The 57,424-nt window shown below is 36.1% G+C and carries 47 protein-coding genes, 2 tRNA genes and 1 other RNA gene (1 of these 50 running past the window's edge); 19 read left to right on the forward strand and 31 right to left on the reverse strand.

The annotated features are described in order from the left end of the window. The 13 genes from ACFINL_RS05905 to ettA all read right to left on the reverse strand — a co-directional run. On the reverse strand, window positions 1-510 hold the start of the coding sequence (locus ACFINL_RS05905) for an FtsW/RodA/SpoVE family cell cycle protein (RefSeq protein WP_375638336.1). The gene continues 645 nt to the left of window position 1, outside the view; the window shows 510 of its 1,155 coding nt (coding positions 1-510); its start codon is at window positions 508-510; its stop codon lies beyond the left edge, outside the window. Window positions 511-653: 143 nt separating this feature from the next. Beyond that, window positions 654-2,048 (reverse strand): UDP-N-acetylmuramoyl-L-alanine--D-glutamate ligase, encoded by a 1,395-nt coding sequence (gene murD / locus ACFINL_RS05910; RefSeq protein ID WP_375613367.1) that lies wholly within the window; start codon window positions 2,046-2,048, stop codon window positions 654-656. Window positions 2,049-2,052: 4 nt separating this feature from the next. Beyond that, window positions 2,053-3,123: a phospho-N-acetylmuramoyl-pentapeptide-transferase gene (gene mraY / locus ACFINL_RS05915; protein WP_375611992.1), complete on the reverse strand. Its 1,071-nt coding sequence runs from the start codon at window positions 3,121-3,123 to the stop codon at window positions 2,053-2,055. 22 nt (window positions 3,124-3,145) lie between these two features. After that, window positions 3,146-4,567: a UDP-N-acetylmuramoyl-tripeptide--D-alanyl-D-alanine ligase gene (gene murF, locus ACFINL_RS05920; RefSeq protein WP_375651004.1), complete on the reverse strand. Its 1,422-nt coding sequence runs from the start codon at window positions 4,565-4,567 to the stop codon at window positions 3,146-3,148. Next, complete coding sequence (locus ACFINL_RS05925) at window positions 4,564-6,015, reverse strand: UDP-N-acetylmuramoyl-L-alanyl-D-glutamate--2,6-diaminopimelate ligase (protein ID WP_375611990.1); 1,452 nt, start codon at window positions 6,013-6,015, stop codon at window positions 4,564-4,566. Before ACFINL_RS05925 ends, murF begins: the two co-directional genes overlap by 4 nt. A gap of 23 nt (window positions 6,016-6,038) precedes the next feature. Continuing rightward, window positions 6,039-7,781 (reverse strand): peptidoglycan D,D-transpeptidase FtsI family protein, encoded by a 1,743-nt coding sequence (locus tag ACFINL_RS05930; RefSeq protein ID WP_375611989.1) that lies wholly within the window; start codon window positions 7,779-7,781, stop codon window positions 6,039-6,041. Then, window positions 7,781-8,185, reverse strand: coding sequence for a hypothetical protein (locus ACFINL_RS05935; RefSeq protein ID WP_375611988.1), 405 nt, complete (start codon window positions 8,183-8,185; stop codon window positions 7,781-7,783). Before ACFINL_RS05935 ends, ACFINL_RS05930 begins: the two co-directional genes overlap by 1 nt. Then, entirely contained in the window at window positions 8,182-9,180 is a 999-nt protein-coding gene (gene rsmH / locus ACFINL_RS05940; RefSeq protein WP_375651008.1) for a 16S rRNA (cytosine(1402)-N(4))-methyltransferase RsmH, read from the reverse strand. The genes ACFINL_RS05935 and rsmH overlap by 4 nt, the downstream gene beginning before the upstream one ends. Before the next feature lie 264 nt (window positions 9,181-9,444). Next, window positions 9,445-9,835: RNase P RNA component class A (rnpB, locus tag ACFINL_RS05945), an RNA gene on the reverse strand. A gap of 83 nt (window positions 9,836-9,918) precedes the next feature. Then, window positions 9,919-10,428, reverse strand: a complete 510-nt coding sequence (locus ACFINL_RS05950; protein WP_375651012.1) for a lytic transglycosylase domain-containing protein — start codon at window positions 10,426-10,428, stop codon at window positions 9,919-9,921. A 1,362-nt stretch (window positions 10,429-11,790) separates the two neighbouring features. Then, window positions 11,791-12,168: a hypothetical protein gene (locus ACFINL_RS05955; RefSeq protein ID WP_375613361.1), complete on the reverse strand. Its 378-nt coding sequence runs from the start codon at window positions 12,166-12,168 to the stop codon at window positions 11,791-11,793. A 2,163-nt stretch (window positions 12,169-14,331) separates the two neighbouring features. Next, complete coding sequence (locus ACFINL_RS05960; RefSeq protein WP_375651017.1) at window positions 14,332-15,270, reverse strand: ArsR/SmtB family transcription factor; 939 nt, start codon at window positions 15,268-15,270, stop codon at window positions 14,332-14,334. Between the two features lie 666 nt (window positions 15,271-15,936). After that, window positions 15,937-17,586 (reverse strand): energy-dependent translational throttle protein EttA, encoded by a 1,650-nt coding sequence (gene ettA / locus ACFINL_RS05965; protein WP_375613359.1) that lies wholly within the window; start codon window positions 17,584-17,586, stop codon window positions 15,937-15,939. Between the two features lie 162 nt (window positions 17,587-17,748). Between ettA and ACFINL_RS05970 the strand changes: the two genes are divergently transcribed. Continuing rightward, window positions 17,749-18,285 (forward strand): hypothetical protein, encoded by a 537-nt coding sequence (locus ACFINL_RS05970; protein WP_375651021.1) that lies wholly within the window; start codon window positions 17,749-17,751, stop codon window positions 18,283-18,285. A 46-nt stretch (window positions 18,286-18,331) separates the two neighbouring features. Further along, window positions 18,332-18,940: a bifunctional nicotinamidase/pyrazinamidase gene (gene pncA, locus ACFINL_RS05975; protein ID WP_375638342.1), complete on the forward strand. Its 609-nt coding sequence runs from the start codon at window positions 18,332-18,334 to the stop codon at window positions 18,938-18,940. A 474-nt stretch (window positions 18,941-19,414) separates the two neighbouring features. On the opposite strand, the gene ACFINL_RS05980 is transcribed toward pncA, so the two are convergent. Continuing rightward, complete coding sequence (locus tag ACFINL_RS05980) at window positions 19,415-20,467, reverse strand: DUF475 domain-containing protein (RefSeq protein WP_375651025.1); 1,053 nt, start codon at window positions 20,465-20,467, stop codon at window positions 19,415-19,417. 358 nt (window positions 20,468-20,825) lie between these two features. Between ACFINL_RS05980 and ACFINL_RS05985 the strand changes: the two genes are divergently transcribed. Beyond that, window positions 20,826-21,365, forward strand: coding sequence for a helix-turn-helix domain-containing protein (locus ACFINL_RS05985; protein ID WP_375611979.1), 540 nt, complete (start codon window positions 20,826-20,828; stop codon window positions 21,363-21,365). A gap of 387 nt (window positions 21,366-21,752) precedes the next feature. Next, on the forward strand, window positions 21,753-21,932 hold the full coding sequence (locus ACFINL_RS05990) for a DUF1508 domain-containing protein (RefSeq protein WP_142416545.1): 180 nt from the start codon (window positions 21,753-21,755) through the stop codon (window positions 21,930-21,932). A 753-nt stretch (window positions 21,933-22,685) separates the two neighbouring features. On the opposite strand, the gene ACFINL_RS05995 is transcribed toward ACFINL_RS05990, so the two are convergent. From ACFINL_RS05995 to ACFINL_RS06005, 3 genes are all read right to left on the reverse strand, one after another. After that, complete coding sequence (locus ACFINL_RS05995; RefSeq protein WP_375613354.1) at window positions 22,686-22,997, reverse strand: hypothetical protein; 312 nt, start codon at window positions 22,995-22,997, stop codon at window positions 22,686-22,688. Between the two features lie 305 nt (window positions 22,998-23,302). Beyond that, window positions 23,303-23,551 carry a hypothetical protein gene (locus tag ACFINL_RS06000; RefSeq protein WP_375651030.1) on the reverse strand — a complete coding sequence of 83 codons (249 nt, stop codon included), beginning with the start codon at window positions 23,549-23,551 and terminating at the stop codon, window positions 23,303-23,305. A gap of 21 nt (window positions 23,552-23,572) precedes the next feature. Continuing rightward, a complete protein-coding gene (locus ACFINL_RS06005; RefSeq protein ID WP_375611975.1) occupies window positions 23,573-23,698 on the reverse strand; it encodes a hypothetical protein in 126 nt (41 codons plus the stop codon). A gap of 607 nt (window positions 23,699-24,305) precedes the next feature. Between ACFINL_RS06005 and ACFINL_RS06010 the strand changes: the two genes are divergently transcribed. Then, a complete protein-coding gene (locus ACFINL_RS06010; protein WP_007347852.1) occupies window positions 24,306-24,620 on the forward strand; it encodes a helix-turn-helix domain-containing protein in 315 nt (104 codons plus the stop codon). Here the strand turns inward: ACFINL_RS06010 and ACFINL_RS06015 are convergent. Beyond that, window positions 24,544-24,726: a hypothetical protein gene (locus ACFINL_RS06015; RefSeq protein WP_375611974.1), complete on the reverse strand. Its 183-nt coding sequence runs from the start codon at window positions 24,724-24,726 to the stop codon at window positions 24,544-24,546. The two genes, ACFINL_RS06010 and ACFINL_RS06015, sit on opposite strands and share 77 nt — an antisense overlap. 1,697 nt (window positions 24,727-26,423) lie before the next feature. Continuing rightward, window positions 26,424-26,500: transfer RNA gene (locus ACFINL_RS06020), tRNA-Ile, on the reverse strand. A 170-nt stretch (window positions 26,501-26,670) separates the two neighbouring features. Here ACFINL_RS06020 and ACFINL_RS06025 point away from each other — a divergent pair. Further along, the gene (locus ACFINL_RS06025; protein WP_375611973.1) at window positions 26,671-27,414 is read left to right on the forward strand and encodes an SIMPL domain-containing protein; all 744 of its coding nucleotides are present in this window, start codon (window positions 26,671-26,673) and stop codon (window positions 27,412-27,414) included. Between the two features lie 29 nt (window positions 27,415-27,443). On the opposite strand, the gene ACFINL_RS06030 is transcribed toward ACFINL_RS06025, so the two are convergent. The 3 genes from ACFINL_RS06030 to dnaG form a co-directional block, all read right to left on the reverse strand. Beyond that, on the reverse strand, window positions 27,444-27,905 hold the full coding sequence (locus tag ACFINL_RS06030) for a YcgN family cysteine cluster protein (RefSeq protein ID WP_375646443.1): 462 nt from the start codon (window positions 27,903-27,905) through the stop codon (window positions 27,444-27,446). A gap of 610 nt (window positions 27,906-28,515) precedes the next feature. Further along, window positions 28,516-30,531: an RNA polymerase sigma factor RpoD gene (gene rpoD, locus ACFINL_RS06035; protein WP_375611971.1), complete on the reverse strand. Its 2,016-nt coding sequence runs from the start codon at window positions 30,529-30,531 to the stop codon at window positions 28,516-28,518. Window positions 30,532-30,904: 373 nt separating this feature from the next. After that, window positions 30,905-32,842 (reverse strand): DNA primase, encoded by a 1,938-nt coding sequence (gene dnaG / locus ACFINL_RS06040; RefSeq protein ID WP_375651033.1) that lies wholly within the window; start codon window positions 32,840-32,842, stop codon window positions 30,905-30,907. 134 nt (window positions 32,843-32,976) lie between these two features. Between dnaG and ACFINL_RS06045 the strand changes: the two genes are divergently transcribed. From ACFINL_RS06045 to ubiC, 4 genes are all read left to right on the forward strand, one after another. Then, window positions 32,977-34,194, forward strand: coding sequence for a mechanosensitive ion channel family protein (locus ACFINL_RS06045; protein WP_375632320.1), 1,218 nt, complete (start codon window positions 32,977-32,979; stop codon window positions 34,192-34,194). 69 nt (window positions 34,195-34,263) lie between these two features. After that, window positions 34,264-35,955 (forward strand): Na/Pi cotransporter family protein, encoded by a 1,692-nt coding sequence (locus ACFINL_RS06050; protein WP_375611968.1) that lies wholly within the window; start codon window positions 34,264-34,266, stop codon window positions 35,953-35,955. An 857-nt stretch (window positions 35,956-36,812) separates the two neighbouring features. Further along, complete coding sequence (locus tag ACFINL_RS06055) at window positions 36,813-37,064, forward strand: GlsB/YeaQ/YmgE family stress response membrane protein (RefSeq protein WP_375651037.1); 252 nt, start codon at window positions 36,813-36,815, stop codon at window positions 37,062-37,064. A gap of 1,149 nt (window positions 37,065-38,213) precedes the next feature. Next, window positions 38,214-38,720: a chorismate lyase gene (gene ubiC, locus ACFINL_RS06060; protein WP_375611966.1), complete on the forward strand. Its 507-nt coding sequence runs from the start codon at window positions 38,214-38,216 to the stop codon at window positions 38,718-38,720. A 679-nt stretch (window positions 38,721-39,399) separates the two neighbouring features. On the opposite strand, the gene ACFINL_RS06065 is transcribed toward ubiC, so the two are convergent. Further along, a complete protein-coding gene (locus ACFINL_RS06065) occupies window positions 39,400-39,897 on the reverse strand; it encodes a GatB/YqeY domain-containing protein (protein WP_375611965.1) in 498 nt (165 codons plus the stop codon). A 235-nt stretch (window positions 39,898-40,132) separates the two neighbouring features. Here ACFINL_RS06065 and carA point away from each other — a divergent pair, with 235 nt between their 5' ends. Further along, on the forward strand, window positions 40,133-41,329 hold the full coding sequence (carA, locus tag ACFINL_RS06070) for a glutamine-hydrolyzing carbamoyl-phosphate synthase small subunit (RefSeq protein ID WP_375611964.1): 1,197 nt from the start codon (window positions 40,133-40,135) through the stop codon (window positions 41,327-41,329). Window positions 41,330-42,201: 872 nt separating this feature from the next. On the opposite strand, the gene ACFINL_RS06075 is transcribed toward carA, so the two are convergent. Then, window positions 42,202-43,422, reverse strand: coding sequence for an MFS transporter (locus tag ACFINL_RS06075; RefSeq protein ID WP_375611963.1), 1,221 nt, complete (start codon window positions 43,420-43,422; stop codon window positions 42,202-42,204). Between the two features lie 548 nt (window positions 43,423-43,970). Here ACFINL_RS06075 and ACFINL_RS06080 point away from each other — a divergent pair. Further along, a complete protein-coding gene (locus ACFINL_RS06080; protein ID WP_375611962.1) occupies window positions 43,971-44,810 on the forward strand; it encodes a DUF1460 domain-containing protein in 840 nt (279 codons plus the stop codon). Between the two features lie 717 nt (window positions 44,811-45,527). Here the strand turns inward: ACFINL_RS06080 and ACFINL_RS06085 are convergent. Continuing rightward, window positions 45,528-46,436 (reverse strand): cation diffusion facilitator family transporter, encoded by a 909-nt coding sequence (locus tag ACFINL_RS06085; RefSeq protein WP_375611961.1) that lies wholly within the window; start codon window positions 46,434-46,436, stop codon window positions 45,528-45,530. A 765-nt stretch (window positions 46,437-47,201) separates the two neighbouring features. Here ACFINL_RS06085 and ACFINL_RS06090 point away from each other — a divergent pair. Continuing rightward, entirely contained in the window at window positions 47,202-48,011 is an 810-nt protein-coding gene (locus ACFINL_RS06090) for a TrmH family RNA methyltransferase (RefSeq protein ID WP_375628781.1), read from the forward strand. Window positions 48,012-48,291: 280 nt separating this feature from the next. Here ACFINL_RS06090 and mnmA read toward each other — a convergent pair whose 3' ends face one another. After that, window positions 48,292-49,515, reverse strand: a complete 1,224-nt coding sequence (gene mnmA, locus ACFINL_RS06095) for a tRNA 2-thiouridine(34) synthase MnmA (protein WP_375628779.1) — start codon at window positions 49,513-49,515, stop codon at window positions 48,292-48,294. A 390-nt stretch (window positions 49,516-49,905) separates the two neighbouring features. Here mnmA and ACFINL_RS06100 point away from each other — a divergent pair, with 390 nt between their 5' ends. Then, window positions 49,906-50,181, forward strand: coding sequence for a DUF1153 domain-containing protein (locus tag ACFINL_RS06100; RefSeq protein ID WP_273790817.1), 276 nt, complete (start codon window positions 49,906-49,908; stop codon window positions 50,179-50,181). A 139-nt stretch (window positions 50,182-50,320) separates the two neighbouring features. Here ACFINL_RS06100 and ACFINL_RS06105 read toward each other — a convergent pair whose 3' ends face one another. After that, window positions 50,321-50,707: a flagellar export protein FliJ gene (locus ACFINL_RS06105; RefSeq protein WP_375606932.1), complete on the reverse strand. Its 387-nt coding sequence runs from the start codon at window positions 50,705-50,707 to the stop codon at window positions 50,321-50,323. A gap of 563 nt (window positions 50,708-51,270) precedes the next feature. Between ACFINL_RS06105 and ctrA the strand changes: the two genes are divergently transcribed. After that, window positions 51,271-51,972, forward strand: a complete 702-nt coding sequence (ctrA, locus tag ACFINL_RS06110; protein WP_273790819.1) for a response regulator transcription factor CtrA — start codon at window positions 51,271-51,273, stop codon at window positions 51,970-51,972. 223 nt (window positions 51,973-52,195) lie between these two features. Here the strand turns inward: ctrA and chpT are convergent, their stop codons facing one another. Continuing rightward, window positions 52,196-52,834, reverse strand: a complete 639-nt coding sequence (gene chpT / locus ACFINL_RS06115; RefSeq protein WP_375632317.1) for a histidine phosphotransferase ChpT — start codon at window positions 52,832-52,834, stop codon at window positions 52,196-52,198. 214 nt (window positions 52,835-53,048) lie between these two features. Between chpT and ACFINL_RS06120 the strand changes: the two genes are divergently transcribed. Genes ACFINL_RS06120 through ACFINL_RS06130 form a run of 3 tightly spaced genes read left to right on the forward strand, consistent with a single transcriptional unit; the run spans window position 53,049 to window position 54,315 of the window. Then, window positions 53,049-53,645: a DUF1134 domain-containing protein gene (locus ACFINL_RS06120; RefSeq protein WP_375613340.1), complete on the forward strand. Its 597-nt coding sequence runs from the start codon at window positions 53,049-53,051 to the stop codon at window positions 53,643-53,645. A 27-nt stretch (window positions 53,646-53,672) separates the two neighbouring features. After that, the gene (locus tag ACFINL_RS06125; protein ID WP_375628774.1) at window positions 53,673-54,059 is read left to right on the forward strand and encodes a hypothetical protein; all 387 of its coding nucleotides are present in this window, start codon (window positions 53,673-53,675) and stop codon (window positions 54,057-54,059) included. Continuing rightward, a complete protein-coding gene (locus tag ACFINL_RS06130; protein WP_375611955.1) occupies window positions 54,049-54,315 on the forward strand; it encodes a hypothetical protein in 267 nt (88 codons plus the stop codon). The genes ACFINL_RS06125 and ACFINL_RS06130 overlap by 11 nt, the downstream gene beginning before the upstream one ends. A 324-nt stretch (window positions 54,316-54,639) precedes the next feature. On the opposite strand, the gene ACFINL_RS06135 is transcribed toward ACFINL_RS06130, so the two are convergent. Together ACFINL_RS06135 and ACFINL_RS06140 are read right to left on the reverse strand one after the other, a co-directional pair. Beyond that, entirely contained in the window at window positions 54,640-55,758 is a 1,119-nt protein-coding gene (locus tag ACFINL_RS06135) for a DegT/DnrJ/EryC1/StrS family aminotransferase (RefSeq protein WP_375651042.1), read from the reverse strand. Window positions 55,759-55,807: 49 nt separating this feature from the next. After that, window positions 55,808-56,764 (reverse strand): Gfo/Idh/MocA family protein, encoded by a 957-nt coding sequence (locus tag ACFINL_RS06140; RefSeq protein ID WP_375651053.1) that lies wholly within the window; start codon window positions 56,762-56,764, stop codon window positions 55,808-55,810. Window positions 56,765-56,928: 164 nt separating this feature from the next. Between ACFINL_RS06140 and ACFINL_RS06145 the strand changes: the two genes are divergently transcribed. Beyond that, window positions 56,929-57,005 (forward strand) — tRNA-Met (locus ACFINL_RS06145). A gap of 189 nt (window positions 57,006-57,194) precedes the next feature. On the opposite strand, the gene ACFINL_RS06150 is transcribed toward ACFINL_RS06145, so the two are convergent. After that, the coding region (locus tag ACFINL_RS06150) for a DnaB-like helicase C-terminal domain-containing protein (protein WP_375651046.1) at window positions 57,195-57,424 on the reverse strand (230 nt) is incomplete at its 5' end.

The following is a 57,424-nucleotide window of genomic DNA, read 5'->3' on the forward strand; positions in this document are numbered from 1 at the left end:
AATATCAGGCTGCAAAACCAGAAGCACACAACAAATGGCATAAAGTAGAATCGCTAACGTATAACCCAGAATGCCCCTCTTGCGTATCTGTTCCGAAAAAAGCCAAGCGGACATAACCACAAAAGCTGGCTTCATAAACTCTGAAGCCTGTACAGAAAAACCAAATAGTAGAATCCACCTCCGTGCTCCCTTTAATTCTGGACCCCAAAATAAGGTTGCAACCATAAGAGCAAGCGTTACAATGAGCAAAAGAGCACATAAACGACGAATATTAGAAAGCGAAAAAAAGGAAATGGTAACCATCGTAAAAAATGCTGAAATGCTAAAAATGATATGCCACCGAACAAAATAAAAACTATCAGCAATTCCGATTTTTTTTGCAATAATAGGGCTGGCAGCAAAAGACAGCATAATGCCAATTCCCATTAAAATTAAACAAGCTGCAAAGATAGAGCGATCAATCGTCCACCACCAATTAGCAATTGGATCTCTATCTGCACGCGTCACCATGGTATCCACCTTATCCATTTTATAAATTATCTCAAAGTAATATGGTTCCCCAGCCTGTTTAACAAACACTTTAAAAACTAAATTACACAAAAAAAGATTCTGGAGTCTTAACGCAAAAATATTTTTTTATAACTGATGCTTTTTTATTGTAACTGCATCACAAAAGAGACAAATGCTTCGCCTCGCATTTCATAATTTTTAAATTGGTCATAACTTGCACAAGCAGGTGACAAAAGAACCGTCACCTCTTTTTCCTTACAACCCATTGCGTCAACAGCTGCTTCACGCACCGCATTTTTCAAAGTTAAGCTCATAGAAAAGGGAAAAGCAGATCCAATAGTGCGAGCAAATTCTTCCGCCGCGCTCCCAATCAAATAAGCTTTACGAATTTTAGGAAAAAATTCTCTAAGAGACTCTATCCCTCCCTTTTTTGCCTGTCCTCCAACAATCCAAAAAATATCATTAAAGGTGGAAAGCGCAGGAGCTGTTGCATCTGCATTAGTAGCCTTGCTGTCATTGATAAACAAAACCGCCCCCATTTTACGCACCTGCTGCATACGATGATCCAACCCTTTATAACTTGCCAAATGCTTGTTCACAGAAGGATCGGTTATTTTTAAAGCCTGCAATGTTGCTAATGCCATAAGGGCATTTTGCGCATTATGACTCCCACGTAACCCCGCCATAGGAGCAAGATCTGCAAGCATATGACTCTGTCCTTGACGAACAGAAAAGAGCTTGGTCCCATCTGCATAAAAACCATTTTCAACAAAATGATCCTTGGAAATTGCCTCAATTTGCTTCCCATCATGAAGTAACTGTTGATATAAAACCCGACAAGCTGCATCATCAACTGAAATGAAAGCCTGAGAAGCCTGAGCAATCAGATGCCTTTTGGTTTGCACATAACAGGCAAAACTCCCATGTCGATCAATATGATCAGGTGTTAAATTCAATAAAAGTCCAATGGTCGGCTGAAGAGAGGGAGTAAGATCAATTTGAAATGATGAACATTCAATCACATAGATACGTTTTTTAACAAATGGCTTAAGCGTCAATATTGCTTTTCCGATATTTCCCCCCATCTGCACATCATAGCCCATTTTTTCCAACAAATGCGCAAGTAAAGCCGTTGTGGTTGACTTGCCATTCGTCCCCGTAATCGCAATGAAAGGAACATCTTGGTCACACAAACCATAATGTTGTAAAAAATGCTGGCGCGCACGAACAAATAATTCAATATCACCGATAATTTCTATATTTTTTTTTCGTGCTTTTTCAACAATCCAATGGGGCTGAGGATAACTTAAAGGAACTCCAGGAGCTACAATCAATGCAACAAATTCTGACCAATCTTCATAACGGAGATCTCGTGTTGGAATATTGTGCCGAAAAGCCATTTGCACGCTTGAAGAACTATCATCCCACGCCACCACTTCTGCGCCACCGCACATCAATGCTTGTGCCGTTGCTAGTCCAGACTGTCCCAATCCAAACAGAGCAACTTTTTGACCTTTATAACACGTAACAGAAATCACATTCTCACCGCAATTTAAGTGTTGAAAGACCTATGAGAGCGAGAACAATCGAAATAATCCAAAAGCGTATCACGACTTGGCTTTCAGTCCAGCCTTTTTTCTCAAAATGATGATGTATCGGTGCCATAAGAAACACGCGTTTTCTTGTTAATTTGAAATAACCAACCTGAATAACGACTGAAAAAGCTTCCACAACAAAAAGCCCACCAATAAGAACCAAAACAATTTCGTGTTTCGTAGCAACCGCAACAGTCCCTAAGAGTCCTCCAAGAGCCAATGAACCAGTATCTCCCATAAAAATAGCTGCAGGTGGTGCATTAAACCATAAAAAACCAAGCCCTGCCCCAACAACAGCTCCCAATAAAACAGCCAATTCACCTGTTCCCGATACATAATGGATTTGGAGATAATCAGCAAAATTCATATTACCAGAAAGATAAGCAATCAGAGCAAAAGATAAAGCTGCAACCATCACAGGAACAATAGCAAGCCCATCGAGTCCATCCGTTAAATTAACCGCATTACCCGTCGCAACAATGACGAAAGCAGAAAAAGGAATAAAAAACCAGCCCAAATTGATAAGATAATCTTTTAAAAAAGGCAAAGCTAATCCAGATGAGCCAATTTTCAAGATGGCAAAAGCCGCAATTGCCGCAACAAAAAACTCCAAGCTTAATCGTGCTTTCCCAGAAAATCCTTTGTCTGTTTGTTTTGTGACCTTAAGATAATCGTCATAAAATCCAATTCCCCCAAAAGAAAGCATAACCAATAGCGATACCCAAAAATAAATATTCGATAAATTACCCCATAAAAATGCCGATACCACAATGCCGATTAAAATCATCAATCCACCCATTGTAGGTGTTCCAGCCTTTTTAAAATGTGTTTGAGGACCATCAGCACGAATCGGTTGCCCCTTACCCTGCCGCAATTTAAGAGAAGCAATGATGCTAGGTCCAAACAAAAAGACGATAAGCCCCGAAGTAAGCATAGCCGCTATCGTGCGAAAAGTAATATAACGAAATACATTCACACCTGGAAGCCAATCACTAAACGAAGAAAAAAATAGCATCATGGAATAAAAAAACCTCTTAAAACTATGAAGAAACCGCTTTATAGCGATCAAGCAATGCAGTCACAATATTTGATGAACAAAGGCTATTGGATGATTTAACCATAAGCAGATCCCCAGAAGAAATTTCTGCTAAAAGAAGCGATAAAATTTTCTCAATATTTTCAGCATAATGAACCTTAACACCAGCAGACAAATCACTGACTAAAGATTTCATCGCCTCACCAAATAGAAAAACCGGATTAGCACCAGAAAGACGTATTGGTTTTATTAAATCACGATGAAGCTTTTCACTATACTCCCCTAACTCTAGCATATCTCCTAAAATAGCAATTCGCCGCCCCCCTTTCCCTACAGGCCCTGTAGCAAGAAGCTCAAGTGCAGCACGCATAGAAGCAGGATTTGCATTATAGCTTTCATCAATGAGATAAAATTCACCCCCATTTGATAAAGACAGTCGATAACGAACACCTCGCCCCTTTTGAGAAGAAAAATGGCGAAAAGAAAGAAAAACAGGCTCTAGCTCAACCCCCATAGCATCACAAGCAGCAATAACCCCTAAACTATTTTGCACAATATGGCGCCCAGGAGCACCAATTTGGACCTCCCTATCCCGCCCCCCCATACGCACAATCATAGAAGAACTATCGGTTAGAAGACGTATATCATGCGCTTGATAATCAGCATCTTTAGTCTCACCAAAGCTTAAGATCTTTTTTACACCGCATTTCTTTGCTTTTTGAACGAGATAAGAAAAAAAATCACTATCCGCATTTAAAATGGCAATGCCTTCCTCATCCAATCCTTCAAAAATTTCAGCTTTTGCCTTTGCTATTTCTTCAAGATCCTTGAAAAAACCCATATGTCCTGCACAAATATGCGTAATGAGAGCAACATGCGGACAAACCAGTTTGACCAGAGGGCGAATTTCATCTCTGTGATTCATGCCAATTTCAAAGATACCATAATCACTCTCCACAGGCATCCGCGCTAAAGTGAGTGGAACCCCCCAGCAATTGTTTAAAGAAGCGAGATTCGCATGAACATTCCCAGCCGTTGCAAGTGCTTGTTTCAAAGCTTCTTTTGTCGTTGTTTTTCCCACCGATCCTGTTATCGCGATAATCTTAGCTCTTGAACGTTTGCGTGCAGCTTGTGCAAGTTGTTCTAAGGCGTGCAAAACATCAGGAACGACAATGAGTGGAGCCGATATCTTTTTCATATCCCTCAAACGGTGTTCCGCAACGATAAGAACGCCTGCACCTCGTTCATAAGCTTGCGCAGCAAAATCATGACCATCAAGATGATGCCCTTTAATGCAGAAAAAAACATCCCCTTCCGCAAGAGTACGGCTATCAATGGAAACCCCAGAAAAAGTTTCTGGCAGGCTTCCCATTACAACACCATTAACTGCAGCAACAAGTGCTTGCTTATCCCATAAAGCTGTCATTTTTTTCGGTCCTCTAAAGCTTCTATCGCTTTCAGACGATCTGAAAAAGGATAAGTTGTCTGCCCTATAATTTGGCCATCCTCATGACCTTTTCCAGCAATGATTAATGTATCACCAACTTTCAAAAGCTCCACCGCGTAAGAAATAGCCTCTCCACGATCTGCTATCTCTATTGCTGTTGGCACCGCCTGTAAAATATCCTTGCGTATTTTTTCTGGCATTTCTGTGCGAGGATTATCATCCGTTACAATAACAATGTCCGCTTTATCCGCCGCAATTTTTCCCATCAAAGGTCTTTTCCCTTGATCACGATCTCCTCCACAACCAAAAACAACGATCAAGCGCCCTTGCGTAAAGGGACGAACAGAAAGCAAAACCTGCTCCAAAGCTTCTGGTTTATGGGCATAATCAATGTAAACAAGCGCATTATTTTCTGTCTTTCCCACAAACTCTAACCGCCCAGGTGCTCCCTGCAAAGTTTCAAGCGCAGAAAAAACCTTACGAGGTGAAACGCCCGTTGCAATTGCTAACCCCGCTGCCATAAGCGCATTGGCGACCTGAAAATCTCCAGCTAAAGGCAAATCAAATGTATAAATATTGTTTTCCACACGACACTCAATACACTGTTTTGAGCGTTGATGTTCGACACGATTAATCGTGATAAATTGCCCCTTACGACCAATTGTCAAGACACGGCGGCGCGCTTGTGTAACAACATCAATAACCTTTTGTGAATAAACATCATCAGCAAAAATCAAAGCAGGAGCAGATACAGGCAAAAGTGTATCAAACAACCTCATTTTAGCCCGCAAATAATCCTCTACCCCCGTGTGATAATCCATGTGATCTCGCCCTAAATTGGTAAAGGCACCAGCCGTTAAACGGACTCCATCAAGTCGTCCTTGGTCAAGCCCATGCGAAGAAGCTTCAAGAGCTGCATGAGTCACACCTTCATGAGAAATTTCATAAAGAAGACGGTGCAAGACGACCGGATCAGGTGTTGTGAGAGAACCATAAACATTCCGTTTAGGAGAAACAACACCAACCGTTCCTATACTCGCAGCACAAAATCCAGCATAAGTCCAAATTTGCCGAAGAAAAGAGACAACAGATGTTTTACCACTTGTACCAGTCACAGCAACGACCGTTTCAGGCTGAGAACCGTAAAAACGTGCAGCTGCCAACGCTAAACTATGACGAACATTAGAAACACGTAAAATGGGAACAGATAAATCCTCAAGAACAGCATGATAATCTGTAACGATTGCTCGTGCGCCACGCTTTATCGCATCATCTATATAGTGCCTTCCATCACTTTTTTTTCCTTGAACAGCGACAAAAACATAGCCTGGCAAAACTTGCCGAGAATCCACACTTATTCCTGTTATTTCTATTGAAGAAAGACTTTCATCTTCAACACATTCTGTAAAAACTGTTCCCAACAACATGATAACGCACCTTTATATTCATTTTACCGTTGTTTAACGAAACTTGAATTGCTCTTTTTACTTAAAAGAGGCTCATATTCTTTTTTAAAATCGGGTTTTACACCAAGAAAACTAGCTGTGCGACGAACAATATTAGCAAGCATTGGTCCAGCATTCATTCCCGCTGTTGCTGAACGCTGTCCCTCCTCTGGCTTTGGTTCATCGATAATTGTTAAAACAACATAAGCAGGATCTTCAATAGGAAAAGCAGCAAGAAAACTATTGAAATTTTTTGTTTTAGAATATTTTCCATTTTCAACTTTTTCAGCTGTTCCTGTCTTACCACCTACACGATAGCCTTCTACTTTTGCATTACGTCCAGAACCAATATCACTATTTAATTGATAAAGGTAACGCATATTTTGACTTGTTTTAGCCTGCAAAACCCGTTTTGCATGGTGCAGAGTTTGTTCTTTTGTGCGTTTTAAAAATGTCGGAGCAATTAACCAACCACCATTCATTAAAGCAGCAGCCCCGACAGCTGTTTGCAAGGGTGTTGTTGCCATACCATGCCCAAAAGAAATCGTCATAGAATGTATATCCTTCCAATGATGTGGCACAATAGGGTGGGCAACTTCAGGCAACTCTGTTGTGAGACGATCCAGTAATCCAAGTTTTTGTAAAAAACCACGATGTTTATCAATCCCTATCGCCAATGCCTCTTTAGCAGAACCAATATTAGAAGAATAAATAAAAACCTCCCATAACGTTAAGGGTCGATTTTTTCCATGAAAATCATGAATAGTATACCCACTACTTGCTTTTATTGGCTTTGAAGCATCAATAATACTGTTTAAATAAAAAATATTGGAATCAAGTGCCATGGCGGTCGTAAAACTTTTAATAATCGATCCCATTTCAAAAGCTCCTGCCGTCATCCGATTGAGACGATCACTTTTTAAAGCTTCGATAGGATTTCCAGGATCAAAATCTGGTAGTGATGCCAAAGCCAAAACTTCCCCCGTATGTATATTTAAAATAACAGCTCCTGCAGCAATTGCCTTATAACGCTTCATAGCCTGAATAAGTTCATCATGAACAATTGCCTGAACACGCACATCAATCGAAAGCTGAACTTGTTTTAATGATTCTTCCATGGCAAGACCAGCAGCACGCAGAGCACTCAAACCCGCATCATCAATATATTTTTCCATACCTGCAATGCCCTGATTATCAACATTCACCATGCCGAGAATATGGGAAGTTACAGGTCCATCAGGATAAAAGCGACGAATTTCAGTCCGAAAACCAATTCCTGGTATACCAAGAGCCATAATTTGTGTCTTCTGCATTGGTGTTAACCCACGCTGTATCCAAGAAAAACCAGTTTTTCTTTTTAAGCGCTTATAGGTTTCCTGCCAATTAAGATCAGGCAAAACTGTTGAGAGCAATTCAATTGTTTCATCCACATCAATAATACGTCGTGGCTCAGCAAAAAGTGAATAAGTTTTAATATCTGTTGCCAATAAACGACCATTACGATCAACGATATCAGGACGTGCCATCAATTGAAGAACTCCAGGCCCTTTTGCTTCTTCAATCTGTCCACCTTCCAACCCATAAGAAATAAGGCAAGCCCCCATGATGCCATATAAAATTAAAAAGCAGAACAACGAAAAAAGCAAACGTGGACGACTAGAATAGGGACGACGAACAGAAACATTATGATTATTCAACGAATTCTTTAAGCGCTTTTTCTTCTGTGAGAATAAAAAAGTCGATTTCATTACTGCGCGCCTTTTTGGACAACACTATTGATCTGAGAAGCCCGATTATTTGTCAAAATATCTTGATTATCTTCCAAGATATTTTGTTTAATCACTTCTTCAATTTGATCATGTACCCGTACCGGAATGTCTTTAAACTCCACGATTTGACGCGGCTGTATAACCTCTAACCCAAGTTCTTTCTGATAACGTTTCGCAAGTTTTTGCATGCGTGAAGGCCTTATCATCACAGCCCACTCAGCATGAAGCAAACTTACCGTATTTTTTGCTGCAGCAATTTCATGCTCAAGATGAAGAACTTCGTTCATTCGCTTTTGAACATCATATTTTACCTTATAAGTAAGTCCTGCCATACAAATCATAATCAACACTAAAATCATATCAAATGTACGAAAAACTGTCATTTTTTGCTGCCTTCAAAACTGGCAATCTCTGCTAAACCAAATAATTTCATATCTGCTGCAAGAGCCTCTGCTTCAGTCCGTACACCAATACGCAACCTCGCAGAACGTGAACGAGGATTTTTCTGTAACTCCTCTTTAGTTGCCGTGATCCCACCTCGAAACAAAGGAAAAAATGTTGCTGGAGCAGCCTTTATTTCTGGCAGATAGCGTGATCTCATACATTCTCCAGAACGAGCCGAAAAAAATCTTTTGACCATACGATCTTCAAGAGAATGAAAACTGACAACCCCCAAACGGCCTCCAGCTTTTAAAACGCGTTCAGCAGCAAATAAACCACATGCCAATTCACCAATTTCATCATTAACATAGATACGAAGAGCCTGAAATACACGTGTTGCCGGATGAATACGATCTCCCGGCTTACGTCCTATCAACGTTTCGATAGCATACGCCAAATCACCTGTACGCAAAAAAGGCTGCACAACACGACGCTTTTCAATCATCCGTGCAATTCGCCCCGCATAACGCTCTTCCCCTAATATCTTAAAAATACGTGCCAAATCCCTTGCTTTTAAATGATTGACAACATCGCTGGCTGTAAAACCAGTCTGAGCCATTCGCATATCCAATGGACCATCTTTTTGAAAAGAAAAACCTCTTTCTGCTTCATCAAGCTGCATTGAAGAGACACCAATATCCAAAATAACTGCATCCACCTTCTCTTCAACGACACGATCGAGCTGTGAAAACGCCATATGGACCAAACGAAGGCGTGGAAAAAATTCTTCAACAAGCGATTGTCCTGCACTGATAGCATAAGGATCACGATCAAGAGCAATCACCTGTGCCCCTGCCTTTAACAAAGCGCGCGTATAACCACCAGCACCAAAGGTGCCATCAATCACTTTTGCTCCAACCAATGGCATAAGCCCAGCCAAAACTGGCTGTAACAACACTGGAATATGGCGTTCAGCTCTTTGATCCTGCTTTATCAAAATAATCCGTCTTGAAGTTATGCTGTCTTAAATCAACAGCTCTCTCATGGCAACTGATCTTAGAATAACCTAGCCTTCAACTTTCACATTAATCACAATGAACGAAAAAACTAAAGTTATCCCAAAACAGATCCTAACGCATTATACTTAAAGAAATGTTATAATTTTTTTAAACACCCTTTGCTCAAGTGTCCATTTCAAACACATAGACTCCATAAAAGACCATATATAATTGATCTTATAAAATATCGCCTATCATCATGAAATATCAGTCGGCCTATAAGCCGGGTTCTGTAGAGTAAAGCTTACACTTTACATGGCAACCATTCATCTGGGACGGATGTTACCATCCGCCTCGTGCAACCTACCCGAATGACTCGCCCGGAAATCGGCTGCAAATTAAATTTTGCACGTCATTTCTATTTGGTCTTGCTCCCGGTGGGGTTTACCTTGCCACATTCATTACTGAATGCGCGGTGGGCTCTTACTCCACCCTTTCACCCTTACCTATAAAAATAGGCGGTTTACTTTCTGTGGCACTTTCCCTAGGGTCACCCCTGCCGGGTGTTACCCGGCACCGTCTTTCCATGGAGCCCGGACTTTCCTCACCTGCCGTATTTCAGTATCAGACAAGCGCGGCTGCCCAGCCGACTGACATACTGATTTATAAAACATTTTCTGCTCCGTGAAAATAGCATCTTAAAATATTTTATGACAAACCTCTCTCAACAGATGTTTTTATTTTAATGAAGCCAGATAAGTCTTTACTTTTGCGCAATATTTCGCTGAAATGGAATTCATTTTTTTTGCAGCATGACCTGCGTTATATTTAAGGATTGTACCACACGTACTTCCACCACTGAGTTTATAGGCCCTTGCCAAATAACGCATACCATATTCAAGATTGGTCGCAGGATCGTACAAATCCTGTACAGAACCACTAAAGCCCAACCCTCGTGCCGTAGAGGGTTTAATTTGCATCAAACCTATTTCGCCAGCAGCCCCCTTTATACCTGCCTTATAATTACTTTCAACTTTTACAACAGCATGTGCTAAATTAACGGGAACATTATATTTATTCGCAAGTTTCTGAATAAGAAACTCATAAGGACGAGCAGAAATCTTAGAAGCAACAATCACTGAGGTTTCTCGTGATTCCGCAACATTTAAGACACTATGAGTCCAACTTATATCAAATACAAAAAATACAGCACATGCTGTATTTAACAAGATTTTCAAAAATTGCATTTTCTTTCTCTTCACTCAAACATTCTCAAATTCTAGCCGCAAGTAATTTGCAAATGTATTATACAAAAAAGAAAGCAAAAGAACGTCTTTAAAAAGGAAATAGTAAGACAATTTCAAGATAAAATTATGAAATAAAAGAATATATCTTTATGCACAAGTCTCAGATTTCTCTATATCATAAAATAAAAAAAATAAAAAGACTATAATTAATCTTATAGCGTATCAAATAAAATGATATAATCTATAACTTGCGGCTATCACTGTTGTATCAATCAATTTTTATATTAAAAAAATAGCATCTGAACTAGATGTAATATTTTTTACATAAGATTATTAATTTTTTTATTGAGATCAATCCCTCAAAGAAAGAGAGACAAGAGCATCTTTTTACCGAAGATGCTCGATATCAAAAAAGGTTCACAAAAAATATAAACCGTTATCAACGCTTCTCTCTGATTAATAAACACCCACTGCACTCTTTATGTCCGATAAAATCTCAAAAAATCACAAAACAAATCTCCCCATCATTGCGCATAAAAAATTCATAAATATATTAAAACCATCATACTCTTTACCAATTCAAAATATTGGAACAGACTTTTAGCTCTCAAGATGTCTCAAAGAAGCTTTTTAATTCCTTTTTAAAAGAGTTTTTATCCACACAAGCCTCTACTTGTGGTATACAAGAAACTGATTTTAATTTTTTCACCATGGATAAATTTAAAATGAGAGGATTTTACAATTCTTAAGATTCTCATTCAATATAAAATGATAAATTATCATTATAAAACAATATACTAAAAAAGTTATATCCGTTTTTATCCCTACAACAAAGCTTAACAATTACTTGTGTCTATTTTTTTGAAAAATGTTAGAAAACTCAATACCCCCAAAGCCTTTTTAAATAAAAATAGACCTCTCATCTTCATTCAAATATTTTTTCTTTGTCACAGACTATCATCTTATCAGTCTTGCACCTCATTTTCAGAAATCATACAAGTGGATAAATATCCTAAAATCCGTAGAACAAAAAAAGCTTAAATCCTTTAAAAAATTTTATTTTCTCATATCAAATAAAAAAATAACCGGCATATAAAATGCAGTTAACGTGTTTTATTATAATCAATACTGCTTTTGTCATTGTAGCGATTGATAATGCAATTAACTTGGACCAATACCCTTGATAGACTTTCTATCACTCCTGTAATGATTGCAACATTACCCTTATACTCCAATTGCTTACCTTTTGAGAGATAAATTTTGTTAATACCTTACAAATTGATTATCTCCTCGCACTTTTCAAAATTTCACGAAAAGCTCTTTCTCCTTAAAATAAAACCCAAAAGCGCAATTAAAAAATAGCTAAAAATAAGCATTAGCAACGGAAGGACGAGAAATCGCTTTTGAGAGAGCCATAGCAACAGTTTCACCAGATTTTTGAGCCTGCTCACGACTCTGACCACTTTTAGAAGCAAGCGCAATTACATCACGACGCAGCTGCGCAATAAACAACTCCTGCTGTTGAGGGGTCATCTTAGAAAGATGCTTGATAATATCTGGAAAAGATACGGATAATCTCTCTAACAACTCCTCCTCTGTTACATCAAGCTGCTGAGAAGAAAAAGAAGAGCGACCGGAAAAAAACTGATAAACAGCACTACTTTGAGAAGCAAAAAAGACAGCGCCAGAAATAAAAAATACAAATAAAATAAAAATAATACGATGTGAAAAAGATCCCATTATCTCTTACCTAAAGATCACAGAATACAAACATAGCTTCCTTTTACGATTCTTCTTATAACATGCAACAATGCCTCAATAAAGAAAAATCAAATTATTAAAAATGAATACGCTAACACTATCCGCCCAATAAGACTCGCCCCTCTATGTATTTAGGTACTATAGGCGAAACAATAACAGATCTTACACTCCCCCCCCTAATAACACCTTACATTTCCTAAAATAATTACAAAAAGCCTGACTGAGGAAATCCTCAGTCAGGCCAGACAATCTAGGGGATCCACGCGGGGGGGGGGGGGAGGAGGTTCCCCGATTGTCCTCTTACATCAACCACTAAGATAGCCGATGCAATATTCTTGCTATGGAATAAAATTCTTTAAACAACAAGAAATTCTTATCATCTTCTACGCAAAAAAACATAAAAGAATTATAAATTATTTAAAAATGTTTAAATTTAGGCAAAAAAAGTTTAAAATGACCCAATTTGAAGCAATTTTATTTCAATAAGCATCAATTAGAATCTACGATCATTATAACTTTTAAATAGTTTCTTTCATAACTCTGATGATCATATTAAAAAACAGTAATTTCTACGTATCCACCCTATAAAAATAAAACTACGTAAAAGTAGAATCACTTTTCCAACAGCAATCACCACAAAAAGAAAAACGTAGATTTTTAAAATCTTACACAAATAACCGTAAAAAATGGAAAACATCTTCTTGCAAGAAAGCTATGAATTATTTAAATAAAACAATAAATTAGAGAAAATAAAATCTTATCTATCTTTATAAAAAATTTCTGTAAATGATCATTAAAATATTGTTACATCCCTCATGTAACAATCAATGAGGAACTTAAACAGCTTAATCTTATGAGAAAATGAGAACTCTGAAGGTATTTTTTTCGAATCACGCCCCATCGTCATTCCAAATAACGATAAACCATTTTACAATAACCAACAGTCTCTAACGCATTTTAACATAACAAACCGAAATCAATGCAGACATTTTCTCTTAATCTCTATCATTTAAATGATCCCGTAAAATAATACACACAGTAGTTTCTATGCTCAAAAATTTTTATATTCTGTTCTTCTAACGTAAACAATTCATTAATTTACAATCATAACTCATCATTTTACAATTTACATGAGAAACCTCAAGAACGTAAGATTCCCTTATTTTCAATCTTCGTCTATTGAATTAATGAATAGCCATACTATCGCACATCACAAACAAGAAGAAGCATATGGATAAAAAACATAAAACAATGATGCCGGCTTACAACTTTTACTTAAACTAAAGACGATGGTGCCCTATCAATTTTACGCTATAACCACGGACTGCGTCATAAGATGAGAGGCAAACATAAAAAGAAAGAAAATACTTTTGGCAAAAACAATGGACTTATTTAATAATCTTCATAACTTCTCATGATAAAGAGATACGAAACTTTAGTGTAATATCACGCTTTTCTTTCCTACTTTCAGCCACAGACTATCCATAGATCATCGCCGATCTTATTTTTATGAATATAATGCATTGTCTTACCCTTTTACTTTTTCGTCTTTTTAGAGCATCTTTTTGCACCCCTCACTAAAAGTTCTAAGGTACTCCTTATCTAAAAACCTGTTTTAAAGAGATATTTTAAGATCTATTGGGCACCACCATCTCTGATATTTATAAAGGTATGAGCCTTCACTATGATTATATTGTGCGGCATTATATCATATTGCAGCCGCTCTCACATTTAGAAAATGTATTTTCTTTTACAAACGGTATCATTAAGATAAATACCTTCTTTTGTAGCAGACAAACAGACTCTTTCGGATTCTGAAACAGGAAATTTGAAATGAAACAACATTCCTGTATTTAAACCTCTTATTGAGTCTAAAAAAATCAATGATCTTTTAAAATCAATATATTGGCTAATAACATAAATATGATAGCAAGAACACCTTAAATAATGATCCTCATAGGCTTAACTCTATAGAAGGTGCTTCATTATACAGCCTACACGCCGCTATAAAACACCAATACTCCCATATAAAAACATAATACAAATGTAAAAAACAATAGCTTATCAATGATTGAATAAAGTTTTATCTCTACGCTATTCCTTGAGAAAAATCAGAGTATAAAGCACGTTAACAAACGCGATTTATGCAAAATCTACTTGTTTATCTTTGATATCGTCAACCAATAAACGCAGATCACGAGCAAGCCAAAGCGTAGCAATCCCCTCCTCACTGTTTTCATTTTGTATAGGAGTAAGACAAACCGTTTGTTCTAGAACAAGTCCCGCATTTTTAAGCCATTGTTCTATTTGTAAAGCCGAAAATCCAAAACGCATATGCACTTGATCAGAATATGAAGACTCAATTTCATGATAACCAAAATCCACAATCAATAAACGGCCATGAGGACGCAAAACACTTGATATCTCATGAAGGAATATTTCAGGATTTTCAAGAAAATGTAAAACCCAATGAAGAATAACTAAATCAAAAGTTGTATCTCCAACAGACAAGTGAAAAACATTGCTATCAAGCACAACTTGAACCGCATGCGTATAAAGATTAGAAAACAATTTTAAGATAGAGTCTCCACCTCTTCCAATATTCAACATCGTCTGAAATGGTTTATCGCCAATGATTTCAAGTAACGAGTTTTCTACACCATGATCTGCCATATAGGATGACCGTAATACATCCCGTTGCAACGCATTTTGTAAGAAATGCTTCTTCCTCGTTTTTTGACGCTGCTTTTTAACATCCTTCAAACGTTCTAAATCATGCGCTAACAACACATCATCCTTTGGCAAAGCCGAAAGAATACCTATCACAATGTCTTTACCCCAAAAATCATGACAAAGCTTAAAATAAAGGCTATCCCCCTTCTGATAACGCTCAATCAATCGTGCTTCGTACAATAAACGTAAATATCGTGATATACACGCTTGCGACTGATCAAGAATAAAAATAAAATCAGGAATTGTTAAATCTTCATGATGTAAGAGCCTAAGAACACGTAAATGGCTTACTTCTGCGACCGCTTTCAGCAGCACAATCATTGCATCTAAACTTGCACTTTTTTTCATAATTATCCCCTAAACATTCCTATAAACATTTGTTTATAGGAAAAAAAGTCAAGCATACAACGCATATTCTCATCTATTTTGTTCTCTCTATTTTATCATACTATGAAAAAAATAGGCTAATGTAAAAAACGAACAGATCTTATCTCCCTGCTTCTCGTTATAATGAGAATACATTGATTTATAATAATAATTCATTTTTAACTTGAATAAAAAACCGGAATACCGTAGATTTTTCTCATTTCAAATCTATTCATGATAAATCAATCCAAATCATTCTCTTACAGCTCATAAACGGAGGGGACAGATGGATAAAAATACCTTTTATGCCCACCTCAAAACAAAAACTGCATACTATTGAGAAAAAATAACATGATAATGCCAGCTTGCATTTTTATTAAGTAAAGATGATAATGCTCAATGACCAAGGCATTTGTAGAAGTAATACTATACGCTCCATCCCCTCCTTTTCATTGCAGTTTTACAAAAAATAACCGGTTATATATCATGAGTAAAATAACCCTATTTAGGTCATAATTTCATAAAGTGTCTCTTACTCTTTTCAATGAATAAAAACTCCCACAGAGTACACACACACTTTATTTATGAAATAACAAACGCAATAAAATACACTATTATTCTAACAAAGTTGCGATAAGATAAAAAATTCTAGCGTGTAAGAGGTTTATAATTTGCATGCTTAGGATTAAGAGATTCCGCCCCAAGACGACGAACTTTATCAGCCTCATATTCAGCAAAATTACCTTCAAACCATTCTACATGACCATCACCTTCAAAGGCTAAAATATGTGTTGCCAATCGATCAAGAAACATACGATCATGCGATATGATAACTGCACAACCAGCGAAATTTTCCAATGCATCTTCCAATGCACCCAATGTTTCAGTATCAAGATCATTTGTCGGTTCATCAAGAAGAAGCACATTTCCCCCCTCTTTTAGAAGTTTCGCCAAATGTACGCGATTGCGCTGCCCTCCTGATAAATTTGCCACCTTCTGCTGCTGATCTGCCCCCTTGAAATTAAAAGCCCCGCAATAAGCGCGGCTATTCATCTCATATTTGCCTAATTTAATAATGTCATTTCCACCAGAAATTTCCTCCCAAACAGTTTTATCCCCCACCAAGGAATCGCGACTCTGATCCACATAACTCATGTGAACTGTTTCACCGATACGTATCTGACCTGAATCGGGCTTTTCCTGTCCCGTCAACATTTTAAACAAGGTCGACTTTCCCATACCATTGGCCCCAATAACGCCGACAATGCCACCAGCAGGAAGTTTAAAAGAAAGAGAATCAATCAATACACGTTCACCATAAGCTTTAGAGAGATTATCAACCTCAATAACAACTTGTCCTAACCTTTCTCCAATAGGAATAATGATTTGCGCCTCTCCAGGACGGCGCTCACGTGCTGCTTGAACCAACTCATCATAAGCCTTAATCCGAGCTTTTGACTTTGCTTGTCGCCCTTTTGGACTAGAAGCGATCCATTCTTGCTCACGTGATAAAGCACGTTGACGCGCTGCCTCTTCACGGCCTTCCTGAGCCAAACGCTTGGCTTTAGCCCCCAAATAAGCAGAATAGTTCCCCTCATAAGGAATACCTCTACCGCGATCTAATTCTAAAATCCAACCCGTTACATTGTCGAGAAAATAACGATCATGGGTTATCAAAAGCACAGCCCCAGGATATTCACGTAGGTGCCTCTCAAGCCAAGCCGTCGTTTCAGCATCTAAATGGTTTGTCGGTTCATCCAAAAGTAATAAATCAGGTTTTGACAAAAGCAATTTACAAAGTGCAACACGCCGCTTCTCACCACCCGAAAGTTTTGTTACATCCCCATCGGCTGGCGGACAGCCAAGAGCAGCCATTGCCATTTCCACTTGACTTTCTAAATCCCAAAGATTCTGACTGTCAATAATGTCCTGAAGCTGTGCACTTTCATCAGCCGTTTCCTCGCTATAATTCATCATCAATTCGTTATAACGCTCAAGAATTTCCTGTTTATCTGCAACACCTTCCATCACATTACCACGCACATCTTTGCTCGCATCAAGCAAAGGTTCTTGTGGTAGATAACCACAGCGTGCTCCTTCAGAAATCCATGCTTCTCCCGTATATTCTTTATCTAGCCCAGCCATAATACGTAAAATAGTTGACTTCCCTGCACCATTCGGCCCTAAAATACCGATCTTCGCATCTGGATAAAAAGACAAATGAATATTTTCTAGAACTTTTTTATTGCCGTAAGACTTGTTAAGCCCAGCCATATGATAGATAAATTGACGTGCCATAAATTTCTCTTTATATTATGCGATATTAAAGATTAGGATTTTGAAAAAAACTGCTTTTGCTTTTTGAAACAGTACAGTAAATAGCACTTACATCGTATCAAAAGCTTTTCGCTTTATATTGGTACATTTTTTCTAATCTCACAAGCCCCAGTATGGTCCTGAATGCAAAAAAACATCCCCCTAAAGAGCAAAAAGCAAATCTTTTTAGCTGTCCCTGAAACCTGTTATCAAACCTTGCCTCTCTTTTCCATACCAGATATAACATTGTATTTTTATCGTATTAAACCGACTTATCAATGTAATATGATACCACAAAGAAAAGCAATTCTCTATGCGCCTTCTTTTCTCGCTTTATGGGCTTTATATTACGCAGTAAAAAATCCTTCTCTTTTTTCATCGATTTTTTGCTACGGAAAGCAATGGACTTCACCCCTTGCCTTGATATGGCTTAAATTACGTTTACAAAACGACCGCCGCCTTATGGGATCTGACGTCCCAAGCCCAATGATCATGAAAGCTTTGCATCAACACGTAGCAACAAATGAATACAGTGCCCTTCCCATTGGTACGTGGTTACAATTCGTAAAAAACTATAAAGCCAATTGTAAAAACTTATCCATCCCCCTCTTTTGGCTTGATAATTATAAAAATAATATCAATATCCAGCACATCATTTCAAAACTTCAAGACGACATATAGCTTTTTAAAAATACGATAAAAGCTCATCTCGTATAGGAATATATTTATGGAAAAAAAAGCCTTAATCGTCATTGATGTTCAAAATGACTTCTTACTAGGTGGAGCACTTGCCGTACCTCAAGGTGATGCTATTTTACCCGCCGTCAATAATCTCATAAATCATTTTCACCACGTTATCTTAACCCAAGACTGGCATCCCAAAAACCATTGCAGCTTTGCTTCCTGCTATCCTGAAAAAAAGCCCTATGATACAGTCATTCTTGACTATGGTCCTCAAATACTTTGGCCTGATCATTGCATACGAGGAACACAAGGAGCAGAATTCCATCCATCTCTTAGAGTAGAAAAGGCACAACTTATCCTTAGAAAAGGCTATAATCAAAAAATGGATAGCTATTCTGCTTTTCTTGAAAATGATCAAAAAACACCAACAGGTTTACATGTTTATCTCAAAGAACATGGTTTTACCAAGCTCATTATGTGTGGCTTAGCAACTGATTTTTGTGTCGGATTCTCTGCTCTTCACGCCATACAATACGGTTTTAAAGTCAGTGTTTCATTAAATGCTTGTGCTGGTATTGATGTAAACGGATCACTAAACACTATGCTTAAAACTATGAACGAAGCAGGGATAGAACTGTTAATGCTCTCCTAAAATATTCTTTTCTCATCTACCATTATAACATTCTGATTTATAATGAATAAATTTTTTTACCTATTTAAGTAAGGAACGAAAATATCGTAAAATTCTCTCATTTCAACCCTATTTCAACACCATTCTCTTAAAACATCACAAATAGGATTGATGTATGAATAAAAATCTTGCAAAAAAAACAGCCAAAAGGCTTCTTATGAATCATTAAATGCAAGAGCAGTTATGATACTGAAAGCTGGTAAAAAGTATAGCGTAAACTTGCACCTTATATTGAAGTCAAAAAGCCTCTATACGTCAAAAGTTATCCAAAAGATTATACATTATTTCCCTCATGGAGGGGAAATCGTGCAATGATCTCCTCTTTAAAACAAAAACATCAATAAGCAATAAAATAGTATTTTATTTTGCATAAAAGACCTCTTTCTATTCAAAGATATGCGATAAACAAAAGTGTGAAAAAGGAAGAAATCTCCATTACTTAGATACAACATGTTCATCTAATTGACGATGCTTAAAACGAATCGAAGAATATAATGCCATTCCAATAATACAGACTCCCACAAGTCCTGTTAAAACTTCAGGAACCGATATAATCGTTTGCAGATACATAATCACTGCAAGAACTAGAATTGCATAAAAAGCACCATGCTCTAAATAACGATAATGCAATAATGTTCCTGATTCAACCAACATAATTGTCATAGAACGAACGTAAAATGCTCCGATACCAAGACCTATCGCAATAATAAAAAGGTTGTGTGAAAAGGCAAAAGCACCAACCACGCCATCGAAAGAAAAACTAGCATCAAGAACTTCTAAGTAAAGAAACGCCCCTACTCCCCCGTGAGCTACTGTTGTTAAAGTCTTTTGAGGAGTATCCAAGAGATGACCGACAACTTCAACACCGATAAAGGTCAAAAGTCCATAAAGTGCTGCTAATAAAAAAGTTATTTTATTTTCTGCGTCAATCTGAGTTGAAACAAATAAGATCAAAATCAAAACAATTGCAATATCAATTCCAACAAGCGCCCCAAACTTTTGAGCAAATCTCTCTATAACATTAAGCCAATGCACTTCTTTTTCAGAATCAAAAAAATATTTTAAGCCAACCATCATAAGGAAAGTTCCTCCAAAAGCAGCAATCCCCATATGCGCATCGGTTAAAACTTCAGCATATCGATGTGGTTCCCATATCGCTAATTTGACTGCCGCAATTGGATTAATCCCAACAGCAACGACAACCACCAATAATGGAAAAACAATTCTCATCCCAAATACAGCTATCAAAATACCCCATATAAGAAAACGACGACGCCACAATGGACTCATTCTACTAAGAACACGCGCATTGATAATAGAATTATCAAAAGATAAAGAAATTTCCAAAATTCCTAAAACAAAGCAAATAAAAAAATATTTAAGAAAACCAGTAATACTTTCCGTTTCAAACCAACCAATAACCCCTCCTAAAAAGACACCAATAATCGTGAAAAAAAAAGCAAACCCAAAATAGCGTAATAGGGACATGATCATTCCTCAAAGTTTATTTTCTACTTCATCTAAGCACACCCAGTACCAATCCAAAGTTTGCATCTCTTTAAAGTTGCATCTATTAATGCAGAGGTGTATAGAATATATATGGTAAAGTTACATGAAAATTCTCTCAAAAAAAGCAAGAGACAAATGTAGCAACAAGGAATTTTGTTTTGAAGTGAATATCAATTGTCAATACAATAAGTGCAAGATTGCTTTCTATCTACACAAATAAAAAAATAACAAGAAATTAAAGCTATAATATTGACATTATATCATAGAATATTAATACATAGTGTGCTTTTATTATTTAATGATTTATACCATGATGATTTACCGAGGGAGATAATTCGTGGCACGTCCTGAAACTGAATCAAAAACCATATTTGGAAAACGTTTACGTTATGTACGTCTTGCTTTAGGCGATCCATCACGTGAAACCTTAGCTAAAAGTTTTAGCATGACAAAAAATTCCATTGCTTTTTATGAGCGTGGAGAGAGAGAACCCAATCTTAGTGTCTTACAAACATACCGCACGTTATATGGTGTCAATATTAATTGGCTTTTAACTGGACAAGGAAAAATGTTTGACACCGAATATACAAAAGGTGATTTTGACTGGAATTATTTTATTAAAAAAATCGAGGGACTGGAAGAAACACTTGCCGATAGTGATCGTAACGAAAAACTAAATCAAGAAAAAATCGACAGTTCTTATGAAAAATTGCAGCAATATTTGTCAAGACAAGGTTTATCAAATGGTTTTAACCCTAAAACTACAACCTCTCTTATCGATATGAAAGCTAAAATGGCCAATTCTTATACTCTTAGCTTATTCATTGATTTGCTCATTCGAAGCGTATCCCAAAAAGAGGTTATAGCTAATCAATAAACGTCTATTTCAAAAGAAAAAGCAAGAAATGATTAAACACCAGTATGGAAAAAAGTATTTTTTACTTTATCCATGCTGGTGAAGTTTTATATAATTTATAAACTTTATTTCTGTAACGACAGAAAAATATTTGCATTGTAAATGAAAGTATAGTGTCTTTAAATTAAAAAAAATAATTTTATAGTATAAAATTCTCATTCATATCTTATTGACAATAAATTTTTTCTTGTTAAAAGAATAATAGCTCTCATAGAAATTATTTTTAAGGTCAGAAAATTTAAGGGGAATATATTGACGACTTCCTAGAGAGACATACATTAATGTTTACAAGCGGATTAGTTAAATATTTATCCTGAAAATTATCAGCTATTTTATGAGGTGGGAAGCATGTATTTTGAGGTGTTTCAAGGAGTTCACAATCAATGGTACTGGCGTTTAATCTCAGGAGATGCACAAAAAATTGCTTTTTCTAGTAAAGGTTATCCAACAAAACAAGATATCCTAATCAATATTGAGCAAATAAAAGAAATTACACATAAGGCTCTTATTAGAGAACTACAGTCCTAACATTCTTTACCATTAAAACAAGCGTTTATTTTGTATAATGGTATGGTAGTTACTTTTGTGATAAATGAAAAGTGATTGATTTGCCCTCAATGAGAGGAAGTTTTTGTATTATTTCTGACACTCACAAAGAACATTCATATTCTTACAGATTATATGTTTATTTTCAATCATACTCAAATCTCTATAGCCTTTATAAAAAAGAAAATCTCTTAAGTTTTGTATTTTTCATAAAAAATAAACGCACATGAAGAGAAGATAAATCATCAATGAGAAATATATTTACTCTAAAAGATATTAATATCTTTTACGTTCATATTCCTCTTCTGTATCTGATAATCATAACTGACTTACCCATTTCATCTTCATAAAAAGCAAATATCTCTTTCTTTCTATTATCATGCAATTTTTTATACCTATTAGCTGAAACTATCGTAGCATTTATACCTTACATCTAAAAAGAACGTGCAAAACTGTTTCCAGCAATAATATAAAATTGCTGGATTGTATAGACGCGCTTTTTAATAACTAGCCTACCTATAAACTGGTTTATCATCATAAACTCTTATTTTATGATCAACGACGCTCTGTCTTATAAACTTAAATATTTTCATAAAATCAGAGTAAACTTGAATATTCTCTTCCAATACAATCTCTCCATCAGCACCATAATTGGCTTCATTAAAGTTTATCTCTCTCGTCATTCCAATCTTCCTAACACATTTCCAAACCCTTTAATGCAAAATATGAATACAATCACTCTTTATCATCTTCAGATTTAAGCATTTTTTTATATTTCTTTTCATTTTTTTCATATTGCTTAATTTGTTTTTTCAGTTTTTCAATTGCTTGGTCGCGTCTTTTAATCACCATACTTTGCTCTCTAATAGCCCTATCTCGTTCTTCAGTCATCTTCATAGAATCTCTTAAAAACTCATGCTTTATTCTTCTAGATTCCTCTTTTAAAATTTTCACTTGACTGCGATAATATAAAGAAAATCGAAATATAACCCCGCTGCACAACAAAACAACAATCATTGCTCCCAATAAAATTTCGTTTACACTCATTTGGATCTCCCTTAATTGTCGCTCAAGTGATCATCTTGACCAATTTGTTTCATCCTCAATCAAAAAAAGAATGCAATAAATCGCATGTTCCAAGTGTGAACAATCACTCTCGGCGTTCTTATTTTCTCCATTAAAGCATTGATAAATGACGCAAACAAATCTCTGAAAGCGGCTAAATCTACACTCACACCAATTATTTGCGACATATTTATTGACACAAAATACAAAAAATAAGGAACGTCAAATAAAACTAACGACGCAATCCAATCATACAAGCCTTGCCCAAATCGTTCCTATCTTCCTTTTTACGCCATGTGGAATGCGGCTATATATGAAAGTTTTTCATTATTACAAAAATCTTCAGTGTCACAAAGCACAGCATTTCTGTAAAATTTTGCCTTCCCACAAACCTTTACATCACCACAAATTAAAGCATCATTATAAACTCGAGCCTTTCTAAAATCACGAGTATCACCACAAAATTCAATACATTGAGCATTCAAAACTTGATCAAAAAAGACCGCATTAGCATAAACATATGCATCTCCACTCATATTCAAATAACGATAAAGTTCTTATTTTTCATAAACATGCGAACTCTTACGAACCACTAAACAACCATATGTTAATGCATTGTTATCAATAACAACATCATTATAAACACAGACTTCATTATAAACCGCAGCATCATAAAAACACATTCATCCCCATAAGGGCATTGATCGAATGTACAATTCTACCAAACAACCACCTTTGTGGATCAGATTACCTTCCTGTTTAATAAAATATCCAAGATCACTTTTTTGATATTTCCCATTTTTTTACGCATATATACGATATACCATCTGATAGTGATCTAATTTATTACAATAAAGAAGAAATCAGTATTCTTTGCTATGCAATTTACATTTTTTCTACAGCCATTATCCTATCTCTTAAGGCTCTAAAGCTTCGTTATATTCACACACTACCTCAACGCAGAATTTTTTTACAAATTCTGATGTTGGGGTATATCTTGATTTATAATGCTGCTACGTATACTATCATAGTGAAATCTCATAAACATACGAGTGTGTATCGCCCTTTCTGGTATACACATTTACTTTTTCACAACCGTGGAACTAAGCAACCATTTTTATTGATTCGAATCTGAAAGTGTATGGGGACATTTTGTTATTAGTTAAAAACAACTCTATATGCTTCCTTAGCGAAGAGCTACACATGGATATTTTCACGCTCCTTGTATCATATATTCTGGATTCGCAACGCAATATTAACGCTATAGCGTAAATATGTAAAGGTCTAAAAATGACAAAGACTGAAAAAGATTGGTTCCAACGCTTAGTTGAATTGATAAAAAGTGACGGACGAACAATGATTGAAATAAGCAGAGCTGCAGGCTGTGGACAAAATTACGTCCAACAAATGATAAATGGAGGCAAGAGACCTTCTGTAGATAAACTCATGGCTATTTTGAATACACTGGGAAATGCTAGTGCCATATATGTAATAACTGGTTTCAATATCTCCGATGAAGACTTAAAACTCATAACTTTGATTTCGTCTGGAGATAAAAAGAAGATTGAAGCCTTAAATGTTCTGTTGAATGAGCAGAATCTGTAGCATTTTCTACTTTATCCAATATCGCTTGCTTTTGAGACGTCGATAAAGACTCCCATTTCACAATAATATCAGATAAAGTTGTTTCAAATTTTTTATCATTCTTCATAGTCATACTCCATGTAGTCACACTATATAACGCTAAAGCGTTCAAAATATATCTCATACCTTAGAAAAAAATATTTGCAATAGGCAGTATGGAAGCAATTGTGTACAAACTTATTTTACAAAATCAGATGAAGTTCTATTAGTCATGTACCATAGTGAAACAGAAAGCATCACACGATCCAGACCTTCTTATGAAAATTGGTATAATCTATCAAAAACGCGAATAATGTTACGCAGATCTTGCGATTCGGACCAATAAAAACTAATGTGAAAATATCCCTGAAGACACTCCTGAACTCTATATAAGAGAACACGAAAAAGCTTTTTTGAAAAAAATACATCACAATTTATTCTACATAGCACCATCTATGTTTTTTTAACAATATTGCAAAGCAAGAATATAACAATGTTATAGGAATAAATTCTTATAAACAGAGCCACACTACCTAAAACTCTGTAACACATTTACAGGTAACCTCTCCTCTAAACGCACCTTGTAAATACTAATATAAGTCTCTATCATAAGCAAAAATGATACTATTAAAAAATAAAACGAATCATCACGCACAATCTTTGTACGTAAATTTTATACAGATTTACAACAAGAGAGAAATTCCCTTATGCAAATGAAGAATTATATTTTCAAAGTATGACTTTGAAGAAGAAGTATACTTTTCCAAAAAAACACCCTCCCTGCCAATAATTTTTCATAAGAGAAAAAACTCATAATAAAGATAAAACTCTCTATACGATCAATACGAGAAAAATGTTAGCAATACAAAAAAGTGCTAGGTTTACCGCAATATTGCCAATTCCTTATCAGAGTAAAATCAAAAAAGACATCTGCTCTTCAATAATAATTCGGATCACATGAAAACTCTATAATTTAAACATTAAGCAAAAAATACACAAAAACAGAAAATGGTATTTTAACAAATTTTCCAATATCATAGAAAACATTTCTTACAGAATAATAAAATGCTTATTACAATAGAATCTGGATGATGCAAAGCGATAGAAACAATCACTCAATTGACTTTTCAAAGAACAATTAATAAAATTCTTTTCAGAAAACACGCCACCGTCACTATGAACAATATTTCTCAAGACATTAAATAGAATTCCTTTCTTGGGAAAAAGAAAATATCAACAAATGTTATCATCGTTGCCCCCATGATACATATGAATGCCCATAGATCACATTCTCTTATACACTAACCTTTCATCACAATGATGCTATTCGAACATCTAAAAAACATTAACATCACTTAGAAAAAAGCAAATTTACACTAAATGTTTTTTGAGCCATTTGTTCTGAACAGGTACAATCTTTAAAATTGGTTTTATTGAGGTCTGTTTATTTGCAGAACAAGTATAAATAAACTTATCCAATGAAGCTTTTAGCCTTCTATTTTATGAAGAACACCATATAGAAAAAGTACAAAACAGTATATGAATTAAGAAAGTAAATAGCGACCCATATCAGTTAATCCAAATGCTAAAAGGTTGCAAATGAGAGAACTTCTTTGATGAGACTAAGAAAACATACCATCATATTAAAGCGACTGAGAGGAAAAACTGCAACAAACAACGACCAAAAGCTTCTAAAACAAACAGGAAAATAAATAAAAAACGAAAAAGGTAGAATCTCAAAACTTTTATATAAACGATCCATTTTTCTATTGTACATTTCCCTATTGGTGGGCCCGGAGGGACTCGAACCCCCAACCAAGCGGTTATGAGCCGCTGGCTCTAACCAATTGAGCTACAGGCCCCACATAGGTTGTTTCTCTCTAAACTAAAATGCCCTATGATACAAGAGCTGACAAAGATTATAACCCATCTTTTTCTCTTTTCTATTGGTTTTTTTTTCAGTGCTCTAATTTCTTTACAAAAACTCTTAAAAATGAGAGAATAATTAACTGACAAATATAAAGGTATAGATATGATAGAAAAGAAAATTCAACCACTGAAGAGTTCTCTGGTTAAAACAGTTATATTAGCATTTACACTCTTAGCCACATCGTTGACTGTACGTGCTTATGCTGAAGAGAATAAAATGAAAAATGCAACGATTACAGTGACAGCAATCGGAGAAAGTCAAGCAGCACCGGATATGGCCATTATTAATCTAGCCGTTGTTACCTATGACAAAACTGCCCAAAAGGCATTAGATTCCAATAATCAATCCATCAATGATATTATAAACGCTTTTAAAAACAATGGCATCCAAGCAAATGATTTGCAAACATCAGGCTTATCCATTTATCAGTCGACCTCTGATAAACACCACGAAAAAAAGAATAATGAAAAACTCTATCATGTTTCAAATTCTTTAACGGTGCGCATTCGTGATCTTACCAATGCTGGTAAAATCTTTGATCAAGCGATGACACTAGGTGTTAATTCAGTTAACGGCATTACTTTTACCAACGCAGATACAAAGCCATTTTATCAAGAAGCACGTAAAAAAGCCATTACTGAAGCCATTGAAAAAGCGCAAACGATAGCGCAAGCAGCCGATTTAAAATTAGGAAAAATTATTGAAATCAATGAAAAGGATGATTACTATCACCCAACACCACGTCTCATGAGTAGAGCAGCAGATGTAAGCTACGCAAATACAAATTTTGCAGGTGGTGAATTAAATTATAACGTGAGCGTCACTGTAGTCTTTGCGATCGATTAAGTCACAAACAAGTTGTATAAAAAATCATATTACTGGCCTTCACGTAGAAGACCAGTAATGTGATAAAGATAATCTTCCTCAGATAATAATTCGTCTTCGTAAATCTCTATTTGTCCGCGTGCAGAAATACGCGCTGTATGTACCGTCTGACAATCCCCTGATACCAATGGATGCCACCAATGAAGATCTTTTCCCTCATAAATTAATCTATAAGCACAACTTTCTGGAAGCCAACGCGCTGTTTTAACTGTCGTAATATCTAGCGATATACAATCTGGTACAATTGATTTACGATGAGCATAATCTCGACACCTGCAGGTTTCCCCATCTAAAAGACGACAAGCAATACTGGTTGCATAAAGGTCACCCGTATCATCGTCCTCAACTTTATGGAGACAACAACAGCCACAGCCATCACAAAGGCTCTCCCACTCAGAAATGGAAATCTCTTCTAATTTTTTTACTTTCCAAAAGGGAAGTTCTCCACTCATAAACTCAGACACACCTTTTTTAATTAAGACGATCTATAAAAAATGAAACGTTTAATTTCTATAATTTTATCTATTTCTGTCTCTTAAAAAGATTCAACTCAATGTATACTTTAAACCATGTTCTTAAAAGCTATCTGAATAAAAAGAGAATATTCAAAAATAGCGCATATAAATGAACATAACCTATTGAAACATCTCTTTGTAAACTTAACGAAGAATAAAATGCGTCACCTAAAATGATAGAAAAATTCCGCAAAGAATATACATTTTTCATCAAAAAGTCCGTATGTTGCAATATAAGTTTATTCCTAACAGATCTCATTTCTTAAAAACGAGCCGCGCTATACGCAAGGTAATGTTTTTATCGTTCATTTCTTGAAAGCCCCCTACTCTCTACTCCATAACCACCCTTTGCCCTATATCTATTCTTTTGAGACAGAGAAGTATAAAGCCCCAAAGCTAAGAGAAACATTAAACATCGAAAACTTTCTAGATTGTTCAAATTCTTCCTATGTTTTTCTCAAGAAAGTATCCAAGTACAACATGAAGCACCTCCCCCCTTCATTAAGAAGAAAGAGGGAGTTATTAAAATGCACACGAATTCTTTTATTTAAGAATCGAGAAAACTGCGCAATTTTCGTGAACGGCTAGGATGTTTCAATTTACGAAGTGCCTTTGCTTCAATTTGACGAATACGCTCTCTTGTAACTGAGAACTGCTGTCCCACTTCTTCCAATGTGTGATCGGTATTCATCCCTATTCCAAAACGCATCCGCAAAACACGTTCTTCTCGTGGTGTTAATGAAGCAAGAACGCGTGTTGTCGTATCTCGCAGATTAGCTTGGATAGCTGCATCAATTGGTAATAAAGCATTCCTATCCTCAATAAAATCACCCAAATGGGAATCATCTTCATCACCAACAGGCGTTTCGAGAGAAATGGGTTCTTTTGCAATTTTAAGAACTTTTCGTACTTTTTCTAACGGCATAGAAAGCTTGCTAGATAATTCTTCTGGTGTTGGTTCTCGTCCAATTTCATGGAGAATCTGACGCGAGGTACGAACAATTTTATTAATTGTTTCAATCATATGAACAGGAATACGAATTGTACGTGCCTGATCAGCAATTGAACGTGTAATAGCTTGACGAATCCACCATGTTGCATAAGTTGAAAATTTGTAGCCGCGCCGATATTCAAACTTATCCACAGCCTTCATCAAACCGATATTGCCCTCTTGAATAAGATCAAGAAACTGCAAACCACGATTGGTGTATTTTTTTGCAATTGAAATGACAAGACGCAAATTAGATTCTACCATCTCTTTTTTTGCAATTGTTGATTCGCGTTCACCTTTCTGCACCTGCATAACAATCCGACGAAATTCACCAATCGAAATAGCCGTTTCTTGCGCAAGATTTTGTATCTCACTTCGCAGTTTTTGGATTTCTTTTGCTTCACGCACCGAAAACTCTTTCCAACCAGGTGTAGGCAAAGCAGCAATATAATTCATCCAATCTGCGTCCAATTCACGCCCTTGGTATTCTTTTAAAAAATCCTCATGGCCAATGCCATAGCTATTGGCAATCCGTTTCAGCTTACCTTCATTATGAATCAATCTCTTATTAATGTCATAAAGCTGTTCAACCAAAGCTTCGATACGATTTTGGTTTAAAGAAAGAGATTTTACTGCTTGAATCAACTCACCCTTTAATTGAATATATTTCTTCTTCTGAGAAGATGTAAGGGCCCCCTCTTTACGCTCTGCCAAACTGCTTTCAACATGCTGATCTTGTAATTTTCGTAATTTTACATAGGTTTGAGCAATAAAATCTAATGTTTCCATAACTTGAGGACAAAGTTCATTTTCCATTGCAGCAAGCGATAAGTTAACATCGTCCTCGTCCTCTTCATCATCGTCTTCAATGTTTCTCTCTCCTGCGCTCTCCCCCATATTACGTATACCAGAAGACATTTTTTCTTCTACGGTCTTATCAACTTCACTTCGCTCAATAACAGGAGCCTGCTTTGCTTCTGGACCAGCATAAGTCGTTTCAAGATCAATAATTTCACGAAGAAGAATACGCTGCTCTTTTAACTCGTCACGCCAGATAATAAGAGCCTGAAAAGTCAAAGGACTCTCACAAAGTCCTGCAATCATTGTCTCACGCCCTGCTTCAATACGCTTAGCAATGGCAATTTCGCCTTCCCGCGAAAGAAGCTCAACAGCTCCCATCTCACGCAAATACATACGCACCGGATCATCCGTACGATCTGTTACTTCGCGTTTATTCGTTGTCGTTGCAATTGCGTGGCTAGAGGCTTCTACTAAATCACCCCCCTCTACCGTAACTTCTTCTTCATAATTTTCAGACTCGACTTCATCCTCATCATCCACAACATTAACCCCCATCTCAGAGAACATCGCCAAGATATCTTCAATTTGTTCGGATGTAACCTCGTCAGAAGGAAGAACTGCATTGAGTTCATCCATTGTTACGTAACCATTTTTTTTGGCAAGTTTAATCATTTTCTTGATGGCATCATCAGAAAAATCAAGAAGAGGACTATCCAAACTCGCTTGGTTTGTTACTTCTGCATTATCTTTCTGTTTAACCTTTGTTGCCATACCATAACTCCACTCGATCACTTCACAGTTTCCATGTGACCAGTTTTTTTGTTCTCACTAAAATCTACCAATAGTTACTCATATATACTTCCTGTTAAGAGATTACCATTGGAAAGAATACATTTTGTATACGCCCTGACATCCAGACAAACTTGACATCCAGACAAAAACGCGGGAAAACTCCAGAAGTTTCCCCGACACCTCTCAGCCCTTCTGAGATAATCTCTGCACCCTATCGTAAGAACCAATTTCCCGCTTTTCCTAAAATTTACCCGCTTTTCCTAAAATTTAATTGTCATCTTTATAAAAATGTCACTCCACATAAACTTCCTCATCTAAAATTTAAGTGACTGATTCGCATTAAAAAAGCGAATCATTTTATCGTATCTTGTGTATTCCCGTCTATTTTTTCATCCAACCAACTTCCAAATCCTTCAATTAACGCTTCTGTTGCCTGCATCTGCTCCAGCTCATTTTTTACCTCACGAAGCAGATCAAAAACCTCACTCTTAGGATTTTCTACAAGTTGCTCTTCAATATCCTGTAACCTCTTATGTAGGTGGTGTTCTTGAAGATGCAAGTAGACAGCTTGTTTTAATATAGCACGCGCATCTTCTATAGGGGCTCCACCAGGAATAATACGCATACCAATATTTTGCACAAGATGTTTCATACGCTCTAACAGAGCCTTTTGCCCTCTTTTTTCTAAGAACGCAACCATCGTCTCTTTATCATGAAGCTGTTGGTCCCCAAGAATTTCCAACATAGCTTGGTGAAAAATTATCAATTGAGTATTTTTTAATTCTAACTCAGAAAGAATTTCAAAATTTTCATACCACAACTCAGGATAGTAAGCTAAAGTGAGTAAAATCACTGCTTCACGCAAAGGGATAGATTGCGAAGAATTTCGTACTATTTCAGAATTTGCTAACAGAGAAAAGGTTTGATCTTTAAAGGTCCTATTTGGTGAAGATTGACCATATCGCCCTTCCCCCTTTTGTTTTGAAAAAGAGGGACGAAAAAAATCAAAAAGGCGTTTTTTTACATCTTGCAAATAATAACGACGGACATCTTCATCCTTAATCGTAAAAATTTGTTGTTTTAGTTGTTTTTCTAGCGCTGCTCGTGCCTCTGGAATTTCAAAATGCTTTCCATAGGTAGCACGCCACCATAAAAGCTCACTCAAAGGAATAGCTTTTTGCAAAAAAGAAGAAAAAAGCTGTGCTCCACCAGCACAAACAATTTCATCAGGATCTTTCCCTTGTGGCAACAAAACAAAGCGTACACAAACCCCAGCCTTTAAAAGAGGCAACACACGATCAGCAACACGAAAAGCAGCTTTTAAACCAGCATCATCACCATCAAAACACAAAATAGGCTCCTTCCCCATCTGCCATAAAAGCTCAATTTGCGCTTCCGTTAATGCTGTCCCTAAGGGCGCTACAACTCCTTCAAAACCAGCTTTAGTCAATGCAATGACATCCATATACCCCTCAACAACAAGGAGTGAATGAATTTTTTCATCGCCAACAAAGCGACTATTTTTGCGAGCTGCTGCTGCGTTATAAAGTATATTTCCTTTATGAAACAGCACTGTTTCAGGGCTATTGAGATATTTTGCTCGTGTCTCTTTCTCTAATGCACGCCCTCCGAAAGCCACCACACGTCCGCGCAAATCTTCGATAGGAAACATAATGCGATTTCTAAATCGGTCATAAGAATCTGCGCTCTCCTCATGCACTGAGAGAAGCCCACATTCTTCCATTTGCTTTATTGAAATGCCCCGTGCACTCAAAGCTTCTTTCAAAGCTGTACGCCTTACCGGTGCAAAACCAATGCGGAAACGCTCTACAAGCTCTGGTGTAACACCACGTGCATCCAGATAACGACGTGCTTGCGTACCTTCTTTATCGCGTAAATTATATTGAAAAAAATCTGTAGCAATTTTCATCACATCATAAAGGTCAGCTTTTTCCAGTTGACGTTTATGACTTTGTGAATCCAAAATAGGGAGTTTTATTCCCGCAAAATCAGCCAAACGCTCTACACTTTCTGAAAAGTGCAATCCATCAAGCTCACACAAAAAGGTAAAAATATCTCCACTTACACCACAACCAAAACAATAATAGCGCCCTTTATGATCATCACAATGAAAACTTGGCGTTTTTTCACCATGAAATGGACAACAACACCAAAAGTCTCCCCGTGAAGGCTTACTTTTTCGAGGATCAAAATCCACCCGTTGACCAATCACTGTTGAAATTGGGAGTCTCGTACGCAGTTCATTAAGGAAATCGGGCGGAAAACGCATTATCTCTCACAGAGTTTGAAAATTCTTTTTTGCATATTTAACGACTTTAGAGCATAATTCCAATACTTCCTCTTAAGCAGTTGTAAAATTTTAAATCCTCAACTGCATATATTTTTAGAAATGGAGAATAAAAAGTGATCGAATTTATTGCTCAATATCCGTGGTTAGAGGCTATTTCTTGGCTTGTTATTCTTACTATAGCTGCCCTTTTAGTGAACTTTCTAGGACGAAAATTACTTATTCACGGAGCAAAAAAACTCTCTTCTTTTCTCCCCAAAAATACAACGATCGATATTAATAATGCTATTCAATACATAGCGGATATCATTTCAGCTTTTATTCTTTCAATTGGTGTTAATTTTATCTCAACATTGCCCGATGCATTTAGCACTGTCATCAGTAATGTTGCCAACGCCTTCATTATCTTCTTTGTCGTCCTGACAATTTCTTCCTGTCTCAATGTCATTAACATCCTTTACGAACAACGACCAACAGCACGACTAAAACCAATAAAAGGTTATATTCAAATTGCTAAAATTGCACTTTTTGCTGTTGCAACAATTTTAATGGTCGCTACATTGATTGACCGTTCCCCTCTTATTCTCTTCTCCGGTCTTGGTGCAATGGCCGCGGTTCTCATGTTAATTTTTCAAGATACGCTTCTTTCTCTCGTTGCCGGTATTCAAATTTCATCTACTGATATGGTTCGTGTTGGGGATTGGATTGAAATCCCCAATCTCGGTGCCGATGGTGATGTTATTGAAATTGCCTTGCATACTGTTAAAGTTCAAAATTTCGACAACACCATCACCTCAGTTCCTATCCGTAAACTTGTGACCGACCCTTTTAAAAATTGGCGTGGAATGCAAGAATCGGGTGGCAGACGCATCAAACGCTCTCTTTTTATTGATCAATCAAGTATCCATTTTCTCACAAAAGAAGAACAAAAATATCTTTCCCGATTTAATTTATTAGAAAATTATTTCACACAAAAAGTAGCAGAAATTGATCAATGGAATGCTCAATTAGATAAAAATCATGATGTCTTAGCCAATACGCGCCGTTTAACCAACATTGGAACTTTTCGTGCTTATGTTTTTGCTTATCTACAACAGCATCTAAACATCAACCCTAATATGACCTATATGGCACGACAATTACCTCCTACAGAAAATGGTTTACCCTTAGAAATCTATTGCTTTACGAACACCACCGTTTGGATCGACTATGAACAAATTCAAGGCGATATCTTTGATCACCTTTATTCCATTCTGCCCTGTTTCGGTCTAAAGGTTTTTCAAAATCCAAGCGGTTATGATTTTAATCAAGTATTAAAAGCAAAAGTGAAATAAAAACAATAAACTTCAATTTATTAATTTGAGGCAACCACATTCACAACAACAAAGAAAGAATAAAGTATCATGAATGGTTCATTGGTACTCCTTCATCTTGCCGGCGCTATTTCTTTACTTCTTTGGGCCACACGCATGGTGCGCACAGGAGTTGAACGCGCTTATGGTGACAGACTTAAATATAAAATGTGCCACGTCGTTTCAAAACCATTGTTTGCCGTAAGTTTTGGACTTTTTACAGCAATGATTTTACAAAGCTCTACAGCAATAACACTCCTCGTTGGCTCTTTCGTTGAATCTGGTTTTGTCTCTGGAGTAGCAGGACTTATGGCTGTACGTGGAGGAGAATTAGGATCAGCAATCGTTGTAAAAATTCTCACCTATGACCTCACTCTTGTTGTACCCTTATGTCTTTTAATTGGCACTTGTATCTTCATGACAACAGAAAAACGTGAATGGCGTCAAATAGGACGTATTGTCATCGGTATTGGTCTTTTGATTTTATCTTTAGAGATGATAAGTACCGCGACAGAACCTTTACGTGAAAGCGAAATTTTACCTAGCATCATTCGTTATCTTTCAACCGATCCTATTTCCACTTTTTTGTTGGCTGCTGGCTTAACCTACCTCTTACATTCATCCATTGCAGGAATCATTTTGCTGGTCAATTTTGCCAACTACGATCTTATCCATACGCAACTCTGTGTTGTCATGGTTCTTGGTGTCAACTTTGGCTCTTCTCTTATAGCACCACTTTTAACGCGCAACGCCTCTCCTAATACCCGCCTCGTTCCCTTAGGAAATTTACTCATGCGTGGGGCAGGGTCAATCCTTATACTTATCTTATTTCTCTCCTTTCACCCTCCCATCACATGGCTTGGCAATAACGCCCCTACTCAAGTGATCAACGCCCATATCATTTTTAATGTTTTCATTCTCCTTGCTGGAATACCACTTTCAAAATGGGTTTTAAAATTAACCACTCAGATCGTGAATATAAGTGCAAAAAAAATGCAAGCCGACAAAACGCTCAATTTATCCGATCAAACAGCTCTTGATGACAGTGTTCTTGATCGCCCAACTCTCGCCCTCTCGAATGTCATGCGTGAAGTCATTCATATTTGTGATCTTGTAGACATCATGCTAGAAAAAATTATGGGACTTTATGAAAAGCCTGATCCCAATATTATTCGTGAACTCAACCAACTCAACACCATATTGGACAAAAAACATATCGCCATCAAACTTTATCTTGCCCGATTAGCGGGACAAAAATTATCTGACGAAGAAGCTCTTCAAACGCAAGAACTTCTAGGCGCCTGTATAAAATTAGACCAAGCAGGCGATATCATTATTCATAATATGTTGATGCTGGTTAAAAAGAAACAACAAAAAGGTTTACAGTTCAGCAGCGAGGGCTGGAGTGACCTCCTTCGTTTCCACGCCATTGTACTAGCCAACGCGCATATAGCATTTAACGTTCTCGTCTCACGTGATACACACACTGCACACCTATTGGTACAAAAAAAAGATCAGCTACGAAACTTAGAAAAAGAGATGAGTTTAAAACATTTTAAACGTCTGCGTGAAGGGGATCTCAAAAATGTAGAATCATCCAGTCTTCATCTCGACACTGTACGCGACCTTAAACAAATCAACTCTCTTTTGACCTCAATGATCTACCCCATTTTAGAAGAACAGGGACTTCTTCAAAGTTCTCGTCTACGCAACCCTGCTGAAGAACAAGCAGAAAAAACTTAAACTTTTCAAATAACTTGAATAAAACACACATCACATCGATTATTCAATTTTGAATATGGTCAAGATATTGATCTAATCAATAATATCTTATTATTCGATAATTTAAATGAGCTTTCTTCATCGTAAGTTTCTTTCATTTAAAATCTATTCATGATGATTTGCTCAAAGTCATTTGCTTGCACATTACAAACAAAGCAGCATGTAGAATAGAACTCTTGAAGAAAGATGTAAAAATGCCTAACCATCTCAAAGCCAAGACTGTTAAACACATAAAGAGTAGGTCAAGAGTATGATAGTTCCAACCTAAACCCGCCTTGTAAAAAGGGAACCGCTTCACAGTAGCAGCGAAACAGAAATACTCTATAAGAAATACAAAACCCCACAAAAATGCAACATTTATATCAAGATTGGTAGAGGTTCAACCTATACAGCCATGCTATAACGTATCAACGAAACAGTTTTCATTTCAAACATCATTGATATCAATTGGCAAGCTCCAAACTTTTAAATATCCATTTTACTTATTGCTTTAATCACAATTGTTTTTTTAATTTAAGAGAGAGATTTAAAAAGCTTATAAATACACTTTATGAGTTCTTAGAACATTTCTACTAATATTTTCTTCTTTTATTCATATTTATCAATTAATTAATTTATTTATAAATTAAAATATGTTGTATATTTATACTTATTAAGTATTATTATTATATAAATGTGAATATTATTTTTATATAAAGGAAAGTAATAAGTAAAATATCTAAAAGAAATATCCTTTCCACTGGTTAAAAAAGGAATAAACCTTGATTTTTACAAAGTTTACTCTAGTTACAATTTAAATTCAGGCAAAGGAGGGTATCATGGAAAATGCAAACATCGGTTGGATTGCTGCTATTATTATCGGCGGGATTGCAGGTTGGGCAGCACAGTATATTATGAAAAGCCAAACAGGAATATTGTTAAATATTATCGTAGGAATTATTGGCGCTGCGCTAGCAAGCTTTCTTTTTAGTCTTTTAGGTGTAAGTTTTGCTGGTTGGCTTGGCTATCTTATTTCAGGTTTTATAGGAGCCTGTATTCTTATATGGATAGGACAAAAAATTCGATCATAGAGTATTTATTTTTTACACCTTTTGGAATTCAATACAAAACTAGGAAACAACGAGCAGAGTTTGAAATATTTTCTTGTAACTTGGTGTTACCAATTTTGATATGATGGTGAGATGCTTAAGCTGCGATTTTAGGCATACACCATCACCGTATTATAAAACGAAATGCAGTAAAGAACTTTATAACGCACCATTTCATACCTATATAAACTTACGCATATCAGGAGAGATATGTTGCGTTATTTTAACGAAATACGAACTGATTTATGTACCACGTGCGCAAATCCAGCATATCTCACTGTAATAACAATTCATAAGGTTACAAAAATCACTAACGATGATTAAAAATTCTACCGTATAATGCTTAACACCTATACACTCTATCAACAATACCCTTTTTACCGAAAAACTCGAAGCGCTTTTTTACATTCTTAAGAAATAAAGAGAGACGGCAAGAATAAAATGATAAATATTTTTTCTAATCTATGAAATAAAATAGTATCTAAAATAAATATGAAAATTAAATTATAATGTGTTTTTTTAAATTTATTTTTAATAATAAAAATATATAAGTAAAAATTAATAATATTAATGCAAATTTATTATAAAATTAATACACATTATGTGATGTAATATTTCAAAATTTTAATAATATAATATATTTTGCAAAAATATATGCATTACTATAAACTTCTTGATTATAAAGAATACGATCTCCTTTACATCTCAATTCAAAAGATTTGAATATCTCTTCTCTTTCTAAAGTATAAAATAAAGTTTTGTTCCTCTTAAAATTTCCTCTTTATATCATCTTGCATAGATGAATTTTTAGCTCTTCTTTATATGCGTTACAAACGAATTTTAAAGCACGAAACATTTTTCCCATTGCTCTCATGCGATAAAGAAATTTCCGTAATGCATTGTGAAAGCGCCTTGAACAAAACATAATACTTTATTTTGCTTTTTTAAATGAAAATAATCCTATAATATATACTTCCTGCATATCTTCTTTTAAAGACCTTTGCTTTCGATTTTCCCTTTGATATCTTCCTGTTAAAATCTTGCTGCTTTTATACTCCTTGTATTACAATAGAGCTATCTATTTAACCCAACATAACATATGGAATAAGACTTTAGCTGTGGAGTAAAACGATGTCTGATCTTGAAGATTCCATCTTACCACCTCTAAAGTGGTTCTCTGATCAAAATCCTCCAATACCAGAAAATGTTCGCGATTGGCTCATGGAATCGGGCTCAATGACGCTTCGATTAAAGAAATATTGTACCTGCCTCCAAGTTCAACCACAACGCGAATGTTTTATTACGCGAGATAAATTAACAGAAGAAGCAGAGCATCTCCCCGAAAATGCGCGTTATTGGCTACGCGAAGTCATATTAATGGGAGATAATAAACCTTGGCTCCTTGGACGCACTGTAATTCCACAAGAAACCCTCCTACACAATCAAGCCTTGATGCATTTGGGAACTGTACCTCTAGGACATTATTTATTTAACAATGACAAATTAACCCGCGATTACATTCATATTGGTCAACAAGGTGCGCTATGGGCACGCCGTTCCCGTTTGCGGTTAACGGGTAAGCCATTGTTGCTAACTGAACTATTTTTAACAGATTCACCACTGTATCCCCACAAATAGAGGTTACTCATTTTATTCTGCATAACTTATAGATTTCATATAGCTTATAAGGGATTTAATCAGAGAAAAGAATTTCAAAATCATCTCAAGAACACATTAAAAACAAAGATTTCTTTTCAAAATATCCTTTTATTTCATCAACTCAGCTTAAAAAAATCTCTTCCCTAGAAAAAACGTTCTAAAATTCTGATTTTCTTATCATTAAAACCAGCACTTGAATTAAAAAGATACACACCATATTGATAAAACCATCTATATTTAAATTTCTTGCTGAATAATCACTACTCTAAAATACGGTAACTCTTTATCAAACAAATGCTTTGAAACAGCAAAAAAGACAATAATACACTCCCCAAAATTGGAAATCTGTATCAATTAACTTAATCATCCTGTTTAAAAATTTTTAACAGTGCGAATAATAGATTTTTTTTAAAAAGTAAAAACTCTATAACCTTTTTGTTTTTTAATGGTCTAACAGCTTTGAAGAACAGAAAAATATAATACTTAAAAGAATGTTTATTGCTCTATAAGAGCCAAAAAAATTTCGCTGATATCAAAGAAATATTTTTTTGATAATAGTATGTATATAAAAAATAAATGATATTTATCAACATCCTACTGACTTACAAAGGCGACGCACAATAAAAAATATTTTCCAATCCCCTTGAATTAACAAGATCTATTGCAATTTTTGACGAAGACTATTGCACACTTTAGAAAAATTCATTTGCCCCGCATACCGTTCCTTAAGCCATGCCATCACCTTACCGATATCGCGTAATTTTTCTGCCTTTGTTTGTGCCAAAGCTTCACAAAGAACCTGTTCTACTTCCATCTCCTTAAGTTGATAGGGAAGAAATTCACGAATAACTTCTATTTCTGCTTGTCCTCTCTCTGCCAATTCCAAGCAACCAGACTCTTTATAGGCTCGCATCAATTCTTCACGCTGTTGAAGCATTTTAGTGAAAACAGACTGTATCTGCTGATCATCCACTTCTAGCTTCCCTTCATCATAATAAAGAATATCACGATCCCTAACTGCAGCATTCATTAAACGAAGTGTAGCAAGACGCGCACTATCTTGCGCTTTCAAAGCAGCCCTAAGAGCCCCATCAATCTGGTTACGCAACATAAATTTATCCAATTTTTGTTCAAGAAGAAGATGCCTTTTAACCAATCTTTATCCATCTTGCAATGGAGAATAAAAAAATAATTAAGGACTCGATCTTCGAAAAGCTAAAACAAGACTTTACCTCTTCATGGAATGTACTTATACTGCCTATTTCAAGCGAAACGTTACCAGAATAATATGCACAGCATCTGCTAAAGGTATGATTTTTGTGTAAAGTTGATCATTATACCTTTCAGAGAATAAGCCATCATACCTTTAGAATAAATTGTGGATACATACTATGATACAAGCGACTTCACCCAGCCACCCTTGGAGTATCAAAAAACCGACAGCCCTCTTAGTCTTAGCAGATGGAACCGTTATTGAAGGCAAAGGAGCAGGTGCTACAGGTATAGCTGAAGCTGAAGTGTGTTTTAACACCGCCATCACAGGCTATGAAGAAATCCTCACAGACCCGTCATACACACAACAAATCGTTAATTTTACTTTTCCTCATATAGGAAATGTAGGGGCAAATAGCGAAGATATTGAAGATCTCTCTCCTCTCAATTGTCATGGTGCTGTTGGCGCTATTTTCAAAGCAGACATTACACATCCCTCAAATTATCGATCCAATGAAAATCTTCATCAATGGCTTAAAACGCGTAAAATTATTGCACTTTGTGGTATTGATACACGTGCACTCACAATTCTTATTCGTGAAAAAGGTGCACAAAATGCTGTCATTGCACACGATGCTAATGGAAACTTTGATATTCCTTCTTTAAAGAAACGTGCGCAAAAATGGCAAGGTCTCGTCAATCTTGACCTTACGAAAGACGTGACATCTCAATCATCAATGCAATGGAATGAAAAACCATGGAGTTGGAATAAAGGATACGGTACAAACAATGTGCACAATCTTCATATCATTGCAATTGACTACGGTATTAAACGTAATATTCTTCGCCTTATGGCAACACAAAAAGCACGCATTACTGTTGTGCCTGCCCACACAACTGCAAAAGAAATTCTGGCAATGAACCCTGATGGCGTTTTTCTTTCTAATGGACCAGGAGACCCCGCAGCTACGGCTCAATATGCCATTCCAACAATCAAAACATTAATTGATCATAATTTACCAATTTTTGGAATATGTCTTGGTCATCAACTTCTCGCTCTTACGGTTGGTGCAAAGACCGTGAAAATGCACCAAGGACATCATGGTGCCAACCACCCAGTTAAAGACCTTAACACTGGAAAAGTTGAGATTGTATCGATGAATCACGGTTTTGCCGTAGATTCTTCCTCTTTACCACAACATGTTCAAGAAACACATATTTCTCTCTTTGATGGTTCAAACTGTGGTATTCGAATCATTGGAAAACCTGTTTTTTCTGTTCAATATCACCCCGAAGCTTCTCCTGGACCACAAGATAGCCACTACCTCTTTCAGCATTTTAGTGATCTCATTATGAATTATAAAAAAATATCTTAAAATAAAAAGCCTCACCTTTTAACTTCTCTCCTTTAAATTATATCATCTTCCTACGCACAATTATATTATTTTTATACCTACAACTTATTGAATAAATATTCTTATTGATCATTCTAAAACTAAAAAGAGCGCACTGAATAACTTAAATTTTTCTCCCTCCTCTTCTCTTAAGGTCGTATCCATCAAAATCATTGGCTTCTCCCCCCAAGCAAGGTAAGTGTATCGATAAAAACTATTTTTAAAAAGAGTAAAGTGTCTAAACTTCAAATAAGCATTTGATTCACAATACAATTTTAAGCATTCTATTGTGCATGAGAAGCATAACTCCTCCTAAAGAATAAAAAAAAAATTAAAGTGTGAGACAATGCAACAAATCTCTACTTTTTAAAAGATATTGCCGTAGATGGTTTTGAAAACTGTAAAGCCGAATAAAAAAGTAATAGCAAAACAGAAAACATCTTTTCAATTTTACAACTTTATATTCTTCCAAAATGAGGTTTTCTTTCGATTCCAGAAGTGATGCCAACAAATATAAGCAATATTTTACTTCCAATTTGCCATATAAAATTTGGAATTGTTCATACAATACTGATACATCTAACTCAGATACGTTTTAATCTTTGTTTTCAATATGCTGCTGCATTAGCACTGGATATTAATTTGCAAGCAATAGAAAAAATACGGACTCCCCCTCTACAAACAATATCACAAAATAAAAAAATTATTTTTACTAAATGAGAAGGATATATCGATATTTTATACAACACTTTGTGAAACAAATATCACAAAAACTTTCTGCCTATAAAATGATACATTTTGTTTATCTTGTGCATTCTTTAGCAAAATAGTACGTACCAGCCCCTCTCAACAAATTAACGTACCCGCAAGACAAAAATAACTGTCGCAACAACAAGAAGAAAAAAGCCTCCAACAAAAGGAGCACCAGAAAAATAAAACAGTGCATTTTTATCTGTAAAACATTCAAAAAGAAACACATAAAAAACAGAACCAAATGTTAAACTCAACGAAATAACAGATGTCATCGCTCCTTGCAGTTCTCCTTGTACATTTGTCGGTACCTGCGCTGAAGCAATAGCACGTATAGGTGCATGAACAAGATACTCGAGCATAGTACACACACAAACCATATAAACCATCCACCCCTGCGTCGCAAATGTATAACCCAGCATAGCAACAGAGGCAAACAAAAGCCCTACTATAACAATATGCCAATCACTCCATCGTTTAGAAAAATAAGGCAAAATGAGAGCGACTACAATAAATTGGCCTATCCCAAAAACACTATAGGAGAGTCCAATAGAAAAAGAACTCCAATCATAGCGTTCTTTTGCAATGAAAGCCCAAATGCTTAACCATACAGATTCCGCAAACCAATAAAGAAAAAAGACCAATAACACCCAAAGAACCATCGGGTATTGTTTCAGATGCCAAAAAGCACCTAAGGGATTTGCCCGCTTAATATCAAAAAAGCGCCTATTCCATAAAGAAAGGGTTTCTGGAAGCATAACCCAAGAAAAAATAAAATTAATGAGTGAAAAACCAACAGCAAAATAAAACGGAATACGCGGACCAAACTGACCTAAAAAACCACCAATAAACGATCCTAAAATAAACCCCAATGCGGATGCAATGCCTAACAGACCAAAATTGCGTGTACGGGTTTTATCATCAGATATATCCGCAAGATAAGCTGTACAAGTTGCAAAACTAGCGCCACTTATCCCTGACAAAAGACGCCCGATAAATAACATAGAATAGCTCCATGCTATAGCACATATGAGATTATCAAGAGCAAAGCAAATAATAGAGAGAAGCAAAATAGGACGACGACCATAACGATCAGAGAGATTGCCAATAACAGGAGCAAACAAAAACTGCATCACTGAATAAGCTGCAAGTAATTTTCCTCTTTCTACAAAAGATGTACTGACCTCTTTTCCAGTTAATTGAGAAAAATATTCAGGCAAAACAGGACAAATGATCGCAATACAAAGAATATCTAACAATAAAGTGATGAACACTAAAATGAGCCCACGCTGAACAAATTTCGGATTGAGCATTTGGTCTTGCATAACATACACACTATTTTACGCATACAATGACTCCCCCGCTCTCTTTTAACTCCCTTTTCCTTTTAAAAGTATTCTATGCTGTATAATTTTCATATATGAAATAATAACAAATTAAAAATTACAAAAAGAGTCAAGATAAAAATATAAAATTATTTTTTACTTGATATATCATTATCAAAGTATAAAAAATATCTTTTATATTAAATGAAAAAAATACTTATGAGAATAAATCATTAACAATTAATCGTAAGACATAGAATATCAAAATAATTTGATAGATATTATGATTAATTTTATAATACATTATTACAACTTATCATACTGCTAATTTTTAAAACATCAACTCTATTAGATAAATCAATGCCATATAATAATTTAAATATTTAATAATCATCGTAAAATATATTAATACTGTAAAAACTGATTATATTTATTGAATCAATTAATATTATATGTTATTATTACATTAAAATGCTAATAAGCATGAGAAAACAGTTCTTTTAGTACGTGTTGTCCGTGAACTGTTAAATTTAAAAATGGTGTGTAAAATGCAAAAAATATCCCTATTAATTCTCACTTTAATGTTAGTGATAGGACGTGATGTCCAAAATTCTTATTCACAAGAGGGGGGGATAGAAAATAAAATAGAAACACAACAAACAACCAGCGTAGAGCTAGATCCCTATACTTTAAATAAATTAAATGCTCTTCTCAAAAAACGTTCAGAAATAAATGATCACGAAAAAGGAGCCGTGATTGACTTTCTTTCTGAAGCTTTTTTAGGAACACCTTACAAAGCTAATATGTTACATGGCTCAGAAAATACACCAGAAAAACTGATTATTGATTTTAGAAGCTTAGATAACTTCACTTGTATGGATTATGTTGAAGCATTGCGCAAATCAACATCCCAAACAGAATTCATAAATAACGTCATAAAAACGCGTTATATTAACGGTAATGTTGATTTTTTAAATCGGAAACATTTTTTTACGGATTGGGCTTATAGAGAATATAAACTCGCCACTGATATTACCGCTGAAATAAGTCCCCATGCGGTAAAAATAGAAAAATATCTCAACAAAAAAGCTGATGGTGAAAGCTATCTTCCTGGACTTCCAGTTGTGAAACGCACAATAACGTATATTCCAAGTAACTTTATTAATGAAGAGGTTATAAGCCGTTTAAAATCAGGGGATTTCATTGGTATTTATGCAAAACTTGCTGGATTGGATGTAACACATGTGAGTTTCTTTATCATGACAGATAAAGGGCCGATGTTACGACATGCTCCTTCACACAAAGAAAATGAAAAAGTCGTCGATACCCCTTTTATGGATTATGTTGCAAAAACACCAGGAATCGTCGTTTTAAGAGCCCTTGAATAACATCATAGCGATATGAAATAGCTTTTCTATTCTTAATAGATATACTGAAGCTATTCAGATAAACGTCTAACTTTGTATAATCTACACGGATAAAATCATATTTGAAGAATGGCGGTTATAATTACCTTTACTGACTGAAGGCTGAAGGCAAGCAAAACTCTGTTATTTCTTGTATCATACTTTCTTTTCATATGCTCGAGCTAAGAATTATCTATAGACCACCGCCATTCTAATCTTTATGAATATAAAAAATATTTTTTTGCAAGCATAAGTAAAATAAGGTATGTTATGATTATTGTCTCACAAAGTATTTTATATAAAATTTATAATTAAGCTCTATTTCCTCTCGCCCTCAAAAACAAGAGATCTATTCTTGACAGCCCCGTAAACAATACATCTTCTTAAGCCAATTTCAGCGGATAACCATTTCATGTAATTCAATTAAACGCCACCAGCAAGCCTTACTGCTCGGCATTGACCGCGCACTCAAAAAATGCTTAAGAGATCAAATTTTATAGGTCTTATCTCACCACACCTTAAATGACAGTGTACGATAACAGAATAAATCTTGCCTTAAGAGACTCTGTTTAATCTTCCCCTTTATTGATGCAAAAATACAATCAACAAAAGAGCATCATCGTATTTTCAAGAGATATGAGTTGCCACACCGTAAAAAATTAATGTTCGTAACATGACAACCCATTTGAAAAAATCTTTTTATATAAAAGGGATTACCGTTGTACCGGGAGGCAATTTTGCCTCATCTTCAGGCTCGACATGAATAGAAATACGCACATTATCAAATTCTTTTTGAAGAACAGCTTCGATTTTATCACAAATTTTATGTGCTTCACCTACCGGCATTATAGCAGGCACAACCAAATGAAACTCTATAAAAGTAACCCTCCCAGCAACACGCGTCCGCAAATCATGGACCTCAAGCGCACCCGATGCATTTGCAGAAATCAGCTCACGAATCCGCATGCTTTCATTCAATTCAACGCCAACATCCATTAATCCCTGAACAGCATTTCTAATCACCTTCCAGCCCTGTAAGAGAATATTAACGGCAACGATTATCGCTAAAATTGGATCTAAAGCTCCCCATCCTCCGACAAAACCGGCAATTAAACCAATTAAAATTGCAAGCGACGTAAAAACATCAGTTATAAAATGTACTCCATCAGCTTTAAGAGCCGGTGAGCGATGGAGTTTTCCCTGCCCAATAAGAACCATTCCCCACATACAGTTTATGACAGTTGCAATAAGATGAATAACAAGCCATATTCCAGGTTTCTGCAACAATTTAACGGTAGAAAGAGCTATCCATGCTTCTCTTAAAATAACAATTGCCGCAATAATAATGAGTACCCCTTCAAGAATTGCGGAAAAATATTCCGCTTTATGATGCCCAAAGGGATGATCATGATCTGCTGGCTTCATACTCACTTTAACAGCCCACCATGCTGCTAATGACGCAAGAATATTAACGATTGATTCCAATGCATCAGAATAAAGTGCAACCGAACCTGTGATGTGATATGCCCAATATTTCAAAGCAAAAACAATACACGCAATAAAAATAGAGTATAAAGTTAAGCTTTGTATATTGATTTTTACATCCATGAACCTCATCCTTTTCTTCACGAAATAGGGAATTAATATTTTCAACCATATCATTATACTTTTGGCATAACGACGATCTTTCCTCAATATTACAGAAGCTTCATCATACAATAAACGCCTCAGCTCACCATTATTATCGTAAAAACTGCTCAGTTACACGAACAGCACCAATAAATAAAGAAGAGAGAAAATAATAGAAAGAAGAGTTTTCCCAAGAGCAATCAAACACATAACCTTCATTATTAATCGTTTTCTGAATAACTTAAAGCCATCTCACTTCTCATAAACGAAAAACTTGTTTTTGCTCAAATCTATCATGATCATGCATTATTTTTCAGTCTTATGATGTGCATTATAACCCATCTATAAGCCATCTTTGCACCTTAGAAAAAATATCTTAGCACTCTACGGTAACTTTACAGGTCAACTGGATTTTAAAATATGATTTACTAAAAAATTTAGATATAAAAAGAATAACAATGATTACCCTCAAAAAAAAGAATCTGGGCATTGGGGACCCAGATTCTTTTCCCTTAGAAATTAAGGGCATACAGAACTTGGGAAATAGCGGGGACCCAAGACACTGCACCCGATACAAGAAAAATATATGATTCCGTATCAGTATTTTTACATTATACCTATGGTTGTATATTGTCAACATAAATTCTACCATAAGTTTTAAAAAATATTTTTTTATCTCTTCTTTTTAAATAAAACAAATTCTAACATCTGGAAATCATAAGAAAAAAGCACTAAAAATCTCGCATGCATTTGAATATCATAACAATCAATGAAACAGATGATCCACGCCTAAAAGCCTATCATAATATCCGTGAAAAAGATCTTGTTGGACGGCAACATCAATTTATTGCTGAAGGCAAAGTAACATTGTCCGCATTACTACATTCGAAAGAGTTTTCTGCCATCTCACTGCTCATCGTAGCAAACCGTCTCTCTGGACTTCTACCGCTTTTAGAAAAAACACAGCCTCTATGTCCCATTTATTGCGTTCCACAAAAAGTTATGGATAATATCACCGGCTTCCATGTTCATCGTGGTGTTCTGGGTATTGGTAAACGCAAAATACTGCCACCCTTACAAAGTTTTTTACAACATCTTCCAGAAAAAGCTTTGATTCTTGTTTTATGTGGTATCTCGAATCACGATAATATGGGATCAATTTTTCGTAATGCAGCAGCCTTTGCCAGTAATGGCATTATTGTCGACAAAACCTCATGCGATCCACTTTATCGCAAATCAATAAGAGTGTCTGCCGGCGCTGCTTTAAAAGTACCCTATACGCAAAACGCTGATATAGATGACATTATAGCTGCTCTAAACGATGAAAACTTTCATCTTTATGCACTCTCCCCTTCTGCCTCACACACTCTCAAGCAAGCCAACAAAACCAAAAGAATGGCACTTATTTTTGGAACAGAAGGCGATGGCTTACCACCCCATATACTACAACAATCAAACACCTTACGTATTCCCATGACTGACGGTTTTGACAGCCTTAATGTTGCCACAGCCTCAGGTATTGCACTTGCTCATTTTACCAACTTTGACCACTAAAGATGATAACACTTCAAGTTATAAAACATACCCAATGTTGTATGTTATCTATCAGTCTCCAATAATATTGCCGTTCCCTAGCCTTTGAAAGCATTGATAAAAAACATTTTTACATTTTCTTTATCATCACTTTCCACACCCTAACCCCGCTTATGACGTGTAAAAGATATAATTTTGATGGATTCAATCATAAAACAAACTTTCAATGAGAAAATCTTCCGGAAGTCTCTCATTCAAGTTTAAGATTAAAAAATATCATTATAAATCAATTTACTATGCTTTATAAAGCTGTTGTTTTTAGTTCTGAGGAAACAGAATCTTTTGTTTCGAGATTACATAAAACGCGCTTCAACATCATTTCAGTATCGGCTGCACGTTCTGAATGTGTTACAAATCCTCCCCCAAGAATACGCGCCTCATGACCATTTCCATCATAAAGAACGCAAGCTTGCCCTGGTGCCACACCATTTTCACATTCCAATAAATCAACGGAAAAAATACCTTCTTTATAATGTAAGCGCGCAAGGTGAGGAGGACGCGTTGAACGCACCTTTACAGCCACCTCAATACCTTGAGAAGGGAAATTATCTAACGACTCATCACCAAGCCAATTCACATCACGTAAAAAAAGCTTATGCGTTTCTAACATTTCACGCGGTCCAACAATAACACGTGCATTTTCCACATCGAGATAAACCACATAAAGCGCTTCACCCGTTGATACCCCAATACCACGACGTTGACCAACCGTATAATTAACAATTCCCGAATGTTTACCTAAAATCTTTCCATCAATATGGACAATAACGCCAGGATTAGCTGCTTCTGGACGCAGTTTTGCGATAACATCTGAATATTTTCCTTGTGGAACAAAACAAATATCCTGACTATCATGCTTATTGGCAACCACAAAGCCCATTTCTGCTGCCATTTCACGAACGCGGGCTTTTGGAAGGTCACCAAGTGGAAAACGCAAATAATCAATCTGTTCTTGTGTCGTTGCAAAGAGAAAATAACTCTGATCACGATCATTATCGAGAGGACGAAAGAGTGCTCGATGCGCTCCGTGGGAACGCGAACGAATATAATGTCCCGTAGCCAAAGCATCTGCTCCCAATTCGCGTGCCGTTGTTAATAAATCAGCAAACTTAACCGTTTGATTACATGCAATACATGGTACTGGGGTCTCTCCATGAGCATAACTTTCTGCAAAAGGATCAATAACAGCTTCGCGAAAGCGCTTTTCATAATCAAGAACATAATGCGGTATTCCTAGTGTTTCTGCAACGCGGCGTGCATCCTCAATATCTTGTCCTGCGCAACACGCCCCCACCCGATGCGTTGCTTCCCCATGATCATAAAGCTGCAACGTAATGCCAATAACATTATACCCTTCCTTTTTCAAAAGACCTGCAACAACCGATGAATCAACCCCCCCCGACATTGCAACAACAATGCGAGAATCCTCAGGTTGTCCTGGTAAATCAAGACTGTTTAAAAACATGTATTCATTCTCTATTTAATGCTCTGTTTAATGGCTAGCCATATGTTGACATTCTGATGCACGCTCTTTAGCACTTTTACACGATTGATTGTCTTTATATTATTTTTTTATCCTTTCCACAACCATAGGCATTACTTTCTTAAAAGCTGCTGCAAACAAAAAAAGAATGATGGAAATAAGGCATAATGGTAATCGTTTAGGAGAAAACCTTTTTTCTCTTTTGAAAAATCCGGTAAAATATTGCAAGAATCTCTTCTACACACTTCAACTTGAGCTTCTTTTTACATACCCAATCACTTTATTAATTTTTTCTTTCAGCGCTTTTAGCTCTTTTTTAAATTTCATGCTCTATAAACGAATCAAGTCCTTGACTAAAGGTAGAGGATACGAATGAGCAACTTGATAAAAACACAAATGAAATATGTTATTGGGCCAGATGGAAGTCCGCTTACAATTGCCGACCTACCGCCGCAAACAACACGGCGCTGGGTGATTCGTCGCAAAGCTGAAGTTGTTGCGGCTGTCAGAGGTGGATTGTTAAGTCTTGACGAAGCGTGCCACCGTTATACTTTGACTGTAGAAGAATTTCTTTCATGGCAAAGTTTAATCGATGAACACGGTTTAGCGGGATTACGAACGACCAAGATTCAACACTACAGGCATTAAGTTGCCATTGATTAATAACATAAAGCAATCTATAAAACAGCCAAACTTGATAAAAGTTTGGCTGTTTTATACTATATCCAAAAGATAAACCTGAAAGAATGGATTTTTCAATAATTGCTTTTATCATCCAGCCATTAAATTAGCCAACCATTGAATTAGATTGAATCAAAATATCCTTATCATCCGCAGCAATCTTCTTTTCTCGTGCTTCCAAAAGCTGTGCACGTTGCAGCTCTGTATTAGCTTCATGGAGAGCAATTTCAGCATTTGTTTTTTGAAGTTCTAAATCACGAATTGAATTGATCAGATTATCACGTCTTTGCCGCGCTGCACGCGCAAAAGCAGAATAAGCAAAATGGTGAACATCATTGTTTCCAGATTTACGTTCTTCATGAGTAATCTGTGCTTCCAACTCTAACACCATTCGTTCAAATTCTGCGATCATCATCTCAAGCTGTGCAATTTCACGGCGCTTTCCACGCACTTGAAACATCCTCAATCGCACCATATTTTCTCGTGGCTTCATACTCACTACTCCTTGATTGCGCCAACTCAAAACTCGCATTCACACCCAATAAATATCTTTTAGTTATATATCTATCCGACAAAAACAGTCTATTAACTTGAAATTATAATAATTTTTGCCTTGCATTAAAGCATCTGAAAATACAATCTGCTTTAAAGAGCAATAACTATTTCTTTAACTTTTCCCCCATTATAAACTGAAGAGGTTTAAAGCTCAGTAAATAAACACTGAAATTGTAAAAAAGTAATTTATAAAGCTCTTTTACAAATTTTTTTAAGTTAAAGTTTATAGAAAAAGCCCTCCTTTTTTATTATGTTAAAAAATATAGGATTTTTCTAAAATAATTTTGTAGCCTCTTTCAAAAATAAAAATATTTTGTTAACCACTATCATGGATAGTGGGGAATTTAGTAGTGATTGTTACGCGTACTACTGAAATGTTCATAAACGCTTTGTTATAAGTGTTTGATTTAATGAATTGTTTTTATAACAGTGGTTTTGCTAACTGATATAAAATAGAAATGCTCCTTATGATTCGTGAAGGAGCAAAGTGAGGGATCTAAAATGCGCGTATTATTAATTGAAGATGATAGAGCAGTTACTCAAAGCATTGAGTTGATGTTAAAGTCGGCTAACTTTAATGTTTATATCACTGATCTGGGTGAAGAAGGTATCGATTTAGGAAAACTCTATGATTATGATATCATTTTGCTTGATCTGAATTTGCCTGACATGTCAGGGTATGATGTCTTGCGGACTCTAAGGTTGGCAAAAATAAAAACTCCTGTCCTAATCCTTTCTGGTATGAATGCCATTGAAGACAAGGTTCGTGGTTTTGGCTTTGGAGCAGACGACTATATGACGAAGCCTTTTCATAAGGATGAGCTCATTGCACGTATCCATGCAGTTGTTCGTCGTTCAAAAGGACATGCACAATCGGTTATTGTTACCGGAGATCTCACCGTTAACCTTGACACAAAAACTGTCGAAGTTGCAGGGCGCCCTGTTCACTTAACCGGTAAAGAATACCAAATGTTAGAGCTTCTCTCTTTACGCAAAGGTACCACCCTTACCAAGGAAATGTTTCTCAATCATCTCTATGGTGGAATGGATGAACCAGAACTAAAGATTATCGATGTTTTTATTTGTAAATTGCGGAAAAAATTGGAAGCAGTCTCTTCCAGTGTAAATTACATTGATACAGTTTGGGGACGTGGTTATGTATTACGTGATCCAGTTGAAGAGAACGTACGAAAAACCGCTTAAGCAGTGAACATGCACATTGTAAAATCTCGGAGTGTAGCGGGCCGAGATTTTTTCCCGAGATCTTTTCTCTGTTAAAAGTAGAGAACTCGCACACTAAAAATCTCATATAGAAAGCGCTTAAAGCTTAAGAAGTAACCACACCCAATTTACACATATAACCTTATCGCTCATAAGTTCAATCGAAGCCACTTTTCCCAACACAGCTTAAGCGCTTCTCTCTTATTCAAAGCTTTTTTACACTTTCTAAAACAATACAACCATCACTTTCATCAATATTTATTTTCATCTCTGTCATCTGAGCAAGTAACATTGTGTAATAAAATTGGATGACATGTGCATCAATAAGCTCTTCTTGAACTTCTCCACGAAATAACGCAAGAAAATGAGGGGGTATACGGAGAGTTCTACCGAAAACCTCAAATCGAAAAGAACGTTTATTTTCTTCTTGCAAAATCATAACAACAATTTCACCACCACGAGAAACTGTTGCGTTTGCAATCAATAATAAATTAAGCAAAAGTTTAACTTCATCTTTTTCTAACAATAAAGAAGAAGCTTGCCATTTTAAAGTTGCTTTTTCTTCTTTCATATATTGTTGAGCAACCTGCTCTGCAGTCCGTGTATCTATTTGTCCTCCACTTGCACCAGCAAAACCAAAAGCCAATCGCGCAAATTGTAGACGTGCAGCAGCACTCGCAACGGATAAACGCACCAATTGTAAAGCATCTTCTTCAGCTCCTCCTTCATCATAAAGCTCCATTGCATTTTGAATAGCCCCCACAGGTGAAATCAAATCATGGCAAATACGACTACAAAGCAAAGCAGCAAGATCCATAGGCTTCAAAGAAATATCTAACGTCATAATGATTGAAAACTCCTAGATTCAAAAAAACAAACTTTATTTTAAAGAAAAACTCTTAACATCTGATGCATAATAGGAAACATTAACAATCATGCTAAAAAATTCAGAAATAAATTCAAGAATTTAAATAACCTTATATCTTATTTTTTATTTGAATAGAATGAAAATTCTAATATTATCTTTTTGTTTATCACTAATAAAAGGAGAAAACTCCATGGCTCTCTCTCTGCTCAAATACTGGTACAAAAATATTATATCTTTAATCTTCCTTTTATTCATCACCATAAACACTACACAAGCTCGACTAAAACCAATAGAGCAAAACGAACCTCATTATTCACTCCAAGAAATTATTGATTCTGGTCATATTTTTTTTGGAAAAACAGCCAGTGGTCTGGCTGTTGCAATTCAAAATATTTTTTCAAAATACGGTTATCCCAATGCCTATATTTTAGGAGAAGAAGCTTCTGGTGCCTTTTTTGCTGGATTAACCTATGGCGAAGGAATGGTTTTTACCAAAAGCTATGGTCAACATAAAGTTTTTTGGCAAGGTCCCTCAGTAGGATGGGATTTTGGCGGCCAAGGCTCCCGTTTAATGATCTTAGTTTACAATCTTAATGGCATAAATAATTTATGGAGACGCTATGGTGGTATTTCAGGTTCGGCCTATTTAATTGCAGGTGTTGGTTTTCATGTCCTAAAATACCACAATACCTTGTTAATCCCAATACGTACAGGAGTCGGCGCACGCCTTGGTATCAATATAGGATATTTAAAATTAACACATAGACCGACATGGAATCCGTTTTAAACGGTTTCTTATTTGAAAAGGGATATTATGCTTATTCAATCATTTCTTTTTTTTATACTTGGAGTTGCTTTCACTTCCTGGTTACTGGTGCTTTTATCTCCTTTTATTTGGCGTAAAGCCGTTCATTTTGCGTATAAAGATGTTTGTGCGAAAATGCCATTATCACTCGCGGAAATAGAAGCAAATCACGATTTTCTTCGTGCACAACATGCTGTAGAATTAGCAAACAACCAACAAAAGTACGAATTTTTGCAAAAAAAATATGTCCAACAAAAAATACAACTGAGCCAAGTAACAGAACAATTTTATCGGCTATGCCTCCCCACAAAAGATACTCTCACCAAAGAAGCGATAGCAATCAAACAAAATATCGCCACACTATACACTTCCAAAGGAAAGACAAATGATGCGTGAAAAAGTCGCACACTATCAGCAACGCTTACAAAAAATCCAAACTCATGAGCTGGACACGACTGCTAACCACCAATTGCTAGAAGAACTCCGAGAAGAAACAAAAGAACTTGCAGCAACATTGGCGGCTCAAATAGCACTACAAGAGGGGAATACATCACCCATCAACACATTGATTCAAAAATCCAAAAGCAAAAATGACCTAGCATCACGTATTCGCCAAAAAATAACTTTTCTCTCCAAAAGCCCTGTTAAATAAGTTATCTTTTAAAACACCTTAAATGAAGAGTAAAATCAACAAAGGTTCATTGTAACTTTCATAACCCAAATCCTTTTTACTAAACGTGACTTTTTTGCTAAGCTAAAGGACAAAGTTTCTTAGCCCATACCGTTCTGTTAAAAAATATCTTCTTGTCTAGAAGCTTCACTTTCTAATCATATCACCGCTCTAAAGGACAACATTTCATAGGTCCTAGAAAGGAAATAATACCAAAATATTGGCCACACACTTTAACAAAAAATACCTTCTAAGATGGATCACCAATAGAGATTTGACCATAATTTTAAGGATAAAAACACGCTCTCAAGAGTGATAAAAATCTCTTATTTTTTTGATAATCATATCCTGATCCGTTTGTGTCAAGTAAGGATGCATTGGTAAACTTAAAACACACTCTCCTAAAGACTCTGAAACAGAAAGGGAATCTTTTACATAAGGGAAGTGTTTATAAGCTGGCTGTTGATGTAAAGGAGTTTTATAATAAATCATTGTAGGGACAGAATTTTTTTGTAAAAAATCTTTTAATTTATCCCGCTCTTTTACCTTAATCGTATATTGTGCATAAGCAGAACGAATATTTTCTCCTATTTCTGGAACTGTAACAATATCTCTTAAGCCATTGGAATAGCGTTGAGCAATTTCCACACGCTTTTCCATTTCATCTTCAAAAATCGCAAACTTTTCTAGTAAAATTGCAGCCTGAATGCTATCTAGGCGCGAATTCATACCAATACGTACATTGTCATATTGCGTTTCACCTTTACCATGAAACAAAATAGAGCGTAAAAGTTCTGCAAAATGATCATCATTGGTCATCATAGCGCCTCCATCGCCATAACATCCTAATGGTTTTGCAGGATAAAAACTTGTAGCAGCCACATCACCAAAAGCACCACACATAGTATTATCGCTTCTCCCCCCCATAGATTGAGCAGCATCTTCAATTACAAAAAGATTTTCCTTTGCAGCCACTTGAGCAATTTGCACATAGTCAGCAGAAAGTCCAAATAAATCAACGGCAATAATAGCTTTTGGCTTTAGACGTCCCTCTTTTTTTACCATTTCGATAGCGTGAGAAAGTTTTTCAACATCAATATTGAATGTATCAGGTAAAACATCAACAAAAACAGGTTTAGCCCCCACCAAAGCAACCACTTCAGCCGTTGCTGAAAATGTAAAACTAGGACAAAAAACAGCATCGCCTGGACCAATATTTTTAGCCATAAGAGGCATCTTCAAAGCATCTGTTCCATTAGCACATGCAATCACATGTTTAACGCCAAGATATTCTGCCAATTTCTCTTCAAATTCTGTTACTTTTGGCCCCAAAATATACTTACCACTAGCGACTACATGCGCAATTGCAGAATTAATTTTATCTTCAATACGCGCACGCTGCGCCCCAAGGTCGATGAATTGCATATTAACTCCATTGATCATCACAAGAATGCAAAAGCGCTACCTATCTCTTTTATCTATCATAATTGACATCAGCAGCTGTTAAAATCCGTAAAACAGCAACAGCATCATCACCATTTGTACGAGGTGATTGACGCGTTTCAATACAATGAAGGAAATGCCGTAATTCGCAAGTAAGCGGCAAATCTTCACAAACATCAATGTAATTCAGCTCATCCATGCTAAAAGCCCACTCTTGATTTTCTTTCCAAACGGCAAAATGGTGCATTGCCAATTTACGACTCCACGGTTCCATATCATCAAAAACGAGTATAGCCTTTGTTCCAACAACAGTTAAACGCCTCTCACGATAAGAACTCAAGCGTGAAGTAAAAAGATGACTACGCACACCATTTGGAAAAATCATATGAATATGAGAAAAATCAGAAATCTGATCAACGACAGCAGCCCCCTCACCGCGAATTTCGGAAGGTTCACATCCTGTCAACGCCAAAATCATTGAAAGATCATGAGGGGCAAGATCCCATAAAGCATCACTGTGTGTGTGAAATTTTCCAAAGCCTAATCTATGAGAATAAATATATCGCACATCTCCCACATCTCCGTTTTTCACCAATTCACACATTTTTTCAAAAGCTGGATGAAAACGCAAAATATGACCCACCATAAAAACTCGCTCATAGGCCTCAGCCTCCTGAATTTGGCGTTTAGCATCAGAAACATTCAAGGCTATTGGTTTTTCCACCAAAACATCTTTACCATTTTTAACAGCACGGAGCACATTTTGCGTATGCAATTGTGGCGGCAACGCTAATACCAGCGCATCAATATCTCGATGAGTAAAAAGATCATCTGGTGTAACAACCTCTACACCATACAGTGTTGCAAAACTAGCAGCACGATCATTATCAATATCAGAAACTGCTGCTAAAGCCCCGAGAGAGTGGAGTGTCCGTATATGATTTTCACCCCAATGACCGCATCCTAAAACCGCTACACGTGGCACCATTTTCATGCCTTACCTTACTTTATCATATGAAAATTACACTTTTACATATCGAGGATAAAATAGAATGACAAGAGAAAAGCTTAAAAACGATGCTTGACATCTTACTATTCTACCCCTTATATCCGCAAAAGATGTAATTATTGACAATTATGATTGCTTATTTTGGCGGAGTAGCTCAGTAGGTTAGAGCAGAGGAATCATAATCCTTGTGTCGGGGGTTCAAATCCCTCCTCCGCTACCATTACTTTTTTGTTGTGTGTGTAGCTTACTGTAGCTTGCCAGTTGTAGCTTGCCAGCAGGTTTTGTATATTTTGACACTAGGTTTTGTACCAATTTATTTTTTCTCAAAGAGTTTTAAAGATGTTCTCAAAGGGTCTTCAAATGCCTTTCAAAGGATATTTAAAGCTCTCTTTAACGCATTTTTCTGCTCCTATTTTTCCAAATCACTAAAGCATGTAAAGTCGGGTTGAAAGGCAAGGGGAACGATTCCTGTCGGACCATGGCGTTGTTTTGCTATAATAACCTCGGCTTTACCCTTGGCTTGCTCCATTGCCTCTTGCCATTTGTTATACTCAGCGGTGCTTTCTTTGGGTTCTTCATTTTTGAGATAATATTCTTCACGATAAACGAACAGAACAATGTCGGCATCTTGCTCGATTG

The sequence above is a fragment of the Bartonella sp. AA78NXGY genome (assembly GCF_042197005.1).
GTDB lineage: Bacteria > Pseudomonadota > Alphaproteobacteria > Rhizobiales > Rhizobiaceae > Bartonella.

Bases quoted from the DNA above. Each gene is read 5' to 3' on its own strand.
- ACFINL_RS06125 (WP_375628774.1), top strand. From the start codon at position 53,673: ATGCTTATTCAATCATTTCTTTTTTTTATACTTGGAGTTGCTTTCACT.
- mnmA (WP_375628779.1), bottom strand. From the start codon at position 49,515: ATGTTTTTAAACAGTCTTGATTTACCAGGACAACCTGAGGATTCTCGC.
- dnaG (WP_375651033.1), bottom strand. From the start codon at position 32,842: ATGCGTTTTCCGCCCGATTTCCTTAATGAACTGCGTACGAGACTCCCA.
- ACFINL_RS05925 (WP_375611990.1), bottom strand. From the start codon at position 6,015: ATGTTGTTGGGAACAGTTTTTACAGAATGTGTTGAAGATGAAAGTCTT.
- ACFINL_RS05955 (WP_375613361.1), bottom strand. From the start codon at position 12,168: ATGGGATCTTTTTCACATCGTATTATTTTTATTTTATTTGTATTTTTT.
- ubiC (WP_375611966.1), top strand. From the start codon at position 38,214: ATGTCTGATCTTGAAGATTCCATCTTACCACCTCTAAAGTGGTTCTCT.
- ACFINL_RS06130 (WP_375611955.1), top strand. From the start codon at position 54,049: ATGATGCGTGAAAAAGTCGCACACTATCAGCAACGCTTACAAAAAATC.
- ACFINL_RS05935 (WP_375611988.1), bottom strand. From the start codon at position 8,185: ATGACAGTTTTTCGTACATTTGATATGATTTTAGTGTTGATTATGATT.
- ACFINL_RS06140 (WP_375651053.1), bottom strand. From the start codon at position 56,764: ATGGTGCCACGTGTAGCGGTTTTAGGATGCGGTCATTGGGGTGAAAAT.
- ACFINL_RS06105 (WP_375606932.1), bottom strand. From the start codon at position 50,707: ATGAAGCCACGAGAAAATATGGTGCGATTGAGGATGTTTCAAGTGCGT.
- ACFINL_RS06075 (WP_375611963.1), bottom strand. From the start codon at position 43,422: ATGCAAGACCAAATGCTCAATCCGAAATTTGTTCAGCGTGGGCTCATT.
- ACFINL_RS05995 (WP_375613354.1), bottom strand. From the start codon at position 22,997: ATGAGTGTAAACGAAATTTTATTGGGAGCAATGATTGTTGTTTTGTTG.
- ACFINL_RS06080 (WP_375611962.1), top strand. From the start codon at position 43,971: ATGCAAAAAATATCCCTATTAATTCTCACTTTAATGTTAGTGATAGGA.
- ACFINL_RS06025 (WP_375611973.1), top strand. From the start codon at position 26,671: ATGATAGAAAAGAAAATTCAACCACTGAAGAGTTCTCTGGTTAAAACA.
- murF (WP_375651004.1), bottom strand. From the start codon at position 4,567: ATGACAGCTTTATGGGATAAGCAAGCACTTGTTGCTGCAGTTAATGGT.
- ACFINL_RS06050 (WP_375611968.1), top strand. From the start codon at position 34,264: ATGAATGGTTCATTGGTACTCCTTCATCTTGCCGGCGCTATTTCTTTA.
- ctrA (WP_273790819.1), top strand. From the start codon at position 51,271: ATGCGCGTATTATTAATTGAAGATGATAGAGCAGTTACTCAAAGCATT.
- ACFINL_RS06090 (WP_375628781.1), top strand. From the start codon at position 47,202: ATGCATTTGAATATCATAACAATCAATGAAACAGATGATCCACGCCTA.
- ACFINL_RS06100 (WP_273790817.1), top strand. From the start codon at position 49,906: ATGAGCAACTTGATAAAAACACAAATGAAATATGTTATTGGGCCAGAT.
- ACFINL_RS06120 (WP_375613340.1), top strand. From the start codon at position 53,049: ATGGCTCTCTCTCTGCTCAAATACTGGTACAAAAATATTATATCTTTA.
- ettA (WP_375613359.1), bottom strand. From the start codon at position 17,586: ATGGCACGTCAATTTATCTATCATATGGCTGGGCTTAACAAGTCTTAC.
- ACFINL_RS06015 (WP_375611974.1), bottom strand. From the start codon at position 24,726: ATGAAGAATGATAAAAAATTTGAAACAACTTTATCTGATATTATTGTG.
- ACFINL_RS05980 (WP_375651025.1), bottom strand. From the start codon at position 20,467: ATGTCCCTATTACGCTATTTTGGGTTTGCTTTTTTTTTCACGATTATT.
- ACFINL_RS06010 (WP_007347852.1), top strand. From the start codon at position 24,306: ATGACAAAGACTGAAAAAGATTGGTTCCAACGCTTAGTTGAATTGATA.
- ACFINL_RS05960 (WP_375651017.1), bottom strand. From the start codon at position 15,270: ATGAAAAAAAGTGCAAGTTTAGATGCAATGATTGTGCTGCTGAAAGCG.
- ACFINL_RS05990 (WP_142416545.1), top strand. From the start codon at position 21,753: ATGTATTTTGAGGTGTTTCAAGGAGTTCACAATCAATGGTACTGGCGT.
- chpT (WP_375632317.1), bottom strand. From the start codon at position 52,834: ATGACGTTAGATATTTCTTTGAAGCCTATGGATCTTGCTGCTTTGCTT.
- ACFINL_RS06030 (WP_375646443.1), bottom strand. From the start codon at position 27,905: ATGAGTGGAGAACTTCCCTTTTGGAAAGTAAAAAAATTAGAAGAGATT.
- ACFINL_RS05930 (WP_375611989.1), bottom strand. From the start codon at position 7,781: ATGAAATCGACTTTTTTATTCTCACAGAAGAAAAAGCGCTTAAAGAAT.
- ACFINL_RS06005 (WP_375611975.1), bottom strand. From the start codon at position 23,698: ATGTGTTTTTATGATGCTGCGGTTTATAATGAAGTCTGTGTTTATAAT.
- rpoD (WP_375611971.1), bottom strand. From the start codon at position 30,531: ATGGCAACAAAGGTTAAACAGAAAGATAATGCAGAAGTAACAAACCAA.
- ACFINL_RS05970 (WP_375651021.1), top strand. From the start codon at position 17,749: ATGCAAAAAAACATCCCCCTAAAGAGCAAAAAGCAAATCTTTTTAGCT.
- ACFINL_RS05950 (WP_375651012.1), bottom strand. From the start codon at position 10,428: ATGCAATTTTTGAAAATCTTGTTAAATACAGCATGTGCTGTATTTTTT.
- ACFINL_RS06055 (WP_375651037.1), top strand. From the start codon at position 36,813: ATGGAAAATGCAAACATCGGTTGGATTGCTGCTATTATTATCGGCGGG.
- pncA (WP_375638342.1), top strand. From the start codon at position 18,332: ATGGAAAAAAAAGCCTTAATCGTCATTGATGTTCAAAATGACTTCTTA.
- ACFINL_RS06085 (WP_375611961.1), bottom strand. From the start codon at position 46,436: ATGGATGTAAAAATCAATATACAAAGCTTAACTTTATACTCTATTTTT.
- ACFINL_RS06000 (WP_375651030.1), bottom strand. From the start codon at position 23,551: ATGAGTGGAGATGCATATGTTTATGCTAATGCGGTCTTTTTTGATCAA.
- carA (WP_375611964.1), top strand. From the start codon at position 40,133: ATGATACAAGCGACTTCACCCAGCCACCCTTGGAGTATCAAAAAACCG.
- mraY (WP_375611992.1), bottom strand. From the start codon at position 3,123: ATGATGCTATTTTTTTCTTCGTTTAGTGATTGGCTTCCAGGTGTGAAT.
- ACFINL_RS06135 (WP_375651042.1), bottom strand. From the start codon at position 55,758: ATGCAATTCATCGACCTTGGGGCGCAGCGTGCGCGTATTGAAGATAAA.